Raw genomic sequence first — 57671 nt, forward strand, 5'->3', positions numbered from 1 at the left:
CTAATGATGAGACTGTAATCCCTTTTGCCACGAAAAGTTCCTTGCCAATGCGTGCATGAACGTTTTTTTGTTCATACGTATAAGGTGGAAGAAAAACAGCTAAGAAGCGTTTGACAATTAAATCATAAATTTTTTCTTCCTTGGCAGATAAGGCTTGTAAATTAGGGCGATCCTCAGTAGGAATAATCGCATGGTGGTCTGTAACCTTGCTATTATCAACAAACGATTTGTTCGTTTTAATACCGCTTTTCAAGATCTTGGCACCAAGCTTCGCGTATGGTTGCACCATACACGCTTCTATTCGATCCTTCAAAGTATCTATAATATCGGTTGATAGAAATTTTGAATCGGTTCTTGGGTACGTGACAAGCTTGTGTTGTTCGTAAAGCTTTTGAAGAACATTTAAGGTCTCCTTTGCTGAAAATCCGAACCGTTTATTTGCATCACGTTGAAGTTCTGTTAAATCATAGAGCTGTGGTGCATAGCTTTTCTTTTGTGCAGTTTGCACGTCTATAATTTTTGCTTCCTGTCCATGAAGAGATCGTACAATGGCAGTTGAAATTTCCTTTTTAAAAATACGTTGTTCCTTTGTTTTTTCATGTTGCCACTTCAAGGTTAAGCCGTCCGTAAATGCATTTATTTCAAAATAAGGAACTGGTTTAAAGTTGCGAATTTCTTCTCCACGCTTTGCAATAATGGCTAATGTTGGAGTTTGCACTCGCCCACAAGAGAGCTGTGCATTGAACTTTGTTGTCAATGCTCTTGTTGCATTGATTCCTACTAGCCAGTCAGCTTCAGCACGGGCAACGGCTGAGGAATAGAGATTCTCATATTCCTTTCCGTTTTTTAAGTTTGCAAAACCTTGCTTAATCGCTTTATCTGTAACTGATGAAATCCATAACCGTTTGATTGGCTTACGTGTATTTGATTTTTCAATGATCCATCTAGCAACAAGCTCACCTTCACGACCGGCATCTGTTGCGATAATAATCTCATTGACATCTTTACGATGCAGTTGTGTTTTAACGGCACTATATTGTTTTCCTGTTTGCTTAATGACAACGAGGCTTAGTGGATTCGGTATAATCGGTAAATCCTCTAGTTTCCATGATTTATATTGATCTCCGTATTTTTCAGGGTCTGCTAATGTAACAAGATGGCCAAGTGCCCATGTCACAATATATTTATCTCCTTCGAAAAAGCCATTCCCTTTCTTATGGCAATTAAGGACACGCGCAATGTCTCTTCCAACAGAAGGTTTTTCTGCAAGAACTAGTGATTTCATATTAATTCCTCCAATTCACTCTTCCTATTATACACGATTCCTATTTTTAGACATAAAAAAACTCGGTCTTTTCCCGAGTTTAACTAGCATCACTGTATGGTAGAACTATTTTAAATTCTGTTAAATTTGAATCTGATGAACATGATATGGATCCACCGTGTTTTTCAATAATTTTTTTACAAACAAAAAGTCCAATCCCTGTCCCAAATTCCTTTGTTGTATAAAATGGTTCAAATATCGTATCCAAGGATTCCTTAGGTATGGCTGGGCCATTGTTAGAAATAGACACAATAATCTGATTATCGAGATTATACCCCTTAATGATAATGTTGCGGTCGGTTTCTCTTTGTTTTAATGCGTCAATGGAGTTCATAAGTATATTCAATAATACTTGTCTAATCTCATCCTCATTAACAGTAATATAAATGTTCGAACCAATATTTGTATGTACTTTCACATCACCATCTAAAATACTCGCATAAATGAATTCGGTTATTTCAGTAAATAAATCAAGTAATGAAACTTCATTTTCACTTCTCTCAATTAATTCCTTCTTGGATACGTGAAGAAATTGCGCAATTTTGTAATTCAACTGATTGAGTTCATGACTGATGATATCCAAATATTTAATGTTCGGGTTATCATTTCCGATTATTTTAACAAAACCAATGACTGCCGTAAGTGGATTACGGAATTCATGAACAAACGTAGATGCCATTTGCCCCAAAATGGTAAGCCGCTCTTGATGGCTTTGGTCTATGTATTGTATTTTTTCCTGGAGCTGATTCTCTTTCATTTCTGTATATTTGGAAACAGCATAATAGGAGAACAAATCAAAAATCCGATTCACTTCTTCAAAAATAGGGTCCAATTGATCATGATCAAGCTTTGAGCGATATATGTATTTTAAAATTTCTGTTCTACCAAGGTTTACATTATAGATGAATTCCCCAATATTAATATTCGCTTCGACTCGCTCTTTGGCTAGTTTATGAGCAAACGATTTTAGTTTTTCATCATCGATTGGATTGATCAATGAATTTTTGATCAGTTCAAACATCGCTAAGCCATTTAATACTAATTTTTCCTTATGAATGTCATCTTCAGACATCACGGATTTATCCTTCCATGATTTTAAAAAAATCGACAAATTGCTTTCGAGAAAATAAATGAGTTCACCTAATACAGAATTCATTCCGTCAAGTCCTTTCTTTCACTTCAATGGGATCATTAGCTCAAAGTTATATAATCTATAATATTCTACATATTTCGCAAGAATCCTTTTTAGAATTTTAAAAATACTTAAATAGTAGACAAGTTTTCGAGTGGGTCAAGCATACATTATAGGGAGACAAACTATAGGAGGGTTGATTATGAAATTTGTTGTGATTAAAAGGAGTTGGATTGTTGCTGCTTTTGTTGCTGCAGTGGTATTGATTGGAGGTTGGGTATGGTTGCAGCCTGAGATCATTCCAACAATAGCACCGCAAACTGCCAAAGATGATGTTGTAATCCATATTACAACTGGTGAATTAAAATCTAAAACAGATGATGGCAAAGAAATTGAATCTTATTTCTGGAATCCGGGGACAGTCTATGTTCCTCAAGGTAAGGAAGTGACCTTTAATATTTATGGGGTAAATGGCAAGGAGCACTCTTTCTACATCGAAGGTACAGACATCAAAGGTACAGTGAAAAAAGGAGAAGAAATCACGATTAATGCAAACTTTGAGGATGAAGGCATGTATCGCATCATTTGTTTGAATCACTCCGATATCAATAATAACGGTCCAATGATTGGTTATATTGTAGTAGATTAAAAGTAAAACAGGAGAGTAACCTCTCCTGTTTTTATTGTTTACGTACAGTGATTGCATTTGTAGTTTTTTTCACGATACAATCCTCTATGTCTGTTTGTCCAAGAAGACCAAGTGTAATAGCGGCATCAATTTTCTGCTGGTCAGGTTGCTTAATAACTCGGATGCAATCCTCAAGATTAAGTTCTTCTAATTTCTTAACCATTTTTTCATCATGGTAGCTTTCAGAGGTACGTATTTGTCGTTGAATCTTGTAATCTCCAACAATAGACTCCCCTTTTTCTTGCTTCCCTACCGTTTCATCAAAATACACATTAATAACCTTCTTCATTTCCTTTAATTCCTTCTCAATTTCCTTGGCCTTCTCACTTAATGTAAAATACTTTGAAATGAGTTCTTCCGGAATTTGTGTAAATCGCCTGGAATTCTGCAAATCTTTCCCCCCTAATTACTTGATAATTCATCATATGATTGGGGATGGGATAACATTCTAGTACAGAAAAAATCCAGCTGAAAGCAGCTGGATCTTTTTTTATAGATTCCTAAGTCAAAGTGGCTATCAGCCATAAAGTTTAGTTATTGGCCGTAAAATTATTATATCGGCCATAAATCTAAATTAGCGGCCGTAAACCTTTATTATTAGCCGTATTTTTAAATAAAGACAGAATACCCTTTTTAAATACTCTTATATAATAGCTTTTTGAGTAATGGAAACAGGACATCTGGCAATTGCTCGATGTTTGGTACTAAAATGCTGTACTTACCGTAAATGTTTTGAATCGTCGTTTGTTGGCCTTCATCAATTTCTCCATTTGATAAGAAGACGTTGATGACTTCGATACCATGTTTTCGTGCTTTTAATACGGCTTCGTGTGTATCAATAATACCATTTTGCTCATAATCGAATGCTGCCGGCTCTCCGTCAGAAAAGACAAGTAGGAATTTTTGTTTCTCGGTTCGTTGTAATAGTTTCTTCGTTTGCAAACGAATGGAAAAACCGTCGCGATTGTCTTCTTCTGGCTCGAGTTGCATGATTTCCGCACCATAGCTGCGCTTTAAGCTTGAGTCAAAATCAATCACAGTTTGCAGGTAGTTCGGTTGTTTTGTGCTATCTGCATCATTGGTGTCCTCCCAAAAACCTGTCACATCATGAGGAACCTGGACAGATTTTAATGCTTCGTGAAAGAGTGCAATCCCTAGCTTTGTTTGATCCATTTTATCGTACATCGAAGCCGAACAATCCACTAACAATGAGAATACCGCATCAATTTGATGGGATGGTTGTTCTTTTTTATAAAATAATCTTGGATTGTCGTCTGTAAAGATACGAATTAGCTTCTTATTTAGTCTGCCAAAATGTAAATCCCCACTTGGTAGATTCTTTTTATGTTCCAATGTTTTAAGGATCATTTGCTTTAGCTTTTTCTGATATGGAGCAATGATCGTTTTGTTTTTTTCGTATTGGATGACTTCTTCGTCCGTTGGTTTTCGGGCATTCTTAAAGACAGGATAAGCAAAACGATTTTCTTTTCCAAATTCGGATTCTGTGGAACCTTCCTTTTCAGAATGGACCATTTCCATTGCTTCCATCTTGGAATAATCTTTATTTTTACTTTGTTTAGACGAGCCTTGGGCAATCCCTAACGCTTGGTCACCCTCTTCGCCTTCTCTTGCTCCTTCACCCATCAGATTCGTTCGTGAACCTTGTTCTAGATCAAATTGTAAAAAGCTTTTTGTTGGTGAACTTGTTTCTCGATGCCAGGTTTCGAACTTCTCTTCGTGGATTTCTTCATCCCCTTTTTTGACATCATCAAGTACATCATTGTTTTTCAACTTATCCTTCCGTTTCAAGTCGTCAATTGTTAAGCCATTTTCAAGGATTTCATAATCGAGTTCTGGTAAATGAAAATACGTATTTAACATATCTTCATCAAGTACATCCTCTAATACATCGATGATTTCTGTGCATATTTTGACGATGTCCTTTGTACTTTTTGCATCAAAGACTTTCTCAATTTGACCTCGTAGAAACGGAATCAAGAGATCAATTTTTTGTTGAATAGACGGAATTTCTTCAAGTGGAGATTCAGCCGTTAGTAGAACAAAAATACCATTAAACAAAGCATCTGTTGGTACACTTTTAACAATGTTAACATGGAGCTGATCCTTATAATACTTGCGATAAATACGTCGTCTTTCAGTAAAGGATCTTCGGGTTCCTGGTCGTTCTTTTTTACATTGTTCTTCCAAACGACTATCTTCAAACAGCATAAACAATTGCTTCGCGAAACTCGGAAGATCACTTTTTCTACAGAATGATAGATAGCGATCAATTTCTTTAAAATCCGTATATTTCATGCTACCAATGGTCCGTAAAAAGACATCACTTAATAGTCCATTTCGTTTGTCGCTAGTTGTGCGATTATCCCAAAAATGACTAATGATAACCTTTTGCTGGATCGGATCAAGATAAGATTTATAGCCTAACTCTATTTCGAGTTCAGGATTTTTTGAGATTGTTTTGGCAAGGTCCGATAATTCCATGAATAGAAAGGAGTCGACCTTCTTATCATTAAATTGAATAAATCTCATTATAAAAACCTCACTCAAACAGAGTTTCTGCTATATTTTTAACGGCTGCTTTCTCGCGATCATCTTCTAACTTTTCAATGATACCACGTTCAATGGCGCGCAATGGTGGCATATACATGGCTAAATCACAAGTATCAATCAATGCCCGTATGGATGCCGCTTCCTCAGAAAGCATACCACCTCGGACCTGTGTAATTAAATCAGCAGACAAGGATACAAATTTATTGATTACATTTTCATCCTTCAATGCTGTTTGTGCTTGAAGAACTTCTTTCAGTGTTTCGCCTTGAATATATGGTACTTCAATAACGACAAAGCGGTTTTTCAATGCTTCATTTAAAGGTACGGTTCCAACATAGCCCTCGTTAATTGCGGCAATGACCCCGAAGCCATTCTCCGCACGCACTACTTCAGCAGTAAACGGATTTGTGATCATTTTACGATAATCAAGTACACCATTTAGAATTGGCAATGTTTCAGGCTTTGCCATATTGATTTCATCGATATAAAGTAAATAGCCTTTTTTCATTGCGTTGATTACAGGTCCAGAAACAAATTCAATTTTCATTTTTCCATCATGCTCTTGAATTGTCTTGTAGCCAAGTAAGGCTTCTGCATCTAGGTCGACTGAACAGTTTATACTGTACATGGGTTGTTGAAATAACTGTGAAATGGTTTCAGCAAGCTTTGTTTTTCCTGAACCAGTTGGGCCTTTTAATAGCACATTTTTACCAATGCTAAGTGCAATAATTGCATCTCGAATAATATTGATATCTGAAGGAGTGTAACCACCTTTTCCAATTAATAGTTCATCACCTGAAACTTGGTTCTTCCTATTTGAAATCTCAGTTTGTAAATTTATCGGTAACTTCAATTCTTCTAGTTGAATCGTCATGAAGTATCAAATCCTCTCATACATATGTTTATAATGTGAAATAACCTCTTATGTCCCCACGTATTTTACCGAAGTTTGTACATTGAGGCAATGAATACACCTTGAAATTCAAGTATTTGTGACATTTTTTATGAAGATATGGTATTATAATAATAAATACTCGTAAAATACAAATAGACCGCAGATGTTGCGAGCATCTACGGCCTAGCAATAGAATGGTCCCACTAAGAGGATCAGCCTAAGATGAAATAGACCTCACCCGATTTTTAGCGGAAAAAGGGAGGTCTATTTTTTATTGTTGTCAAAAGATAAAATCGCAACAACAAGCGACGCGAACGAAAGCATTAACACAAGGCTCTCATATATCGTCATATAGGCATCACCCCCTTTCAGTTGGGAGCTTAGCCGACCACCCTTATCGGACAAACTATTGCTTATTCATTATAGCACATTTTACCATACGAACACACGTTTCATTTAAAATTGGTTCTTTAGACTTACGAGTGCACCGTCGAGGTTTGCTTTAATCGCATCCTCTTTCTTATTAAGATGCTCACCAATATAGGCAAGAAGTTCATTATCAAAGGCTAAGCCACTTGCAAATTGACGTTTTACAAAGCGCTCGGCTTCTTCAAACGTTGAAAACTTTGCATCGAGTGTTTTCTTGTCGTGGTGAATAACCCAACGAACATCCTTTTTAAATATAAAGGACTTTTCCCCTTTTCGATTCACAAACAGCGTCCCATTATCATTCTCTTTGAGATTGAGTTGGTTTTCAGGTGCATCATGGCGAATGGCATATAATGGGAATGTATTTTTGACAAAAAGCTCAAATGCTGTATCGCCAAGTGAACATCCTGATGCTTTCGGATGCCCTCCACCACCAAATCGCTTCGCAAATTCAGATACATCAACCTCATCATATATGGTACGAAGTCCAATCTTTTTCGTGCCAACATTTAGTATCGCAATTAAATCAAGATGTGGATTTAGCTTTCCAAGTGCATTTCCAAGTTCAGAAATGTATTGTTCCCCATGAACAACTCCCACACAATAATCTTCAATGAAGGTTTGCACCATTTGTCTATTTTTCGAGTTAATATATCGTTCTATTTTCTTATCTTCCGTATCTAAAAGAAATTCTTCCGCTTCCGTCAACTGGAAAGTATCTTGATTGGTTTGAAGTCGTTCTAGCATCTTCGTTTCAAACTCTTCAATTCCTATAATAAAAAATAAATCATTTAAGCGTTTCGCTTCTACGCGATTTTCAGTTTCCCATTCCCATGTATCATATAGTCTTACAAGTTCAATAAATGCCTCTAAGCCAGTATGTTTTTGGATGAGATTTTTTTCAAGAAGAAATTCATAATAGAGTGAAGTTGCGCAAGTTTTCTTGCCCGACTCATATTCAGCCTGTACAAATCCCCAGTCATACTTGTTAAAATGCATGGCTGTTTTATGGTGGTCAACCATCTGTATGTAACGACCCGCCTTATGACGTTTTTCCAGTGCTTTTTCATTTTTATCGTTCACTGCAAGATCCGTTATGTATACTTTTGCTTGATGGTGTTCTGGGTTTTCAATATATTTTTCCACGCGCTCATTTAAGTTTCGGTAAGAGCAATAGGAGACATCAACCTCATCACCAAATGCCAGTTTGGCAACAAGTCCACATCCTACTCCGTCTAAATCACTATCTGAAAATAACTTTATCAAGTCGGATTCCCCCTTTTACTCCTAGTTTCGATTACATTTGCTATTTTCATACCCATTTACTACTTTACACTAAAAAAGAAAAAAGGACGAGTATTGGTTGTCAATCGAACAATTTTTACCTACCATTATGTCATTTTTGTGATATAATCCATTAATCATCAAGGAAGGCAAAGGAAATCGTTTTATGAATCAAACATTTAATTTAAAAGAAAAAAATAAATTATTTTTTCATATCCTCTTTCCAATTCTGGCCACACAGATTGGTCTTAATCTCATAAATTTTGTGGATACGATGATGTCTGGACGGGCTGGAGCAAACGACCTTGCAGGAGTTGCGATTGGTTCAAGTCTCTGGGTACCGGTGTACACAGGCTTGTCGGGGATATTAGTAGCGATGACACCCATTATCGCACAATATGTTGGAGCAAAACAAAGAAATAAGGTTCCATATTCCGTGATGCAAGGTGTTTACATCTCCATTGTCATCGCAATAGTCGTTGCTTTAATTGGTGGATTTGTCCTTGACCCCATATTAGGACTTATGAACCTTGAAACCGAAGTTCGGGAAATAGCTAAGGAATATCTGATCGGACTTTCGTTTGGAATAGTTCCGCTTTTTGTTTATTCAGTGTTGAGATCATTTATTGACGCACTGGGTCATACACGGGTGACGATGATTATTACTCTTTCTTCGTTACCGATTAATGTATTGTTTAATTATCTGTTGATTTTTGGAAAGTTTGGTTTTCCTGAATTAGGTGGTGCCGGTGCAGGTTATGCCACAGCCATTACCTATTGGCTGATTGTGTTTTTAGCCGTTTGGATTATTTTAAGCCGGCCACCATTTACTGAATATCGTGTTTTACGAAAACTTTACTCAGTATCTTTTTCAAGCTGGGGCGAAATCTTAAAGCTCGGGTTGCCAATTGGGTTTGCAATCTTTTTTGAAACAAGTATTTTCTCAGCGGTCACATTGTTAATGAGTGAATTTAATACGACTACTATTGCAGCCCACCAGGTCGCGATTAATTTTGCAAGTTTGCTTTACATGATTCCTTTAAGTATTTCGATGGCACTTACAATCGTAGTCGGCTTTGAGGTCGGTGCGAAACGGTTTAAGGATGCAAAACAATATAGTATACTTGGCATTTGTATCGCTGTCGTCATGGCGCTTGTTTGTGCATTGATTATTCTTGTGTTGCAAGAACCAATTGCAAAAATGTACTCAACAAATGCCGCGGTTATCGGATTAACAACTCAATTTTTACTCTATGCGATATTCTTTCAGCTATCAGATGCTATTGCAGCACCCATCCAAGGTGCACTACGTGGCTATAAAGACGTAAACACAACTTTTGTGATGACACTTATCTCTTATTGGGTGATTGGTTTGCCTGTTGGATATGTCTTGGCAAAATATACAACGCTTGGTGCGTTCGGGTATTGGATCGGCTTGATAGTAGGATTAGCTGCCGGAGCTATAACATTATCTGGTCGGTTGGTTATCGTACAGAAAAGAGCAGCACGGATAAAGTTAAGTGAAAAAATGATGTAAACCAGCCTTTTGCGGGCTGGTTTTTTGTTATAAATAGCTACCCATCATCTCATTTAAAAACTTAATTTCATCCTCATGGGAAAAATGATTCTCGTGTGGGGTTTCGAGTACAAACGGGATATCATCATACACGGAACTCGATAATAATTCTTTGATTTGCTCTACTTTTATCTCTCCATAGGGAATATTGGCATGTCGGTCTTTCATAGACCTGGTTGGGTAAGCCGAATTGTTTAAATGAACCGCTTTTAGATGTTTAAAATAACCGAGTTCAATCCCTTTTGCTTCAACCTCAACCCAATTGTCTCCATCCCAAACACCGCTTGCGAATACATGGCATGTATCTAAACAAAAACCGATTTTATCAGGAAACTCTGTAAGCTGCCTTACTTGGACAAGCTCTTCAAGCATTGTTCCAGTTGGCCCACTTTTGCCGGCATTATTTTCTAATAAAAGCAATGCTTCACCCTCCCACTTCGATAGAACGTCATTGAAGGTTCCAATCATCCGCTGATAGCCTTCGAGAGGGTCTGTAGCATTTTTCAATACACCAAAATGTACAACCACACCAATCGACCCGCATTCATTTGCAATCTCCAAATCATTTAATAACGAGTCCTTAACAAGCTCAATTTGCCCTTCATCCGCAACTAAATTGGTTGGATATGGTGTATGGGCAATGGTTTGGATATGATGCTCTTTACAAAACTTCGCACATTCTTGTGCATCATGAATATTATATTCTTTAACAGACAGGCTTCGTGGATTTTTTGGGAAGTATTGAAATGCTCTTGCCCCAATTTTTTTAGCATGTTGGGCAGCCCCTAAATACCCTTCCCTAATACTAATATGACTACCAAATCTCATGATTTCGTCTCCTATCCTACATATACAGTTAGTTTTTCTATCAGAGTAGGAACTATTCAATTAATGGACATACTAGTTTTGAGGTGATAAAAATGGAAGACTTTACATCAAAAGACGAAACGGTACAAAATAAGTCAATCGAAGAATTAGAAGAGGAAATGGGTTTATACATTGTATCACCTGAAAAAATTAATTCTATGTTTGAAGACGAAGAGCAATGAAAAAAGAGCGAATTCCAACTCGCTCTTTTTGTTCATTATCTATTTATTTAATGAAAATACGACCAAAGACTTGTAGCTCTCCAGACAATGGCAAACGAACATAAACTTATACAGGTTCCACTAAGTATTTTGGCTACTCTTTTATGTGTTCCTTTATAAATGGAGTGTGCGAAGGTAAATGCAAAAATCAAAAATAAAATGACTGAAATCTCCATATACATATTCATCTCCATAAAAATACCCCTTTCAAACTAGTTATGCTGAGTATTTTGACGAGTCTCTCTTATTATCATCAGATTATAAAGGAAACTCAGGAGTTGTACAACGGAAATTAGTACTAATTGTAAATATTTTCTTGTTTTGTTTACAATTTCTTCACATTTTCCATTTCCTCAAGATAAACATGCTGCAGACTAAGCTTTTCTTCAATCGTTAGACTGGAGTCGAAAATTCGTCTACTTGCCATGAAAAATTTTTCATATGGAGTTTTACGAAGTCTTGGATGGGTCAATTCATCTAGTAAATCCCTTTGAATTGTGGAACGCAGAATGTCTTCGCTGCTCATGTCCTTTTGCCAAAGCCGACGATTCATCCAAAGGGACTGATATGCTTTTAAAAGTTGATCAAAATTAACAGGATCCATTTTCATATAGCTCCTTTTACACCCAGGAGCCCATCAAAAGTTGGGCTCTAAGTACTTAATCGTCAAACTTATATGTCCAATATACTTCTGTTCGAAGCCACTCAATAATTTCATTGTCACTGTCATCAATTTTTTGGAGCAGATTTCCCATCAATCCTTCTGTTTGAGAACGATGTGCTTTTAATGTCGCAATCTTCTTGTCTAATACTTCACTAACATCAAACTCAACATCATGTTCACCAATTTTTTCAACACGGTCATGGGTAATTGCTTTGCAGTATACGGTCGGTCTATTTTCTTTCGGAATACGTTTAACCGCACGAATCGTTGCTTCACCTGTCGCATCATGGTCAGGATGGACACCATGTCCAGGATAGAAGGTAATAACAAGGGATGGATTTACTTCCTTGATGATTTCCTCAATTGTGTCTGCGATTCTTTCTGGATCTAAGAATTCCAATGTTTTATCACGATATCCTAGCATGCGAAGATCGGTTATTCCACATGCTTTACAAGCTTCTCTCAGCTCTTTTTTCCGAATCTCCGGTAAAGTTTCTCTCGTTGCAAAAAACGGATTTCCTAAATTTCTGCCCATTTCCCCAAGGGTTAGGCAGGCATATGTAACAGGAACCCCTTTTTGTGTATTTAAACTAATTAAACCTGATACTCCAAATGCTTCATCATCTGGATGTGGTAATACAATTAAAATATGTCGCTCCATTTTACTACTCCTTTTATTAAAATATGCCGTTGTAGTTCGAAAACTCTAGAATGGGGTTGTGCTAATTTGAAGCGCAACTGCAAGTTTTCCTTCCTCATCATGACCTGCTAGTAATAAACGGTCCTTCTCGTCTAGCTCCCAATCTGTTAATCCTTCTGCATATATCCAACCGATATCCATCTTAAGGCCGACACGGTACGGATCATTTCCAACGATTTTTCCTTCTGTAAACGTAACAAGGGCATTTCGAATAAATGCACCAGCTGATGTTTTTTTTGCGCCAGAATGTACAGCATATGCGCCATTTGTGGTTTCAAGGTGAATATAAACGTTTTGATTGGCAAAACGGTTGATTAAATCCTGTACGTCTTCTTTATTAATGGGTTTCAAATGTGAATCCTCCAAACTCTATATAAATATGTAACCATATATAAATATTAACGATTTTATCAATTAAATTCCAATAATGCGAACTGCAAAATCAAATTAATAGCAATCCCTTGAAAAGATGGTATGATTTTCTACGTATTGGACATATTACGTATATGAAGAAGGTGGTGAACAAAATTGGCAAGAGAAAACCTTGAACTAGTAAATAATATGGAATTTGGTATCACTTCGAAATTCGTTCCGAATTTATGTGAAGCAAAAACGTTAAAAGTTGTTGAGATAAATCATACCTCTGTTCGAATTGAACTCGAATCAAAGCAAAAAGGGGTCTTCCCACTTTCTCATTTTCAATACTTAATTCGTCATGGGGCATTAGTTCTATCAAAGGATGAAGACGAAGAAACGGCTTAAATCAAATACGCCTTGGCGTATTTGCGCCCAGATTTTTTAGGCCCACACGAGGTGGGTCACAAAGACGTTGCCACAGGAAGTGGCGTACTTAGTCTTTGATCTTAAGCTCGAAAACTTTCCATTGAAAATCTGTGGCATCCGCCGGAGGCTTTTAACTTTATTCAGTTTCAGGTGTAACTCAAAAAAATGTATTCTTCCTCCATAAATAATCTGGACAATTGCTGAATAAAGTTAAAACAACCATCTAAATTGATGGTTGTTTTTATTTGGTGTTATTCACCTAAGTTTTCTTCTTTTAATACAGACTCAATTCCTTCTAATGCTGCATCTGCATCATTACCTTCTGCTTGAATCTCGATTTGTGAACCTTTTGGTACACCTAAAGACATTACACCCATAATTGATTTAAGGTTTACAGATTTACCGTTGAAAGTAAGTGTTATTTCTGATTGAAATTGACTTGCTTTATGTACGAGCTTTGTAGCTGGTCTTGCATGTAAGCCAGCGTCACTTGTAATTGTAAATGTTTTTTCTGCCATAAAAAAATCCCTCTTTCTATTATTGACTCATATATAGAATAGCCATTAACCTATAGGATAATCAAGTGTATTTTTTTAGATTTGGCAATTTGCACAGAAAAATGTTTTCCTGGATGACACTTCTTTCTTCTTAATAACGGAACCACAACGTACACATGCTTCACCTTCTCGGTCATATACCTTACATTTCTCATCATAACCGCCGGTTAAATGATCTCCCTTAAAAAGTGGCTGCTCGATATATCCACCAAACCGAATGGCATCTTGAAATACAGAATGAATCGATTGATACAATTTTTGAACTTGCGCCCCATCAAGCGTGTCAAACGTTCTAGTCGGTAGAAGTTCTGCAGCAAAGCAAATTTCATCAGAGTAACAATTTCCGATTCCTGCGATAAAATTTTGATCGACAAGCGTTGTTTTAAGCATACCCCTTTTGTTTTCAACTAATTTTTCAAAAGACTGAAGTGTAAAACCAGGTTGAAGAGGCTCTGGCCCTAAATCTGCTAATTCGGTTTTGACTTGGTCAGGAGTAAGTAGATGTAAATAACCTAATCTCAATCCAATAAAACAAAGTTTATGTGATGCAAAACGAAAAATCACTTGTTTTGTCCTTGAAATTGTATCGTTATCCGTTTCGATATACATCAAACCACCAAGCATAAGATGAAGCAGTAATTTATTTCCACTTTCAAGGTCAAAAATGAGATGCTTCCCTCTACGATGGATTTGAGTAATTTTATTTCCGATAAGTTCTTTAGTAAAATCAGAAACCGTGGTATTGATTGATTTTTCACGATTTACTTCTACATCTTGAATGGCATGGCCTGCTACTTTCAGTTGAAGGAGGTTCTTGTATGTTTCCATTTCTGGCAACTCAGGCATTTTTCCACCTCCGATGATTGTTTTCATTTAGCATAAACAATATATGAATATTTCATGTATTTAAAAAAGCCACGAAGGTGTGAGTCCTCGTGGCTTTTGATTAGTGAAGTTTAGAAATTTCATTTTGGAGCTGTTTTGTCCGCTTTGCATTTCCTTCTGCGAAGTTTGCAAGTCTTTCTTTCAGTTCATGATCATTATGAACTCGTTCTGAGGTAATTAAATAGCGTCGCATCAGTTCAGACTCTGCAGTATAGGCTGCTTCTAGCACTTCCCTTAAAGCATTCTCTGTTAGCGCATCTTCACGATCATGATCCCGATCAAAATCCTTTTCATGATTCATCAAAATCACCTCTATAAAAGTATCTGCTTTTTTTAAAGGAATATGATGATAAAGATAAGGAAAAAGTTTATTCGAATACCCCAATAATCGGTTGTCCATTTTTAACCTGTGTTTGAACACCATTTTCGTCTTTTGCAATCTTACCAGACACGATGACATAATCAATCCCTTTGGATAAGGATGCTGGTTTTTCAGCTGTTGAAGTGTCAATGATCTCATGATAGTCGAAAACCGTAATATCTGCAGTTGCACCAACATGGAGCCTTCCTCTTGTACTCATTGCTGGTGCAACTTCTTCTAGCTGCCTCGCGGAATGGATGGTAATTTTCTTCATTCCTTCCATCAGTGGTAAGATATCAAGGTCACGAATGTAACGCCCAATAAACCTTGAAAATGTTCCCGCTCCTCTTGGGTGATTAAACTCACTATCCATCGTTGCATCGCTGCCAATCATACTATGGTCAACTTGTAATGCTTGAATGAGTTCGTCCTCATCCATCGCATAAACGATGACTTGTCCACCTTTTTTACGATAAATTGGAAACGTATCCTCGGTTAGTCGCTCAGTTGTACCGGCTACTTGAATGTCTGAATAGGATATGCCAAACCTTGTCTGCCAATCTCCACTGAGACGTTCAAATGAAATATCTGTCGCCCACGAATCGTATGGGTACACATCATATGTGACTTGGTAACCATCTGCACGAGCTTCTTCAATCAGAGCTAATGCTTCATCCATCGCACCTGTCCCACCTGTACTGTGAAGATGCATAAAATGAACCGGAGCATCAAGCTCCCTTGCATAACCAAGAACCTCTTTAACTGAATCAATACTTGTATGTTCACCTGTTAGACTAGAATGCCTTCCATGGAAATGTGTGACAATGCCATATTTCTTTGCAACTTTCATGATTGCCTTGATTTCATCAGGTGTCGTTCCTGGATAATACTCAGGGCTAAATGCTACTGCGAGCGCACCTTTTTTAATTTCCTCATCTGCTCGTTTAACCATATAGTCAATTTGCTCTTGAGTTGGTGTGCCATGGTTGCCAAGGCCAGCTTCATATCGTAAGCGAACCGCAAACAAAGCACCCCCATAGTTTACTGATGTTGGATAGTTTTCGTATTGATTAAAAAATCCGTTAAAATCAACAGTACATCCGTGCATGGAAAGATTTGTTGTAACCCCATCACCAATCTTGAATTTCGCTGCCATAGGGTTTGGATTGAACGACAGCATATCAATAAAGCCTGGACTTACGATTTTTTGATACGCATCAATTTCAGTCTCTCCGCGAATTGCAGATTTTGTAACCGCAGCCACTTTGTCGTCCTTAATTCCAACATGATAACCAATTTTCATGGTTTCCTTGTCCGGATCTATCACAATTCCATTCTTAATCACGATATCAAAAGTTTCATTCTGTGGTTCTTCAGAAGTTGTTTGTTTGTATTTGAACTCTTTAATGTCCAGTTTGTTCTTTTTTGATTTAAAGCCGATGAGCTGTTCCCCATCAAATAGAAACTTATCTCCGCTTATTTTTTCAAGTTGGGTTGTCTTATTGGTGGCTAATTCATGAACAAAAGCAGAAATCTTCCCTTGGTCTTTGATTGTGTAGACAATATGCTCTAGTTCAGGATTAGCATCGACCCAGTCAACCGTTGCTTTTTCCGATGGGAGGTCAACTACGAATAAGTCCATATGGGAATCAAATTCTGGTGTATTAAAAATGATTTCGGCTTTCTGCTGTTCTTGATTTGTCTTGGCATAGAGCATTCCTTCCTCGTAGCCATTCTTAAACTTAATATTACTGATTTTAGCGGTACCCTCAAACGGAATTTCGGAAATCGTTTCTTTTGTCCCAATATTAATCATCTCGATAAAATTGCTGCCATCCTCTTTCTTTCCGTACAAATACAACAAGTGGGCATCCGGATTCACTTCTACCCCTCTATAGGTTTTATCAGGACTGTTTGGAACTTGGTAATCCACCCACGGTGTCACATTCTCAATCACCGATTGTTGTCGATCCCCGATATAAAGTTTCTTTTGACCGTTTTCCTCTAACAAGGCGAGTACTTGATTCCCATAAAAGGTAATCCCATCTATCTTAAAGCCATTCACAACTAATTGGCTTTTTACCTCTTCATCGGTATCCGTAAAAGACTCAGATGGTGAAATGATTTTTGACCCAAAAAAGGCGACAAACAAGACAATTGCTAATGTCACGCCATATCTAATAAATCGATTTTTCATAATTATCACCCTAATAAAAGAGGAAAAAATCTCGAAGCACGAAATCTTTTCCCCTCCCGTTTACTCTTTCAATGCTGCTTCTAGAGCAACCTCGATCATATCATTAAATGTTGTTTGACGTTCCTCAGCTGTTGTTTCTTCTCCGGTTAAAATATGATCACTTACTGTTAAAACTGATAATGCATTTCGACCAAATTTCGCTGCTAATGTGTAGAGTGCAGTTGTTTCCATTTCAATCGCAAGGATCCCATATTGTGCCCATTTTTCTAACTCGGCATTTTCATTATAGAAAACGTCACTTGTGAAGACATTTCCTACTTTAAGATTAAGGCCTTTTTCAGTACCTGCCTCATATGCTTTTTTCAATAAATCAAATGATGCCGTTGGAGCATAGTCGACACTACCAAAGTTGATGCGGTTCATTTGTGAGTTCGTTGAGGAAGTCATCGCTAAAATGACATCTCGTACTTTCACATCCTTTTGAATCGCACCGCAAGTTCCGACTCGAATTAAGTTTTGGACTCCATATTCATTCATCAATTCATGTATGTATATTGAAATGGATGGAACCCCCATTCCTGTTCCTTGGACAGACACGCGCTTTCCTTTATATGTACCGGTAAAACCGAGCATTCCACGAACTTCATTGTAGCATTGAACATTTTCAAGAAAGTTTTCAGCAATATACTTTGCACGCAATGGGTCTCCTGGAAGCAAAATTGTTTCAGCGATATCCCCTTGCTTTGCTCCAATATGTGTACTCATTCATGATCCTCCTATGTAGGTAAAATTACACTTTTTCTATGTTACCACAATTCCATTCTACTTAAAAAGTTTGATTAACGCAAAAATATGGGGAAAGATAAGATTGTATCATCTTCGTAAAGGGGGTATTCGTTCATGGCTAACGAAAAAATGAGCAAAAAATTAAGACAAGCTGTTGACTATGCAAATGCAACTGACACCACTAAAGGTGTTGGAAATCCACCAAATACATCGAAAAAAGCAAAAGACGGCTTTATGCAGCCTAAATAATTGGAGGGAATATAATGGGTAAGAAAAATCGTAATCGTATAAATGCTCCTAAGAAAAACAACCATACTCCACCTGAAGCAATTGAGGCAGAACAAATCGCTCATGGTAAAGAATTCTCTGCTGCTGGTGGCCGTAAAAACGGACCAGGGCATAATGAATAAATGAAATAAGGGCGTCCCTATGCTGGGCGCCCTTTTGCAATTAGCTATAACGGCTAATAATTTGGTTGATTTTTGATTTAAGGTTTGGAAGATCATCAGTCGTTACAGTGAAGTTTACGAAGGATTCATCCATATCCATCGCCTCAGCAAGAAAGCTACTTAACCCACGTGCACGTCTATCCACCTGCATCATCACGTCCATCCGATCTTCTGATTGTGGGAAGAACATCACTTCTACTTCATCTAATCTTCCACGATATTGTCCACTTGTTGGAACAAACTCAAATTCCTGCACAAATGGAAGACGTCTTCTTAGACGATAAGGTGCCGCTTCACAATCAACCTTACGTAAGCTAAAGCCTAAATCATATACCGCATTCAACACACCTGCTGCAAGTGGTGATGGCGAAACTGAAATAAAATCTTTATCTGATGGGTCAATTGCATTTTTAATATCTAAGCCTGTATGAATCCACACTCTTGTTTTCCCGAGTGTTGCAGGTGTATCAAGTGGGAGGACAAATGAAAATGGAATCTCACGTCTTTCATCACTTCCGATTGTAAAACGCTCAACAATTTTTACTTTTTCAATCGTTGCTTGTTGATTAAACTTTCTGTCATTCGATTCTTTAATGTAGGTTGTCATTAAGGAAAGATAAATCTCATCGATTTGCTGTTCCGTATTTCCTCCAACAATTTCAACAACGCCAGAAACCTTTTCACCAGCTTTTAGTTGATCTGTTGTTAACTTTGTATCCACCCTTGCACTTCCAATCCCAATACTTGAAAAAAGTTTATTAAATAAAGACATGGCCATTCCTCCTAATTCTTGATATAAAACTATACGACTGGGCATGAAAAAAGTTTCTACAAATATGATATTTTTTTCAAAAGAAAAACGACGGGTTGCCCCGCCGTCTTATGTACCTAGTCTTCATCTTCTTCGTCAATTACACATTTAAAGAGTAAGTATTCAAATGTAATATCCGCTAGCTCCTCTAGCTCTTCCTCACTTGGGGCAAATCCCCTTTGGACAAGTTCGTTATAGAAAAACTCTGCAATTTCCTCCGTATCAATAACAACCTCAATCTCCTTCAGCATGATCGCCCCCTTTACTAAAGATGTATGATGTAAAAACGTCACCTATGTCATTTCATATGTATATTATTTTTTAGTCATGAAATCAAAAATTCATACATAGGATGGAATATAAGAATTGGACAAGCCTAATGGAGGGGTTCTCATGACAAAGCAAGCCGTTATTGTAAAATTTCCAGTACAAGAAGAAGTGAATCACACCAATAAATTACTAGCATTTATTGACGGAGACGGGTTTGATAAAGTGTTAGGAAAAGTAACAAAAGGATTATTTTCTGTTATTTTATTTTTAGGGATCCCTTATTTCTTTTATGTGTTAGTGCAAGCGTTACTCATGGGTTAATCGTTACCTTTCCCAGACTCAAATTTTTGTAGATTTTTCATAGCCAAATCCATAACATCTTTATATTTCTGATCCTGGAACATGTCGTACAGGATCTTGTAGTCGTTGTACACATCTAATAAACCATCAATGATTTCTTTTTTCTCTTTTTTAATACGCATATGATCTTTTTCGGATTTACGATAAATATCCATATTTTCATACATCCCCGCATTATTGTTTTTCTTTTTCACAAAATACTTCAACGAATATTTTTGAAGGAATGTTTCGGCTTGATCAAAGTCTGCAAGCAGTGTAAGCTCATCCTCTCCTGCTTCGAGCCACTCACCGTCTGTCACTCTCGCTAGTTCGTAAATCACATCCTCCCACGCACCCTCTTTGTATCTCCATATTTCAGTGTGTATCCCGACTATTTTAAACACATCATTGTCGTACCCTTGCACAAAGACAAGGTCACCAAAATAATATTTGTATTCAATATCGATTTTTTCAATTTCCATCGGCTTTGCTTTGTAGTGTGAAAGCAAGGTTAGCGCCGATTCTGAGTAAAATGCCTCGCCTTTATTGACTTTATAGAGAAAATTTCCATCTAGCTTTCGGATATCGGTCACAGATCCAACTGTTCCATATAACTTAACAACGACGATATCCCCGATTTTGTATTTTGGCTTTTTGCTTTTACCATCCATATCCTCATCCCTCTGCTTTGGTGTCGATTTAAAGGGTGTGAAATAGTATATGCAAGTCTTTTGCAAAACGGCATTATAATAGGGCTTGTGAATCAAGAAATATTAAGGGGTGGCGAGCCTAAAATTTTTGGAGGTAAAGTGTTCGTTATAGAGGATTTTTTGGAAGGATCTCGCTAACAGCCATAAGTTAAAAATAATAGCTGATAATTTAAATTAACAGCCATAAATTTAAATTAACAGCCATAAAATATATTTTTCAGCCATAAATAGGGATTGAGCCCTAATTGCATCGGCAAATCAGTTCTTAAAACGGAAAAAACCACCGAGATTCCGTATCTCAGTGGTTAATATTCAATCTTCGTTTTCATATAGATCCCAGGCTTTATCGAAAATAGACATACTTTTTAAATATTGGCCGTTTAGCTCCAAATAAGAGCTCAATTCGTTGTAATCCTTCGAATAAATTGGAAAGCTATGATCCAAATAGATGTCATTTGCAAATTGACTAATATCATCTTTCGCTTTTGCCGTACGGAATTTTACAATATAGTGATAAAATGACTTTCCCATAACAACCACATCCTACATAAGCGTTCGTTTTGTCATTTTATCATGTTATGGTATCAAGTCAACTGAAAATAGTTTAAAAACGAAAGTAGTTATGCTTTAGAAATCGCGGAATCTCCATAAGTTCTTTATAGCTAATTGTCTTCAAAAGTTTTTTTGTATCGATTAACATGAGTTGGTCTTCGATTTCATTGATAATGCTTTCCTCTTGATACTCCATCCCGCACTCATCACACGTTACACTAGGTGTATCGGTAATTTCAATTGCTCTTGTTCCATCTGGGAGTTCCCAAAATACACTGTTTGTTGCTTCTTTCGCCTTTTCCGAACCACACCACATACAATTCAACAATATGACCTCCCATCAAAATTCAACTTGATTTTTCATCTTCCTTACTTGAGCCCTTCATTTTTTGTAATGTAGATTGAAATTTTTTCTCCTTCAATTCATCGCGTTTATCACGTTTATCTTTTAACGTACTGTGGCTTGGGTCTTCATTGTATTTCTTTCTTCTAGAAATTCGGTTTATGCCTTCTGGGACAAGGTTAAAGCCATCACCTAGAAGCCCCGCTATTCCTGCAGTTGATTTTTTATCTTCGAGCGAGCCTACATGCTCTGTAAAATAAGCGTCCGCACGGCCTGGTACATAGTTTTCTGGCTCTGGATAGGTGGTGATTACTCCTTCAAAATTACGCAGCACGACTTTTTCCGGACTTTGCGAAAGCAGATAATTCGGCTGAACGGCAATTTTTCCGCCTCCACCAGGTGCATCGACGACAAAGGTTGGCACAGCATAGCCTGAAGTGTGACCACGTAAACCCTCGATAATTTCTAACCCTTTTGAAACAGGTGCTCTAAAGTGGCCGATCCCTTCTGATAAATCACATTGATAAATATAATAAGGACGAACTCTGATTTTGACCAAATCATGCATCAGTTTTTTCATGATTTCGACGCTGTCGTTAATACCTGCTAAGATTACGGATTGGTTCCCGACTGGCACACCACTGTTAACCAGCATTTCACACGCTTTTTTTGCTTCCTCTGTAATCTCGATGGACGTATTAAAATGTGTATTTAACCAAACCGGATGGTATTTCTTTAAAATATTGCACAGGTTTTCTGTTATACGTTGCGGGAATACAACGGGTGCTCTTGTTCCGATACGAATGATTTCCACATGCGGAATCGCGCGTAAATTTTTCAAAATGTACTCAAGAATATTGTCATTAATAAGTAGGCCGTCACCACCGGAAATAAGAACGTCACGTACTTCAGGAGTGTTGGCGATATAGCCTATCGCAGCATCTAGCTGTTTTTTCGGCACACCCATGCCAATTTGGCCGGAAAATCGTCTTCTCGTACAGTAGCGACAATACATCGAGCATTGGTTCGTTACTAAAAAGAGGACACGGTCTGGGTAACGATGTGTTAAACCAGGTACTGGTGAATCCTCGTCTTCTTCAAGAGGATCTTCCAAATCATATTTCGTTTTATAAATTTCTTTCCCAATTGGTACAGATTGCATCCGAATTGGGCAACGTGGATCATCAGGATTCATTAACGATGCGTAATAAGGTGTTATATTTAAAGGAATCGTCTTTGTGGAAATTAAGACACCTTCTTCTTCCTCTGGAGTTAGATTAATGACCTTACGTAAATCATCAATGGTGCGGATTGTATTCGTCAATTGCCAAATCCAATCGTTCCACTGCTCCTCCGTTACATCCTTCCATAATTCAATGTCCTTCCAATGACGCTCAGGTTTATATAAGTTCATCTGCATAAAAAATCTCCTCCCTACTCTTATTAACATGCAAGTAGCATGCCAACTGTTAAGTAGAGAAGAGATTTATATGAAAATGGGCTAATTATTCATTTTTTGCAATTTGTATTGCAGGGTTTGACGCGGAATTTCTAGGAGTTTTGCCGCTTTGTTGATGTTCCCACCTGACTTTTTCATGGCTGCATCGATCAAAGAATTTTCGGTTTCTTGTATGACTTCACGAAGCGGTCTTAATGTGACTGTAGACGTTGCTTCCGTATCAATAAGATGACTGGGTAATAAATCAATTGTTAGTGATGATCCTTCAGCCATAATCATCGCATGTTCAATGATATGTTTTAATTCTCTTACATTCCCAGGCCAAAGGTAGCTAGCGAATAATCGAAGGACTTCATCATCTACCTTTGAGACACTTTTTTGAAAGCTATGATTATAAAGGCCAACAAAGTGATCGACTAAATACGGTATGTCTTCGAGTCGCTTCTTTAAGGGAGGAATCTCCAAAGAGAAAACATTCAAACGATAATACAAATCCGGTCTTAGCTCATTATCTTTGACACAATCTGTTGGATATTTGTTTAGCGCAACAATCACACGAACATCGACTTGAAGAGCTTTCGGGCTGCCAATTCTTCTGACCATCCCATCCTCAAGTACACGGAGCAATCGGGATTGGAGCTCAAGGGGCATCGAATTGATTTCGTCTAAAAAAAGAGTCCCGCCATGTGCAATTTCAAATAACCCAGCACGGTCCACCGCACCCGTATAGCTCCCTTTAACCGTTCCAAATAAAATACTTTCTAATAAGCTTTCGGGTAAAGCCGCACAGTTTTGCGCAATAAAGGGAGCCTGCCTTCGAGGTGAGGCATTATGAATCGCTTGCACAAGAAGTTCCTTACCTGTTCCTGTTTCCCCATATACTAAAACAGTCGATGAAGAGTTCGCAACCTTCATTGCTTGTTTTTTCACGGTGTTGAAACGCTCATTTTTCGTCAGGATGTCATGGAAAGTGTATTTTGCTCCATATAATTCTTGAGGCTTTTTTGAAGGACTGCGAACCTTTGATTGCAGGTCCATCAATTTATTGGATAAATCTTTAATCTTTGAGTAATCTTTTCCGATTTCAACAGCACCTATGAATTTTCCATTGATATGGATAGGTAAGGTCGTATTCACCGTATCAATCAGCTTTCCCCATTTGTTTTTGTAGGTTTGGGGAAGATGATAAATCGGCTGTTTTGTGCGAATGACCTTTAAAAGAGTACTAGAATCCTCATTTAAAGAAGGAAAGACCTCGAGAAGATGCTTACCGAGTACCTCCTCCCGACTAAGCCCATCATGCTCGGCTGCTACCTGATTATAGAAGATGGTGATTCCTTCCTCATTTACAACATGTATGGCTTCATCGATACTATCTAAAATGGCAATGACTAGTTCTTCCCCGATTTGCATGCATCTCCACCTCCCTCATCACATGATGAAATTCCGGCGCTTGATGCCGAAAAATTGGCAGGGTCAGTCAATTGATAAATCCTTCACCCACACATTCATGTCTTCAATTTTATCAAATATATAGCAATTGTTTGTGAGTCTGCCAGTATATGAGTATCCTAACTGGTAAAAGCTTTTATTCATTCCATATGAAACTGCCCTCGCAATCGAGTAGGCACAATATATTCCGTTGTTAATTAGCTCCTTTTCAAGGTGAATCAAGAGCTTTTTCATTAAGCCGTGTTTCCGATAGTCATCCAAAGTTGCACAATCGGTTAGCTCCGCATTATAAAAGGTATGATTCACTTCGGCTGAGGCGCTACTTATGATCACACCATCGTCGAGAGCGACATAAAAAACCGTGGAATCCTTCATCACTTTCTGAATATAGTCTGGGTTGTTTAATGGAGTTGGATAAATCTGAAACACAGTATCATACAATTTAGCAAGTTGCTCTGCATCTTCGGGTGTTGCTTTGCGGATTAAAAATTGAGTATTTGTTGGATTATTTTCTCGTGGATTTCGTAGGATGTCGGTCATTATTTTTTCTTCTTCCATCCATTTATCACTATTTCGTCTTTCATTTGTAAAATACTTTGTAACAAAATAGGCATCACTGCCATTAAAATATTTTTGAACAATTGCTTCAACCATAAAGCCACATGACATAAATTCAAATAAGTCCTCACGTTTAGCCATACAAATTATTTTTTCAAATGAATTCATTTCTGCAATCTCGTTAACCTCATCTAATAAGGACATAAGATTACCTCGATATTCTAAAACGCGTAGTCTCCGGTTGAAATAGTCTACGACGAGGTCTGCATGATATGAAGCTGCATGTAATCGTTTTTGTTCACTGTATTTTTGACCTGACAACATCAAACCTCCTCAAACCCTTTTCATCTATCATATCATTTTTCAGAAACTTCACACCATGCTAAAATCGTTTGGGCAATGATTTCTGCCGTTTCAAACATCCGTTCAAGCTCAATATACTCATTTGGGTAATGAGCGACTTCTGTTGTGCCAGGACCGAACACAATGGTTGGTATATTTCCGACCGCTGTTAAAAGCCCGCCATCTGTTCCCCAAGGTGACGCCTCAATGATTGGTTCTTTCCCCATAACCTCTTTATACTGATTGATTAAAAGATTCATAAGTTCATGGTCATGAGCAATGGTACCAGGCACCCAACGTGCACCAAACCACTCAAGTCCTACTGGATGGTCTTGGAACCATGGATCTATTTCAGGTAATTTTTCAAGCCATTGTTGCATTTCAGCTTTTGCGTGCTCAATCGTTTCTTCTGGAGCGACACCCATTCGACCTTCGATGGTAACAACATCTGGAACAGAAGACGGCCAGGTTCCCCCGTTTATTTTTCCAATATTGATAGGCACTGGAATGGGTGTATTTTTATAAAGAGGATCATTAATCGCCGCATTGCGAATCATTTCAAGCTTTAAAAGATGGTTAATAACCGTTATTGCCTTTTCGATGGCACTCACGCCTTCATACCTCGTTCCACCATGTGCAATTCGGCCGTAAATATCAATTTTAAACCACATTGAACCTTGTTGTTTCGGGAAGATCTTCATATTCGTCGGCTCTGGGATAATCGCTCCATCTGCTTTATAGCCTTTGATAATTGTTGCAAGTGTTCCAGCACCACCACTTTCCTCTTCGATGACACTTTGAAAAATGACGTCGCCTTTTAGTTGAATACCCGATTCCTTGATGGCTTGGATTGCTAATAGCATTGCGACATTTCCGCCCTTCATATCTGTGGAACCTCGCCCATATAATTTTCCATCTTTCACTTCAGCGGAATACGGATCCATATCCCATTGTGTAATATCTCCTTCTGGAACAACATCAATGTGGCCATTTAAGAGAAGTGATTTTCCCCCACCTGTCCCTTTCAGAACACCGACGACATTAGGACTATCGAGAAAGTTTGTTCTTGGTGAAACAAAATATGGATGCTTTAAAAGTTCCGTGCCATTAGGTTCCCAGATGTCAATTTCCATCCCAAGTTGACGGCATTTTTCGATGACAATTGCTTGCGAAGACCTTTCATTCCCTTGGAGACTCGGTTCTTGAACAAGCTTCTTTAACAAGCGAATTCCTTTCCCCTTATTTTCTTGGATCCACTTTTTCACTTTATCGTTAGTATCACTCAAGCACTTCCCCTCCCTTTAGGTTAGTTGTGAAATCGTTTCATCCCACTTCAATTCGGCACTCGTATTTTTTATCACATCTTCCACTGTAAAAGGAGTCATCACTTCTAATAGGTGGAGGCCATCCTCCTTCACTTCAATCACGGCCATATCGGTAATGATAAGATCGACACAGTTCTTAGAGGTGAGAGGCAGACTACACTCTTTTACAATTTTTGAGTTTCCGTGTTTGTCGACATGGTTCATTAATACGATCACTTTTTTTGCTTTTTGTGCTAACTCCATTGCCCCACCCATCCCTGGGACACGTTTGCCTGGGACAATCCAGTTCGCGAGGTCTCCCTTTTCACTAACCTGCAGTGATCCAAGAATTGTTATATCAATATAGCCCCGGCGAATCATACCAAAGGCAATTGAACTATCAAAATAGGACGAACCTGTAACTGTTGTTACTGGATAGCCAGCGGCGTTACAAATATTCTCATCCTCAGTCCCTTTTTCTGGGCTTGGACCGATCCCTAAAATGCCGTTTTCAGCATGAATCATGACATTGATCCCTTCAGGGAGGTGATTTGGAACGAGGGAAGGAATACCAATTCCTAGGTTCACAATCATACCATCCTTGACTTCCTGTGCCGCCCGTTTAGCGATTCGATTGCGAATATCTACTCCCATACCCATTTCCAATTCACCCCTCTGCTCTTGATAATCATGTCTACATAGATTCCTGGTGTTATAATTTCTTCTGGATCTAGTTCTCCTAATGGAACAATTTCCTCAACCTCGGCAATTGTAAATTTTCCTGCCATGGCAACAAGCGGATTCATGTTTCTGGCACTTTTATCATAGACAAGATTTCCAAATGGATCGGCTTTTTTAGCGAAAAGAATTGACACTTCCGCTGTTAAGGGCTTTTCTAATAAATAGTTTGTGCCATCAACTGCAATGATTTGTTTTCCGTTAGAAACAATTTCGTTGTCAATTCCAACATCAACTAAAATACCACCAAGTCCGACACCACCCGCACGGATTCGTTCAGCAAGTGTGCCTTGAGGTGAAAATTCGATTTCCATTTTCCCATCTGTCATCAGTTGGCCAGCAACAGGATTTGAACCAATATGGGAGACAATGCATTTTTTCGCATGTCCTCGACTGACAAGTTTCCCAATTCCGATGTTTGGAAAACCTGTGTCATTCCCAATCAACGTCAAATCTTTCACATTTTTTTCTAGCAATCCGTCGATCAGCGCTGGTGGACTTCCAATCCCACCAAATCCCCCAAACATTACTGTTGTTCCATCATTGATATGTGTAAGTGCCTCTTCTAGAGTTGAAATTTTATTGTATCGATTTTCAATCAATTATGGTCACCTCCAGATTATGTTGATATGATCCCTATTTTCTGCAGGGCTGTCTCAACATCTATTAAAGTTTGATCAAGGAGCTCAATTAGCTCATCAATTTGCTTAGTCGTAATTGTTAATGGTGGTGCAACGAGAATGGCGTCACCACCAACACCTTCAATTCCAGCTGCAGCCGGATATAGTAACAGGCCATTGTTCTGACCTTGACTGACGACCAGTGAAGTTAAGTCAATTTCCTTATTAAAAGGGAACTTTGTGATCATGTCGGATACGAATTCGATTCCACACATCAGTCCTTTTCCACGAACATCGCCGATAATCGGGTGCTTTTTTTGCAATTCTTGTAGTTTAGTATTCAGGTATTTTCCGTTTTTCGCAGATTTTTCAACTAGATTATGAGTTTCAATATAGTTGACGACCGCCAACGCAACAGCTGTAGATTGTGGGTTCGCACTATAGGTGTGTCCACTCATAATTAGCTTTGATCCTTTTTGAATGGGCTCCATTACCTTTTCACTAACGAGGGTTGCGGCAATCGGTGTGTAACCCGCACTCATGCCTTTTCCAAGGGCAATAATGTCAGCATGTGTATCCCAATGTTCAAGGGCAAACATCTTTCCGGTCCGGCCCATTCCGGTCATGACCTCATCTGCAATAAATAAGATATTGTGTTTTTCACAGATTTTTTTGATCACTTGATAATAACCAGGAGGCGGGACAATGGCACCACCTGCAGCTCCGATGATTGGTTCGGCAATAAATCCGGCAATATGCTCAGCTCCAATTCGGTTAATCGCTTGCTCGAGCTCGGTTGCACACATATGATTGCAATCTGGATATGTGGCGTTGAAAGGACACCGGAAGCAATACGGCGGTTGAATGGTTGGATAGTCTTCTAATAATTGAACAAACCGAGCTCTCCTTCCGGTGTGACCAGACATGGATAGTGCACCAATCGTGATCCCGTGGTAGCTCATCCAGCGCGACAAAATTTTGTTTTTTCCTTTAATTCCTTTTTCTTGCCAATGTTGAATGGCAATCTTCATCGCCGTTTCCGTCGCCTCAGAGCCGCTGTTCACAAAAAAAGCCCAGTATTCACCACCTTTTGCTAGATCACTTAATTTTTGTGCCAATTTTTCGGCGGGTTCACTTGTGAATTGTGACCTGTAGACAAATGATATTTTGTGAGCCTGGTTTTCAATTTCTTCAATGATTTCCTTCACGCCATGGCCGATGCTCGCCGTGATTGCCCCTGATGAACCATCGATATATCTTTTTCCATTTGTGTCGTATAAGTAGATTCCATCCCCATGGCTGATCATCGGATATTCCTTATCCAATAAAGGTTTAATTAAGCGGGTTGCGTCCATCGCGAACCCCTCCTCGCGAAAAATGGTATTACAGTACAATTTTGGTAATGGGTATGCTGCGAGTGTTGTGTGCTTTTGATATATGCTTTGGGTTTGAGTGTTGATAAAGTTGGATTGTGGGTGGCTGTTTAGGATTTAATGTTTTTACGGTTTATGAAGGACTTTAGCATGAGTGATCTTTGCTGGAAAGTCCTTCATTGGACTGATGAAGGACCGTAGCACGTGTGATCTTCGCCGTAAAGTCCTTCATAACCCTGATGAAGGACCGGAACACGTGGGATCATTGCCGTAGAGTCCTTCATAACTTTGATGAAGTACTGAAACACGCGAGAACCCTACAGTAAAGTCCTTCATATCGCAGATGAAGAGGAAAACCTCACAAAATTTCCACGCCAATCCCCTTCATAACCACGATGAAGAGGAATACCCCACGAAAATTCCACCCCAATCCTCTTCATAACCACGATGAAGAGGAATACCGCACGAAAATTCTACCCCAATCCTCTTCATAACCACGATGAAGAGGAAAACCACACGAAATTTCCATCTCAATCCCCTTCATCAACTTTCTCATTAACTTTAAACCAATACAAATTCTTGTAAGCGGATACAATAGATAAAAGCCTATTATTACATCATATGTATGTAAGGATTGATAATTTCGTTAATCGCAGGTTTTTTCATCTAAAAGGCTTTTGTGTATCCAAATGGCTGCTTGCATGCCGTCTCCCATGGCGATTGTTGTTTGTTCAGAGTGCACGGCGATATCCCCAGCTGCCCATACATGCTCGACGTTAGTCTTCTTTGTCCTTGGATCAACGATGATATGCTTATTTTCTGTTCGTTCAATGCCAAGCTGAGTAGCTAATTCGGAACGGACTTCATTTCCCGGAAACCCCAAAAATCCTCGGTCCCCATGTATGACTTCTCCACTTTTCAAGCGAACACCGACAAAATCCTCGGTTCCCTCTTTAAGCAAAACCTCCTCCGTATCATCCTGGATATGAGTAATTCCGCTTTGTTTTAACTTTGAGAGCAACTCGCTATCAAGTTTTTTCCAATCATGATTAATAAATGTGATGTCTTTTGTAAAATAGGTTAGAGTGAGTGCCATGTTTGCGCCAGATTTTCCAGAACCGATCACAATTACATGCTTGTCTACTACCTCATACCCGTCACAATCAGGACATACATATATCGTTAAACCGAGGCATTTGTAAATATTTTTGATAGGTGGGATATTGTCCTTTACGCCTGTTGCCAGTAACAACTTCTTCGCGAAATAGGCATCACCACCGCGGCAATATAGCTTAAATAATCCATCCGCTTTTTCAACCTTAGTAACTTCGTTTTGTATAAAAGAAACGCCAAGTTTTTCAGCCTGCATTTTTCCTAGACTTCTCAAGGTTTGTCCACTCACACCGTCAGGCCAGCCTAAAATATTATGGTAGGACCTACAAATGGTGGAACGGCCGTCATTTGAGTCAATCACTGCTATTTTATGTTTATATCGTCCAAGTTGGATTGCTGCTTGTAGACCAGCAATACCACCGCCGATTATTGTGACATCATATTGTACTGACATACTTTCACCTCATTTAAGACATATACTTTTTATCTTTTGTTTAAAATGGAAGATTCTATTCAAAAATACATTAAGTTTACATAATATAATTATGATAAACATGAGTATAAACCCATAAAAATTTTACATACTATTTTTATGATAAACCCTCAAAACCCTAGCCTCCTTTTGTAGCTCAACAACTTAAAAAGTTCCCTTCACGAGTTGTGAAAGGAACCTTTTCTATAGCTCTGTATATTTTTATCGTACGTAAGAAGCTCCGACAATTATTAACAAGATAAACAGTACAACGATTAATACAAAGCTGTTGTTATATCCAAATCCACCATATCCATATCCATGTCCGCAATGATCATGATATCCGTAATGCATAGTGTCATCTCCCTTTCTTTTTCTTACACTGTTAAGATATGAGCCTATGGGTTGTACTGTATGTGCGATTGCCTATTTTTGGGGACTTTTTATTATTTCTTTATTTGTTATATAAAAATAGTATAGTAGACAAAGAGTTTAATTGAATTTTTATACAAGATGATTTATAATTACCCAATAGAAACCTATAATCAGAAAGCAGGGTCAATATGAAAGCAGAAATACTTAACGCTATTGAAGAAAACAAAGATCGTTTTTATGAAATTAGTGCATATATTGGAGCAAATCCAGAACTGGGTCATGAAGAATTCAAAGCTTGTAAAATTTTAACGGATGAACTTAAGAAACATAATTTTAATGTAGAAATAGGAACAGCAGGCCTCCCTACTGCGTTTGAAGCTACATTCGACAGTGGTAAACCTGGTGCAACGATTGGAATTATGTCTGAATATGACGCTCTCCCTGAATTGGGACATGCTTGCGGTCATAATTTAATCGGAACGATGGGTATTGCAGCTGGAATTGGATTATCAAAGGTCCTTTCTGAAACTGGTGGAAAAGTAGTTGTATACGGTACTCCTGCTGAAGAAACGAAAGGCGGAAAAGTAACCATGGCGGAACAAGGTATTTTTGACCACCTTGATGTTGCGATGATGGTTCACCCCCTTAGCCAATACGAAAAAAGTGGTGCTTCCCTCGCGATGGACGCGATCCAATTTGAATTTTTCGGAAAAGCAGCACATGCTGCAGCAAGCCCTCATGAAGGCATAAATGCGCTTGATGCCGTGCTTCAAACGTTTAATAGCATTAATGCGTTAAGACAGCATATTACACCAGACGCACGTATCCATGGAGTCATTCCAGAAGGTGGAAAAGCTGCAAACATCGTACCGGATTATGCTGTTGCCCAATTCTATGTTCGTGCATCTTCTCGTTCTTATTTGAATGAGTTGGTAGAAAAGGTGAAAAAATGTGCTGAAGGTGCTGCCCTTCAAACAGGAGCTACAATGGAATGGTCTAACTATGAGTTCTCTTATGATGACATGATTACAAATGAAAAACTTTCAAATGTCTTTAATGATACGTTAATTGAATTAGGGGTTAATCCTGAGGAGATCAATGAACGTTCAGAAGGAACTGGGTCACTGGATATGGGGAATGTCAGTCAAGTTGCCCCTTCTATTCATCCATATGTAAAAATTTGTGATGAGCCATTTGCTTGCCACACGCACGGTTTTCGTGAAGCAGCTTTAAGTAACCAAGGTAAAGATGCGATGATTCTTGGTGCGAAAACAATGGCTGTAACGGGATATAAAATCTTAACAAACCCTGAATTACTCCAAACAATAAAAGCAGAATTTGAAAAAAATAAAAGATAAAGCACAAAGAGAGACGGTTCCTTGTTTTTGGGAGCCGTCTTTTTTTGACTTGATAGTTTTTTAAATGTTCTAAAAATAAAAATTGTACAATATTCTATGGTAAGACCATGCATCTAGGTGCAGCATGTGTTTTAAATTTAATATGGATGGTGACGTGTATGAAATTACTTTCGTTTCGAGCTACTGATGGTGTTCGTTTAGGTATTAAAACAGATAGCGGCATAATTGATGTGCGAGCTAGTGCTGAAAAAGCTGGTCTGATTGCCCCTGCTTCAATCGATGAAGTCATTTCAAATGGCCAATCTGCACAAGAACAGCTTCAGCAGGTGCTATCTAGATCAGATGCATTCCTAGACGAATCAAGCATTACATATGCACCGGCTGTACAAACGCCAAATAAAATTATCTGTTCAGGTGCGAATTATCGTGCCCATGTTGAAGAAGCAAACTTTACCGTTCCGGATTACCCAATTTATTTCTCTAAATATCAAAATAGTCTTGCCGCACATAACGAAGACATTGTACCGCCTTCCGCAACCAAGCAAGTAGATTATGAGGTTGAATTGGTTGTGGTGATGGGCAAACAAGCTAAGAATATTGCAAAAGAGGAAGCGCTTGATTATGTGTTTGGATATGCGACAGGAAATGATATCTCGGCACGGGATCTTCAAACAAGGACCAACCAGTGGACATATGGTAAAGCGATTGATCAATTTGCTCCGATTGGACCTTATCTTGTAACTGCTGAAGAGGTTCCAAATCCTCAAAATTTAGAATTGAAATGTTGGGTAAATGGGGAATTACGACAAAACTCAAATACAGAGCTGATGATTTTCTCAATTGCTGAAATGATCAGTGACTTGTCTCAAACAATGACCCTTGAACCAGGTGATGTCATTTTTACAGGAACACCAGAAGGCGTTATTTTAGGCATGAAGGATAAAGTTTGGTTGAAACCTGGAGATGAAATGGTCTGTGAGGTTGAAGGGCTAGGTAAATTAGTCAATCGGATTGCGGAGTAACCCTTTTTTCGCACATTCATTCGTGACTAGACTTGTGGGCCTCTATTTGAGTTTACCCCATTAATATGGCCAGTCACGAATGATTTTTCATAAATATTGTAAGCGATTACAAATGTTTTATATTCTAAAGGGGGCAACTATATGGAAGGTACTATTTTTTCACTGATTCCACCGATTGTTACGATTGCGATTATTTTGATTACAAAGCGATTATTTTTGGCATTAGGTATTGGAATCGCAATTGGCGCACTGCTCTATAATCAATGGAATGTCATTGAAAGTTTTGTAAATGTTTACCATATTATGGCTGATGTATTAATAGGGGATGGCAAAGTCTTGTTATTCGTTGTGTTAATAGGAATACTCTCCTCCCTTCTCTATCTATCAGGTGGCATTTATGCTTTTTCCGAATGGGGAGTAAAAGTTGCCAAAACAAGAGTTCAAGCTCAAATGGCGACAATGTTAATCGGGTTTTTCACATGGTTTGATGATGCATTTAGTTGTCTATTCCGTGGTAGCGTAATGAGATCAGTAACGGATAAATACCAAGTATCGCACTCTAAACTTTCCTACTTAATCCACTCAACCTCTGCACCAATCGCTCTACTTATACCCATTTCAGGACTTGCGGCTTTTATTACTTCCATCATTGCAGGTGTCCTGACTGACACTGAGATTACCTCCTATCAAGCATTAGAAGCGTTTTTATTAGCTATACCTACCAATTATTATACAATTACTACTATTATCCTCGTATTTATCGTTGCTTATTTTGGAATAAATGTCGGCCAAATGCGTCGCGATGAAGAACGTGCAGTTTCAGAAGATATTTTATTTGATACAAAACGTGGTAAGGTGCCAGGCTCTGAAGATACGAAACTTCCAACAAGAAATGATGGAAAAATGGCAGATTTACTTTTCCCTGTTTTAACATTAATTATCGTAACTGTGATTTCTGCTATCTGGATTGGACGTTCAAGTGCCGAAGGACCAATCACTGCTTTTGATGTGTTAATTAATACAGACATTATTCTTTCCTTGGTATATGGTGCGATTGCAGCCGATCTTGTCATTTTAACAAGATTGCTAATCAAAAAGACTTCTGGTGAACACTTAAAGATTTCTACTTTGGCTGGGATTAAAACAACACTACCAAGCGTTATCATACTTTTCCTTGCATTAGTTACAGCGAAAGTCATTTCTTCGTTAGGTGTTGGGAATTATCTTGCAACATTAATTGATGGGAATTTACAGCTTGCTTGGTTACCTGTTATCTTCTTTGTTTTCGCAGCTTTTATTTCTTATTCAATTGGAAGCACACTCGGTACAGCAGGCCTTATGATTCCGATTGGTGCGGAAATCGTGGCAACAATCGATGTTACTTTTTTAATTCCGGTAATCGGTGCTGTGTTAGCAGGAACTGTATTTGGAGAGCATACTTCTCCTTTATCTGATACAACGATTCTTGCATCGATTGGAAGCTCGGTCCACCCTATCGATCATATGGTGACACAGCTGCCATATGCAATGCTTTCCAGTGTCTCTTCAATCTTTGGATTCATCGTCCTAGGATTCACTCAAAATATTGTGATCGGTTTGGTTACAGCTATTCTAGTTATGGTTGTGGGTGCATATTTATTTAAAATGCGGCTCAACAAGACTCAAACCTTAACTGGGGAGATTGCCAAATAAGTGAATATTTCTCCCCCTCCCCCCTTCTTATTTTTATAAGGGGGGTGTTTTCTAGTAATCTAGGGAAAAATTTACCATTATTGTAATAGATATGAAAGGTGATAGAAAAATGATTGAACCAGTGAAACGCATGAATGTTACAGATAGTATTGTTAACCAAATTAAGGACCTTGTTCTCCAAGGCAAACTAAATGAAGGTGATAAACTTCCCCCAGAACGAGAACTAATGAACTTATTTGGAGTTGGTAGGCCTTCATTAAGGGAAGCACTGAAGGTGTTGGAAGCGCAAGGTTTAATTGAAAAGACACAGAAAGGTACGATTATCACAGGTAACCATGATAAGTTTTTCTCTGACTCCCTCATGTTCCAGCTCTATTTTTCCTCTGCTGATTGGCAAGATATTTTTGAGGCTCGTAGATTTTTAGAAAAGGAATTAACCTACCTAGCAACAACAAGGGCAAATTCTGAAGACTTTAATGAAATCGAGCAAACCATTGTTGATATGGAACTTTCGGTTCGTGAAAACAATCAAACAGAATATGTTCGTTCGAACCTGGAGTTCCATAAAAAAATTGCGAAAGCATCGAAAAACCTTGTCCTATTCAATCTATATGAATCCATTAATAATTTAGTGAAGCACTCTCAGGAAAGTGGAGTGACTGTATATGGGGTAATGAACGAGTCACTCAATTACCATAAAGCAATCTTTAAAGCGATGAAAGAACGTAATGCAGAACGTGCTAGCGACCTTATGGTACAACACATCAATAGCGTCGAGGGTTATTTTCAAAAGAGCCAAAATTGATTTGAAGACGGTTCTCTTTCTAAAAAAGAACCGTCTTTTTTACTAGTTTTTGGAAGATAGACAAGTTGTAATCTACCTGTAAAGAAACTGTAATACTAATCTACTTATTTTTTTCATAGAAATTAGTCATAGAGAGTTACCCAGTACTTAAATTAACTAGGAGGACTATCACTATGAAAAAAATACTATTAGGACTAGCGATCTTTATAGCATCTCTATTTTTTGCAGACCAAGCGTTTGCGTATACTGTACAAAAAGGTGACACGATGTCAGAAATCGCAACTAAACATGGAATGACTTTAGAAGAATTAGCAGTAATGAACCCACAAGTAGAAAATTTAGACCTGATTATTGTAGGTCAACATATAAATGCAGAAGTAGATGATAACTCGCCTAAATTATTTGAAGGTATGCATGTTGAAAAGAAAGAGGAAGTTGTAGTAGCTACCTTAGAAGCTAAGCAAGAAACAGTAAAAGCAGAGAAAGTCGTTACTGAAGTTAAAAGTGTTTCTACGAATTATAATTTTTCTTCAGAAGAACTAGATTTGTTAGCAAGGATTGTACGAGCTGAGGCTCAAGCAGAACCTTTTGAAGGAAAAGTAGCAGTTGCAGCAGTTGTGTTAAATCGTGTAGAAAGTCCGAAATTCCCTGATACGATCCGAGATGTAATTTATCAGCGTGGCCAGTTCCAACCTGTACGAAATGGTCAAATTAATAAACCTGCTGATGAAGAGTCGATAAAAGCAGTGCGCGCTGCACTCACTGAAATGCGAAATATTGCGAAGGATGCATTGTTCTTCTATAACCCAACAATTGCGACAAGTCGTTGGTTGGATTCAAGAACAACAGCCGTTAAAATTGGACGCCATGTATTTAAACATTAAATTATGAATTCGAAAATAAGCTAGGGAACTAGTGAAGTTCCTGTTAACTATAGAGTAAATGCCTGAGCCCTGAGGGTTCAGGCATTTTTGATTTTTTCCGTTATTACCTCATCTTCAAAAATTGCATACGTTGGTTAAATAATGTTGGATACGATAAAAACCCGAGCATTATGCTTGTGACAGCTGCTGTTGTTAAAAGTAAAAAGAGTACGAGCAATTGAAATTGGACTGCTTGAATGGGATTTGCACCTGCGATGATTTGACCGCTCATCATACCAGGCAGTTGAACGAGTCCGATTGTTTTTTGGCTTTCAATTGTAGGAATCATACTTGCCTTGATTGACGTAATCAGTTGTGTATGGATCGCTTGTTTTGGTGTCCCTCCTAAGGACAGAATAAGCTCGGTTTGCTCCTGATGGTTGTCAACCTCAGACGTAAATCGATTTAAAAATAAAATTGCAAGAACCATTGAGTTGCCAACAACCATTCCGCTGATTGGAATGATGTATTGGGCTGTGGCTGGCGTAATCTGAAACCCGAGTAAAATAGCCTGAGTTAGTACCTCCATAAAAATAAAGGTTGTTGCGATTTTCCATGTGATACCTTTGATGGCCTTTCCTTTTTTCCTCGCATTCTGTGTAGCCGCCACAATCATGACAATGACCATTAGAAAAATATAAATGAGACTTTCCGTATCAAAGACAAATTTTAAAATATAGCCAACTGCAAATAATTGAATGATTGACCGGACAACTGCAATGGTCGTGTCTTTTTCCAATCCCAGATTAAATGTTTTCGATAAGAAAATTGGAATTAGCACAAAAATCAGGGCGATTGCTAAAGCAAGTGTGCTCACTCCATCATCTCCCCCTTCACAAATTGTTTTACTTTTTCATGAGTAGGAGATTTCAACAATGCACTCTCGCCTGTTTCAATAACTTCCCCTTCCATCATTACCCACACATAATTGCCAATTTCAATGGCTTGCTGGAGATTATGGGTAATCCAGATGATGGTTACATTGTACTTCTTGTTGATTTTTACGATGAGTTCTTCAATTTCGTGTTTCGAAATTCGATCGAGTGCGGATGTTATTTCATCCAACAGCATGATTTGCGGATGGTTGATCAGCGTGCGTGCAATAGAAACCTTTTGGCGCTGTCCACCTGATAAATCTCGGACATCTCGATTTAGGTATTCTTCTTCTAAACCAACATCTTCTAATAAATCCTTGGCTACTTTTTCTTCTAAGTCTTTATTTTGAAGTGTCATTGGTAAAGCAAGATTATGATAAACAGACCCGTTTACCATTGGTGCATTTTGCAGGCCAATTCCGACAGCCCGACGTAATTCAACCGGTTCATATGTTTGGATGTCTTTTTCCTTTATGTATATTTCACCTGAATTTGGTGACAGATGTCCATTACAAAGCTTTAAGAGAGTTGTTTTCCCAGCTCCAGAAGGACCAACCAGTGATGTAATCGTCCCCTCATAAAAGGATCCCGTAATATTTTTTAAAATATGTTTTTCATCCGCATGAAAATTCACCCTGTTAAAATGAATGGCTGGTTTTAATGTTTGCATTTGTTCACTTCCTTTGTTGCGATAACAATAAGATAACATACGAGTATGTAGTATAGATAAATTTTAATTCATTTTTGTATATTATGTACCTTTTTTATCAAAGGCAATTTAAAATAAGTCTATATGTAATTAATTAGGAGTGGTTGTTTTGCAGCATAAGGACAGAGTCATCATAATTGGCCCTTTTATAAAAGTGATGAACCTAAAACGTCCAATGACGATTTTAATGAAACCAAGTATTGTTTTTGCGGTCTTGAAGAATGGGTTGACGAAAAAACGGAGACTGTGATTGGTCACAGTCTCCGCATAACAATTATAATCAGCCTAGAACCACTCTTTCGTTTAATTCCTCATGATAAATCCACGCATTTTGTCCAGGTGTTGTGGCACCTATCCATACAAAAAGCGGATCCGGCCCATGTGAGCCATTAAACGTGACGACGAGATGTTTGTAGCTTTTGAGATTATATTCTTCATCTTCTCGGAAGAAGGATAGCTGCGGATTGTACAGCCGATTTCCTTCTGTATATTCATTTCTGTATTCACTATATTCAGGTAAATCTTCTGGACGTTTTACTTGGCTAAATGTGACCACAATTTTTCGAGTTTCAAAAAAGAGCGATACATATTCATATGATAAGCCCGCTGTTCGAATTTCAGGCGTCACATTCAATTCTGGATATTGATTCGCGATTGTATAGATGGAGTCGAAAACATAAGAGGCGCGTTGTCTGGAGATGAAGTTTCTTTCGGTGACGAGATCAGGCTTTCCCTCTCTATCCTTATAAAAACGCTTTAATCCACGTTTTATCCCTTTGATTATTAATTGTCGTTCAGCGCTACTTAAATAGAATTCATGACTAGAATCTAGCAAGAAACGAACCTCCCTATTGTTAGTTTTCCTTATTATACCTTCAAGGGGGTGTCGAAAAGTGTTAGATTGTGAGCGAATCTATTAAACTTATTCAAAAAAGAAAGAGTAAACTTTTATACACTCTAAGCCTACTCTTTCCATTCATGATTTATTAAGCTTATTCAAACAGATCCTTAGTTGCTTCTATCCAGGTTTTAGCCATTAGCATATTCCCGATGGTGTTCATATGAACACCATCTATCGTAAGAGGAAAGTCCTTCTTATGATTTAAAAATGAAATAAAGGACTGATGGGTCGGAACGATTCCTGCATTATATTTTTCTGCTAATCGGTGGATAATTTCAATATATGGTTTTAGCATAGAGTTTCCTTTTCCGCGAATATCTTCTGAAATAACAGTGGGTTCCATTAAGACAATTGAAGCATTGGTTTTTTCCTTCGTATCTATAAGAAGATTCTCTAACACTTCTTCAAAACGTTCTGGTAACACTTGCTCCATCTCAGGAGAATCTACTTGTCTCCATACATCGTTAATACCAATGGAAATCGAAACAATATCAGGTTGAAACGAAATTACATCCTGTTCCCACCGCTCAGCAAGGTCGGTTACCCGATTTCCGCTAATCCCTTTGTTTATGATTTCAATATCCCTTTGTGGATACGTAACCTTTAAATAATCATGAAGCAATCGCACATATCCTGTTCCAATGTTATCACTCTCGTTAATCCCCCACCATGTTATGCTGTCACCAATAAAAACAATTCGTTGTTTCACACTTTTCCCCTCCATGTCTGTATGTAATCCTCTAGCTTTTCACACACATAATAAATATAAAAAGTGATCAGGCTGTTGGGATCATTTACATCCTTGATGGAATCGACTTTTAAAGGCTCGATTTCCCTTTTCCAATTTGAGAAGTCAGTGATAATCACGCTTAATTCTTCATGCTTATCTATTTTTACAGGATCAATCACACGATATGGAAATAGAGGTACATTCCACTTCGATACTTCCGAAAGCACATTTTCCATTAACTCTAGAGCTATTTTAACCTTTATTCGATGTTCGTCGAAGATGGAGTAGAAATCTTCCTCAATCTCCTGGAAGTCATCTCCCCAAGTTAACCGTGCAAAATAATAATTGTTCATTAATTGTAACGATTCCCATGGAAAAGGAAGAGCCAATTTTTTCTCATCTTCTTTAGCTATATAAGGCACAATTAGATTAACCATTGAATTGATTCCTAATTTAGCGTACATTTCGATGTCCTCATGAATTCTGCGTAACAAAGGAGGATATAAGTCACCTAACATATAATGATCACTATAATATTCAAAAATAGTAATTTCCTTTTGATTGGCCTCGGTTATGTGACACCATTTTTGTAAAGCCTCAAATGCTCTTTCTTCCTTCAAAAGAGATTGCTGATAATTTCTTCCCCAATAAGCAAATAGCGTATTTACTTTACTAGAACCATTTAACCCTTCGTGAAGTTCTAACATATCCCAGGATAAGCCTGCATTGTAGGCAATATGCTCTACCTCAATGCCAGGAATTTCACTTTGTAAGAGTTCGGTAAATTCTATGTAGCGAGCTAAAAAGTCTTCGTTATCATTTATCCCAATATCGGCTGGCCATAAGGATACTCGTTTAATGGATGTTGTTTCTTCACTATAGCTTTTTATTTTATCGATTAGCGTATGCTTCCAGCTATCATCCGAAAAGTCAATCTGCTTTTTTTCAGAAACAGAGGGTTCCATTAATAAATAGTGCATGCTATGCCCGCCAATTGTAATCGATAGGCCTCTTTTTTCAATCTCTTCTTCGATTATATGTTTTACTTTATCCCATAGCATAAAAGTAAAAAACAGTTCATTTATATAGTGTTTCGCAGCCCAATCGATAAGTTGCGATAGGAAAGGAATATCATCGTAATTTTCAATTACTAGCCCTCTCCTTACCATATTTCCGTTATGGATTTCAGCCGGTATAAAACGAACGTCCTTGTATTGTATTTTTTCTTTAGATAAAAAATGAACCCATTTGTAGCCAAACAGTTTTTTACAGAGATGATATACTCCATAAAGGACTGATCTAGTATTGCTTCCAATAATATAAATTTCTCGTTCTTTTTGTATAAAATGAAAAGCATCAACAGCAGGATCATTTTTCAATAAAGACTGTTCAATTAAGCCTTTTTCTATAAAATCTTGATCCAACCCTAGAACAAACGAATAAGTTATAGGCTCTTGAACCTGTTGTGAATACTTAAGCAACTCTTCTTTAGCAAATATAATTGCTGGATCGCTATTAAGAGTCTTACATCTAACTGACATCTTGACACCTCATCACATTAGTCTAATAAGGATTGATTTAATTCTTTTAAAATAAGGCCTGATAATATAATGGCGTTCGTCCATCCACTTTCTATTACATATGCCCCCCAACCCGTGTCACCATTATTGCCAAAATACTCTCCGCTGTCTAGATGATAGGAACGCATCCATCCGCCATCAAATTTATTTCTTGGAGAAGTGATTTGAATATTTGATAAAAAGTGGGCGAGTTTCTTATGAAAATTTTTAATTTTAGAGTCTTCTGTTGCTTTCCATGCCTCCCAAGCATTCATCAGTAAGAAATTATTTGTGTACAATTGGTCTGCAATTCCTTCACCATTCATTCGGAACACACCCGTATCCTCTGTACCATAGCGTTCAGGATCCGGATTATCACTTTCTTCGATCCCACCAAGTTTATGTTGATTCTCAGTTAGATAATCAAGCACTTCATATAAACCTTCCTGAATGGTATCGCTCTTTGTAACAGCAAATAGTTGGGCCAATGATAATAGAAATCTGCTATATCCAGCCGTTTTGCTATACATGAATGTCAAATCCTTTTTATTCTCAAGCATAGTTAACGTACCTTGATACGCAGTTTCTAAAAACTTTTCATCCTTTGACACACAATACGCTTGTATAAAGGCAGCATGGACAATTGCTTCAAAATGAGGATTCATACTAGCCATCGTCGAATTTTGGAAATAGGCGGTTCCTTTCTCTTTTAGCTCTTGTTCACGAATACATTCTGGGCGAAGTCCATTTTTATTCTGCGTTTTTAATAGAGCATACGCTGTTAATAGGCCTCTTTCTTTATATATGGTTTGACCTGTTTTACGGTACAAATATAAGAGAACAAGTGTTACCCAACTATTATCATCAGAAAAGATTTGGTCCGGATTTCTCTTCGGACTTTGAAACCATTTCCAAAAACCATATGTAGCTGAATTCGGATCTGTATCCTGATAGCCGGCTTCAAATAAGTAGTTGAATAACTGTTGTGATCTCTCGGTCCACTCAGGGTCCTTCGCATATTCCCCATACAGGTAGAATAAAAGGGCTGTATGTGCATGACAATCCGGTCGGAAATCCTTACTTATATGGCTTCGAATTGAATGGACATTTTCATAAACTCCACGACTACCATTTTCCTTCGGTAAGATTCCAGAATGTAAAAACCAGTTCATCCCTTTTTCGATTGTTTGTTTAGTATCAGATTTCTCTGATGTTTGAATGATTGGTTGGATTGATTGTAGTGGTAAGTGATACTCCATCTGAAGCCATTTTACAAATGCATTCCATAACCAATTAGGTCGTAACGTCCAATTCTGTTCATTACCTAAAAAAGAAAACGTTGAAAAAATGGTTTTCCCCTTCCCATGCTTTTTCACAACAATTCCAGGGTATTGCCCTTCCTCTTCAGTTTGATGGGTTTCCTTGAAATGACCTATATCTAAAAGCCGTTCCGTGTCGAAGGTGAAGCCTGTTAAAAAGGCACCTTGCCATTCGAGTAACTGACCTTTCTTACAATATGAAGTATTTTGAGAAATCACTAGTTTTTCTAGACGACGGTTCGTAACTGTGAAATCCTGCTTGAAACCAAAAAGGCGAGATGACGGAAAATCCTCACAGTTGATCAGTTCCCCAAATAGGATTCCACCATGTTCAACATAATCCCAAAGATTTTCAAGTGTGTCGTACGGTAGTTTCATTGGATTTCCATTGTCATAACCATTGATAAAAATAACTGAGTATTGATGAAGGTTCTCTTTTAAGAGTAGATTAATATCCGAAAAATAATGAGTATAGCTTACAACGCTTTTCATTTGCATACTTTTGTCAACTAAAGCGATCAAAGTTTATCCACTCCACTCTTTGTCTTCATTTAAATTTTGTGGATTTTGGGCCAATCAAGTTCTATTCCTGCTTTCGCTAAACGCGATTGAAAATCCGTTAGTTTATCATCTTGATTTCTTACCGCATGTGGGATGATTTCATGATCAATACAATAAGCCGCTAAATGTCCTGCCACCTCACCAATATTCCACTCCACTGGATGTAATCGATAACAACCATTTGTAATATGAGTGGTGCCAATATTTTTGCAAGCCGGTAACAAATTTTGAATCCGTATAGGTAGTAAACTCCCGAGAGGAATTTGGAATGGATGGGACGAAATATCAATATACGTATCCAATCCTGTACTCGGATGTAAATCTAAACGATAACTTCCAATCCCTACACTATCGTGAAAGAACGTGGCACTCTCTTTCCCATCGATTTCACCACTGATATCTTGTTCTTTTACGGTATATTGTGCTTTTATTCGTCGTGATTCACGGATATATGGGTACATGGCTAAGCCATCTTCTGTTCCTAAAATGTCTTTCCTTAACCGTATACCAGGATATCCTTTTCCTCCATCTGGACGAGGCGCTTCCGTTTGCATCCAGTAAAGCAGGGATAAACTTAACTGTTTGGCATTATATAAATGTTTTTCTTTCTCTTCATCAGTTACATCAATAAGGGGACCTAGCCAATAATCATTTTGTGGCCAATTGACGATGGTTACATCACTCTGAAACATACCTGGTTCAAAATTATCTTTATCAATAATTCTTCGATAGTTCCATAATGAAAAGCGTTCTGGTTCGTAAAAAAAGGAATACTCAATCGGTTCTAATGTGTGAGGCACAAGTCCCCACCAGCTTAATTGTTTGGCTGGCCAAAACTCTGCCTGATAGTTCTTCCAAAATTCATATTGATCAGGTTTTTCAATTGTATGATTTTCCCCTTCAATATGATCAATCGCAAAACAATAAGTAAAAGCTTGCATATTGTAGGGTTGATGTTCCTTAGGCGCATGGGCTTCCCCTGTAGCGGCTTGCGATTCAGCTCCAATTACATATTCAACATTGGCAAGTGGTAAAACATCTCCCATTTCAGTTGCATCCAAAAAATATTTCCCTATTAACTGGTATGAATGTCCAGTTCTTGAATGCTGAACGGTTACCGATTGAACTTGATCATTTTCGGATTTAGCCTTACTAATTTTATACTCTGTTAATAACGTCAGCCTTCCACTGCTTATATAGGGCGATAACATATCGTAAAGGACACGTAACGCTACTCGTGGCTCATGACTTATGTTACTAACAATGGCATTACCAGGGTTGAATTGATCATTCATCCGTTCTTTGGTCTTAACTGGATAATTGGAAAGATAGTATTCTCTGATTTTTTTTCGGAAAGTCTGATAGGTTTTCGTTGCTCCAAATCGTTCAATCCATGGATGCTCATCCGGTGGTACACCTTGACTTGTAATTTGACCACCAATCCATTTCGTCTCCTCGGTCAAGACTACGTTTTTACCAGATTGTAAGGCGGAAAGTGCAGCGGCACATCCTCCGAGGCCACCCCCTATAATAACAATATCTGTTTGCAATTCTTCAGAGACTTTCATCGTATGCCCCCTTTCATTTTCGAGAGCTCGATATGATTCGAGCTCTTAGATTCAGAATTACCTCAAATCCCCTTTAGTTTTACAGGTTCTCTCTTTTCAGAAGATTGATAGGCTGCTAGAGCTACCTCTACTGCTTTTAATCCTGAATGGCCTGATGCTAGGGGTGATCTACCTTCTTTTACACTTGCAATAAAATCCTCAATCAGACCGGCGTCCATATCATCGCCCCAGCCAATCCATTTGACCCCTTCGTGATTAGAATAATAGTCCATCTTTTGCGAAAACGCATCTATCTTTAAGGTCCCATTTGTTCCGATAATTTCCATTGTTACATCGCCCCACGTTGGATAAAAGCTGTTTCTTGACCAACTGCAATCGAGTGTAGCAAACATACCATCTGTAAATTCCATTGTGAGAATACCACAATCATCAATCGGATGATCAATATATACATTGCCGATTTCTGCGTAAACTTCTTTCACTTCTGCTCCTGTAAACCATCTCATGATATCGACTACATGAACTGTATGATCAAGAACCGCTCCACCACCGGACTTCTCCTTATCAATAAACCACCCTCCAGGATTGGTTCCCCTGTTTGTACCCTTTATGGCCAAAATTTCTCCCAGTGCACCATCTTCAATCACCTTTTTAGCATGTTGAATGGGAGTGTTAAATCGAACAGGAAAAGCTGTACCTAACAGGACTTGATGTTGTTCACATACGCTTATCATTTCTTCAATATCTTTTAAATTGGTTGCTAACGGCTTTTCACATAAGACATGCTTTCCTGCTTTAGCTGCAGCAAGTACATGCTGATGATGAAGATTGTTTTCAGATGTCACAATAACAGCGTCAATATCAGAATCAAGCAAATCCTGAAAATGATGATGATATACTGTATCGTATAACTCAGAATTCTTCCTTCCTCTTTCTTCATTCTCATCGGAAATACCAGCTAATGTGACACCTTTCATATTTTTGATGACTGATGCATAACTATGGGCGTGCATATGAGCAAAGCTTATAATTCCAATCTTCATATCAGTTCTCCCCCTTAAGGCTCAGTGATACAGGTAGACCTGTTTTTAAAGATTCGAGGGCAGCAACTGATATCTCCATTGCTTTATATGCATCTTCTGCAGTAACAATTGGCGTGTCATTCGTTTTCAAACATGATAAGAAATGCTCTAGTTCTATATGATACGGTGACTTTTTCATAGGACTTTGAGGTACCTCAACACCGTTTTGTTCCTCGCTCGATTGTCTAATCGAAAGTAAAACAGGCTCCTCTTTTAAACTATCATATTCGATGATTCCGGTTTTTCCGGCGAATTCAAATTGAGAAGAAAAAGTTTGATGAGCCCACGTACCTTCCACATGGGCAATAACACCGGATTTAAAGACTAAGGTCACAATCGCATAATCGAGATGGTCCAGTCCTTTGTCAGAAAGTCCTTTCGCAAATACTCGATCCACTTCACCGAAAGTCCAACGTAGAAAATCAAAATCGTGAATGATTAAATCCAGGATCACACCACCACTTTTTGATTGGTCTGCGTACCAATCACTCCATCCCAATGGGAAATTTCCGCCTCTTCTTGTACGAACAATCCCAATATCCCCAATTGATCCTTGTTTAACAAGCTCTTTTGCTTTTGAATACTGTGGGAAGAAACGAACCACATGTCCGACAAATAATCTCACTTCTTTTTTCTTACAGTAATCAATCATTTCTTGAGCGTCATGAAGGGAATATGCTAATGGTTTTTCACAAATCACATCAATACCTAGATCTGCCGCTTTTATCACATATTCTTTATGCAGAAAAGTTGGAGCACATATATCGATCACATCTATACGTTCGAGGTTACCTACAGCTTCTTCTAACGTTTGAAAAATCTTTGTATCATTTTCACCTATGATTTTCTCTGCCTGCTCTTTTCTGATGTCTACAATTCCAACGACCTTGACATCTTCCATCGCATAATAGGCACTTGCATGTACCATACCCATTGTTCCGGCACCTATCAATAATACGTTCTGCATACAATCAACCTCTTTTCTCAATTTCCGAAAGTGCTTAATAAGATTATTTAAATTTCCATGCCTCCATTTGCGACGATTTCTTTGTACCAGTGGTAGCTTTCCTTCTTAATCCGATCCTGTGATTGAAAGTCTATATACACTAAACCAAAACGTTTGCCATACCCATCAGCCCATTCAAAATTATCTAATAATGACCATGCTAGATAACCGATGATTGGAATACCTGAATCAATCGCTCGACTAACAGCCGTTAAATGTTGTTTATAATAGAGAATGCGGTCTTGGTCATTGACTTTTCCATCGACAAGATCATCCTTACAACAAGCTCCATTTTCCGTAATAAAAAGCGGAATATTGCCATAACGCTCAGCAATATAATGAAACACTTTATAAAAACCGTCTGCATAGATTGGCCAGCCAATATGAGTGTGGTTATAATCAATTTCAATATTCTCGATATCTAGTAATCCTTCATTTTTCTTATAACGAGCCACATTACCGGAATAATAGTTTACTCCTATAAAATCAATAGGCTGTTGAATGATTTCCATGTCTCCGTCTTCAATATGAAGATGTGCACCTTTCTTTTTAAACCAATCCACTAAATAGTGTGGATACTCTCCCTTAAAAATAGGATCTAAAAACCAATCGATATTATGACCAATCTCTCTTTTACAAGCTTCGATATCTTCCAACCGATTACTAAAAGGTTCTCTCCAGGTGGTATTTGTTGCAGTACCTATCTGACCTTCAGTACCTAGTTCTCGAAAGATTTTAACAGTATTTCCATGTGCTAGGAGCAAATGGTGGGAAACATCAATTGCAAGTTGTAGATCTTGATTACCCGGTGCATGAATACCTCGATAATTCGATAAAAAGGCAGCACATAACGGCTCATTTATCGTCTGCCAATATTTCACCTTCCCATTGAATTCCTTAAAAATAGTTTCAGCGTATTGGCTAAATGCATCAATGGTATTCCGGTTTGCCCATCCGCCAAGATCCTGTAGCGCTTGGGGCAGGTCCCAATGATAAAGAGTTAACATTGGCTCAATTCCTTTATCCACTAAAGAGTTTACTAGCTTATGGTAATAGTCCAACCCTTTCTGATTTAGTTCTCCTTGACCATTCGGATAAATCCTTGGCCATGAAACAGAAAAGCGATACACGTTTGTACCTAAGTCATCCAATAATTCGATATCTTCTTCATAACGATGATAACTATTACATGCGACATCACCATTATCGTTATTCTTTACTTTTCCGGGTGTATGGGAAAAGGTATCCCAAATGGATAACCCTCGCCCATCTTCAAAAGCAGCGCCTTCAACCTGATAAGCAGCAGTCGCAGTTCCCCATTTCATCCCTTTTGGAAACTGAATAATCGGCATATGTCTTCCCTCCTAATGAACCGTACAATATTACCAATTAAAATTGCCCGCTGTAGCAATTCGATGGTAGAAATGATTACCTAACGAACCCTCAGGGATCCCATTTGGACCATCATGAGCTAATCTTTTTTCCTCTAATTCTTCAATACTCTCGATTAAACCTTCAAGCCAATGTGAAATTCGAAGTTTAGATGTTTCCATTCTGGCAAGTAATCCCCCGTAGCGGAATTCAATTATTTCCCAGCCAAAAGGTTTATATAGCGAAAACCAAACTTCTCTATGCTTGCTATGCAGAAGACTTATTTCTCTCGTCAATTCTTGTAACTCGGTTAGATGAAGTTTCATCGTTTCTTTATCACCATTATCATAAGCTGTTTTTAAATGAATCCCCATTTCCGACTTAAGACTAAGTACACTTGCAAGCTTTTCATAGAATTCAAATAGTAACGATGTATTAGGGTTTCTATCCTTAGCTGCCATTAATAGAGGAATTAACTTCTGATAATGGGCATTCATTTCAAGTCCACGGATATTTTCATCAAATAAACCAATAAGAAGATCCTGCCATAATAAAAATTTAGAAGCATTTGAGGAGTTCAGATTATTTTCCATTACTCCAGGCGTTTCATCTAATTGATTAAGAACAAGAAAATCCTCTAAATGGTTTCCCGTGCAGAAAAGGAAACGCTGGGCTAAATGCTCCTTTGTTACTGTTTGGTGATAGGTATTTTCTGCATATAGCTGGATAACTGGTAAAGCGGTTGTAAGTGGAGTTTCCCCTCCGTTGTCGCCCCATAATGTCGTAAAAACTTCTTGTAATCCATCTTTTTTACAAGCTGATAAAGCAGCTTCTGTCGTTGCAAATGCGCGCCCATAGTTAGGAGAAATCCCATTCCATGTCCATGCCCCACCAGCAAAAAGAGTATCTCTTCCTAACTCTTTATGCTTCTGAATATAAGTCCGATAAAACTCTTCATCTGCATGATAATAATCCCAATACACAAGTTCGACATTTTTTGGTATGGAAGTTATCGCTTCTTCTGGAATATGTACATCTTCATCGTAGTATTCGCCATGTTTTGATCCTAAGCGGAAATACATATCACTCCAAATCATTGGTTTTAGCCCATGACGCTCTGCAATTGATACAACCTGTTCTAAATGCTTATTCATAATCTCAAAACGATTTTCATATCCGTTTAAATCCAAATAACGACCTAACCCTAGTTGGTGCGCTTCATCCATTCCAATATGAATGCGATTGGATTTGAATGGTTTCGATGCAGCCTTAATCATACTTTCGATAAATTGGTATGTTTTTGATTCGCCTACTAATAAAATGTCAGCGGTGTCTCGAATTTCCTTCGCATATCCCCATTTCAAGGCCATTGTTAAATGAGCTAGAGTTTGGATACAAGGTATCATCTCAATTCCTAGAGCGTCTGCATATTGATCACAAGTCTCTAGTTCATCTTCTGTGTATCTACCACGCATATATCCGAAATAAGGATAATCGGGTACTTCATACGTATCCTCTGTATAAAGCATGACAACGTTTAATCCCATAATGGAGAGCTTTCTAAGAAATGCTTGAACTTCATCTACTTTTAAGACGGCATTTCTAGAAACATCCAGCATGACACCACTTGTTTGGAAATGAGGCTGTTCAGTTAGCTCAAATTCAACACTCTTTTGATAATTCTCTAACCACACACCCATTGCACGATAGAAATGAATTTTTTCCTGATAATATATTTCACCTTTTCCATCCTTATTGCTAACATGGATCGGACCTTCCCGCTGAATAACGGTAATCGGGTAGCCTTTTCCATTCAATTCAATACCCAGATCTTCGGTTAGTAAATCTAATCCTTTTATAATTGATTTTGTTTCACCCAATAAGTTAATATGCATATTTGATACCTCTTTTCGATTTTTACGTAACAGTTCATTATCTATCTCAGGAAAAATTCTTTTTATTACGTTGATAAACAAAATTTCCATCTATAATTGTGCTTGCTACTTCTAAATCATTTGTTAAAATAACGAGATCAGCATCATATCCAACGGCAATTCTGCCTTTACGGTCACTAACTCCGCATACAATAGCTGGATTATAGCTAGCCATTTGCACGGCTTCTTCGATTGGAATATGGCAATTGTGAATGATATATTGAATTGCCTTGTCTAGCGTTAACGAACTCCCCGCGAGGCTTCCGTTCGCTAATGATACTTTTCCATCTCTTTTGTAGACTGTCTTCCCACCAATTTGATGACACCCATCTGGCAATTGATTGGTTCCGGTGCAATCTGAAATTAATGTGATATGATCCACTCCTTTCATTTTATAAAGGAGTTCAATTATTTTTGCATGAACATGAAAGCCATCTGCGATAAGTTCACAGTTTAATTCTTGTAAATCAAGTGCTGCAAACGCAGCTGTTAAATTGCGATGTGTAAACGGACCCATTCCATTGAAACAATGAGTAACTCTTGATAGTCCGTATTTAATCGCCTTTTCCATTTCCTCATATGATGCATCTGTGTGTCCGGCAGAAATGGCAATCTTCTCTTCCCTTAATAATTGAATGACATCGGTTGCGTTTGAGAGCTCAGGAGCTAATGTTACAATTCGTATTAAATCACCAGCCAATTGAAGGAGCGGTTGTACTTCTTCTATAACTGGTTCTAGTATGTACTCCGCTTTTTGAGCACCTTTATATTTTTGATTAATCCATGGTCCTTCTAAATGAACACCCAAAAGATGAGCACCACTACTTTCTTCGGCTACTATCTGTTTACTTAATAAAAGGAAGGTTTTAATATCTTCTAATGTGGCTGCCCTTGATGTTGACAAGAAACTTGTCACACCAAAGGATGGGAGCCCATTTTGAATGCGATAAAAACCTTCCTTTGTACGATCCATAAAATCTTGACCATTTAGACCGTGTATATGTGTATCGATAAAACCAGGACAGATCCACCCTTCTACTTGGTAGTAGGGCAGATCCTCCATGTTTTTCTTACCAACGAAAATGATTTTTCCATCTTTGATTTCAATGATTATATTTTTATCTATTCTCTTATCAGTAACAACATTTCCATGTAAGTAAAAGTGGTTACACATCATTTGATATCAAAATCCTTTCCGTTGTTATGACAAATTCAACGTTTTACGAAAACTTAATGATTTTTGTAAGAGTTGAAGATTCTTTGTTTAACAGTTTTTCAAATTCTTGAGGTGCAGCTTCAAATTCAACTGCTTCTGATAGAAACGGTTTGACATCAATCCGTTTTTCTTTAATAAGTCGAATATATTCTTCAAGGTTCCTTCCTTCTGTCCATCGAACATATTCATATGGATAATCAATTGCTTCCTTCTCGTACACACTGTCGTATCTTCCAGGACCGCCCGCTCGAGAAATGAGTAACTGAGCTTCTTTACCAAACATTAAGTCTCTTGGAAAGTCTGGTTCAATATCACCTATGATGACAGCCTTGCCTTTGGTACGTATCCATTTCAAACATTCATGAGTAAGTGGAGAGCGCTTTCCTCCTGCACATAGTAGTACGGCATCTGCTCCGCGGGATTTCGTATCAATCTGAATGGCTTCTTCCATCTCTTCAACGGTCGCAAATGATTTAATATTGTCTTCCTTCAGCATTTCGACTCGACTTTCGTGAAGATCATACGTGATCACATTATAGGCTGCTGCATTGGCTATTTTGGCAATTAATTGCCCTAAAACTCCTAAGCCTACGATCACGACTGTTTCACCAAATTGAAGATTCGCAATCCGAAGGGCATGAATGGCAATCGCACCAAGTCCACCTAGAGCTGCTTCTTTCGGATCAACAGTATCGGGAACTTTAGCATACAAGGTTTTAGGAACTAGCAGATATTCATCATGATGAACATATGGTGCACCGTAACAAGCAACAAGATCCCCTTTTTTCACATCGGTGATGTCACTACCACATTCAACGACCTCGCCCATTGCACTGTATCCAAGATGAACCTGTCTTTTATCACTAATGGCTAGCAGCGATAATTCAGTGCCTGGAGAAATGACTGAATATAATGTTTTAACTAAAATATAGGAAGGCTTTCCTTCTATGCTTGGTACTTCATCCTCAATGATTTCAACTTTCTTGTTGTTGGCTACAATTCTTTTCATTTGAAATCCTTCTTCCGTCAATTATTTAGACAGCCACTTAGATAAATTCGCTTTAACAAATTCATCATCATTTAGGTGTGGGTAGCTCGTATAAATACGGTCTAACTCTTCTGCTTGACCCGGACTTAAAACTTCACGATCAACTAAACACCAATTTCCTTGAAGAAGTCCTTGTTTAGCTAAGATTTCATTAATGCCAGCTATACTGCCCTTAAAGCGATTACGTGAATCAAATATTGCGGCATTCGCATCTGTGATTTGTTGACCAAGTGTTAATAACCCATTTGGTACTGATTTTTGAGCCCTTACTACTTTAATTTCCTCAAATGTGTCAACGACTGTTTTTGTCCAGACAGACCAATGTCCCAGCAAACCGCCGACAATTCTCTTTTCTACCTTCTTGTCTCCAACTGTAAATTCAAAGGCTGTTAACAAATCATTTATGATGTTATCATCATTACCCGTGTAAAGAGCGATTTCCTCATTGCGAGGCGAATGGCAAACCGCGCGAACAACGTCAATTGAACAATATCGATCAAATGGCGCTATTTTTATCGCGTATACATTTGGAATGGAAGCAAAGCGTTCCCAAAATTCATACGAGAAAATACGTCCACCTACTGCAGGTTGTAAATAAAAACCGAATACTGGAATAACCTCTGCTACTTTTTCAGCACGCTCAATTAATTCATCCTCGGATAAATGGTTTAAGCCACCCATACTCAATAGTCCTAAGTCATAGCCGACCTCTTTACTGAATGCTGCCTCTTTAAGTGCCTGCTCAGTAGGTCCACAAATTCCTGCCACTTTAATAAAATCATCAGAAACATTGGCACGTTTCGTTTCTTCAATTGCGATTGTTAGTACTCGTTCATAAAGATTAAACTCAGGGTCTCGAATTTCAAACTGTGTTGTATGGACTCCTACTGCGATACCACCTACACCTGCATCGATATAGTAGCGAGTTAAGGCGCGTTGCCCTGCTTCATCAAGTTGTCTATCTTCAGTTAATGCTAGTGGGTGAGCTGGTATCACAGTACCTTCATGAAGCTTTTTCTTAACAGCCTCTTTTAACATTAAAATGCACCTTCTCTTTCTTGGAAGTGAGTAGGTTTATTGATCGTATGACCGTCACTAACAACCCAGTCAGCAATCATAACAATCATTTGTTGTACGGTAACTTTTGGATAACCAAATAATTTATGTGCTTGAGATGCATTATTTAATAATGCAGTTGGGCTTTCACTATTCACATATACCGGTTCCTTTTCCATTCGTTTACCAAATTCCTTTGCAAGCCATCTCACTGACAATGTTTCAGGACCTGTTACATTAATAATTTTTGGTGGATAATTTGTATGTAATAAGGAGCGAATCGCATATTCATTTGCATCCCCCTGCCAGATCACATTCACATTACCCATCGTTAAATCGATTGGTTTCCCTTGGTGTACTGATTTTGCAATTTCAAGCAATACTCCATATCGTAGGTCAATCGCATAGTTTAATCGGAAGTGAACGATTGGTGTTTGGTTTTTATGTGAAAAATAAGTTAAAACTCGTTCTCGACCTAAACAGGATTGTGCATATTCACCAACGGGATTAGGTGTCACATCCTCTGTACAACCATTGCTTAAAACAGATGTGAGTGGATACACATTACCTGTTGAAAAAGACACAATTCGTGAATCTTTAAACTTCTCTGCGACACGTCCTGGAAGATAAGCGTTCATGGCCCATGTCCGATGCTCATTTCCAACTGTTCCGAATTTCGTACCTGCCATAAAGATAATGTTCTTTACATTTGGTAGGTTTTGAAGTTCTTCTTCCTTCAAAAAGTCAGCCTTAATTGTTTCAATTCCACACGCTTCTAATTCATCTATTAAATTCTCATCTGAGAATCTTGCAACACCAATCACTTTTTTAGACTGACCTGACTGCTCTACAGCTCTTTTTGCTAATTTAGCTAATGTCGGTCCCATTTTTCCACTAACACCTAAAATCATAATATCTCCGTCCAGTTGTTGGAGATCCTTTACTAATTCTTTGCTAGGTGTAGACATAAACTCCTCTAATTCTGCAATCGTTTCCATTTAAATCCTCCTAGTAACTAATTTTTTGCCTGCTCTAACGCATAAAAGCATTTGATAATTCTGAATTACCTTTATTTTATCTTTGGCTTTATTAAAAGACAAGTCACTTAAAGGTCTTTTAATAAACACTCATTATTGATTGACATTTCGAAAAATTCCTCTTAATCTAGTAATAAGATTATTAAGAGACATTTCTTTAATATGTCTTTTAACTGGAGATGAAATGATGAAAACAAACCAATTATCAGACCATGGTACTGAAATTATTATTGGCATTGTTAGTCCTGAAGCACTTGAAAAGGAAATAATGAAAGCGCTTGAAGCATTCCCTAATTTTCAGCCAATATTTCTGCATTCAACCCCCTCTTCTATTGAACCGGAGATTATGACAACCTTGATCAATAAAGTGGAAGTTCTTTTATTTACCGAATTTCCAACTTATTTAAAAGCCAAACAGCTTAACAATTTTTCGATACCAGCGCATTACGTTCCGATAATGGGAACTGGGCTTTATCGGTCTTTATTCCTGATTAATAATCAATACGATACTAAACATTTCTCGATTGATACGGTTGAAGAAAAATATATTCGCCGGATCCTATATGAATTAGACGAAACGAACTATGTATGTACATCCTATCCCAATTCTAGTCAGCCCGATTGTTCCGAGGAAATTGTTCAGTTTCACCAAGACAACTATCAGAAATATGGTTCCATTGCCATTACTGGGGTTCAGGAAATCGCACAAAAGCTTTCGGAATTGTCTATTCCGTATGAATGGGTAACACCCACTTATCAGGACCTAATTGTTTCCCTCGAACGTGCATTACTTGCAACAGAAGCTCGTAAACATAAAGAATCTCAAATCGTTTTCGGGATCATTGATATTGACAAGTTTGATAAAGCTACAGAAAAATATCCATCAGAACATGAAGTACAATTATTTAAGTTGAAATTCCAACAAATCATGTTAAATTACACAAAGCTCCTAGATGGTCATTTGATTAATTCCGGTGGAGAGGAATTTTCGTTTATCACCACACGTGGTATTTTCGAAAGAGAAACACGTGGGTATAAATTCATCCCTTTACTAAATTCGATTAAAACGGAGCTAGGTGTATCCATCAGCATTGGTGTTGGCTTTGGTCTCACGGCCGCTGAAGCTGGTAACCACGCAAGACTCGCACTCCGACAATCAAAAGAATTAGGTGGAAATGTTTGTTACATCGTTCGTGAAGACCAAAGTGTAATTGGTCCCGTTGATATGATAACCGATACTCAGTATGAAAAATATGACCTATCTATTACAGATGCAGAACTGCTGCAAAAGGCAGAAAAAGCAGGAATGTCTGCTGCCTATATGACAAAGCTTATGGCAAGGGTAGCACGTCATAAAAAATTTGATTATACAGCTCAAGAGTTAGCTGACACATTGAACATTACAACAAGAAGTGCCCATCGAATCCTTTTAAAATGGATGGATGCTAACTTGGTGGATATAGTAGGCGAAGAAAAAATCACCTACAAAGGAAGACCAAGACGGATTTATAGGCTTAGCTTTATCATTGATGAAAACGAATAAAGAACAATACCTAAAATGGCGGGTAAAATGGTTTACCCGCTGTTTTATTTTGCGATAGTAATCGTAACTTTCACTATACATACACCCGTTTTCCTGTATCTTTACTTTCATTTGCTGCTTCAATAAAGCGAATGATTTCTAGCGTTTCATGTAGGGGAACGCTGGATTGGCCATTGTTAATAAAGAGAACAATTACTTCTAATAAACTAGCATAAAAGGGTTTCGAGGAAGCAGAAATCGATACATAATGAGTGCCTTTTTCAAAATGAATGTTTGCACCGAATTCACCATTTCCTCTTCTACTCCCTCTTGCTGTACCTATTCGCCCATCCTCCCATTGTGAAACAATCAAATCAGAATCCGCAGTAGATACAGAAGTAACATGCTGCGCTCCACAGCCTAAAATGGCATAAAGCATCTCAATCGTATGGATCCCGTACCAAAAATATCCCGGTTGAGTGTCGACCATATCCATTGGTCCAAAACAGTCGGCTCCAATAATTTTTCCTTTATCTTGAATCGTAAGTGCCTGTCTTACCTCTTCTGCAAATCGTAATGCAGATGAACTCATGATTGGAGTACCATATTGTTCAGAAAGCTTTACCATTTCAATAGCCTCTGAAGAAGATAGACAAAATGGTTTGTCGACAAATAGTGGCTTTTGATAGCCTACAAGTTTCTTCACCTGTTCTAGATGAACTCGACCATCGACAGACTCTAATAGGATTGCATCACATGTCTCTGCTACTTCCTCAATCGTCTTAACCAATTGAACACCAAATCGTTCCACTTCTTTTGTTATCCCCTCTATTCGAGAATAACTCAACACAAAATCAGACGATCCGACCGGACAGGCTACCGTTACCTCAGCACCCTCTATATAAAAGGGGTTGGTCGGATCATTTAATAATTTCGTAAAAGCAGATGCATGTGAGGTATCTAACCCAATCATTCCTATTTTTATATCCCTCATATCGAAACTCTCCTATAAACACAAGCAGAATTATTTAAGTCCTGATAGCTGAATACCTTCTGTAAAATACTTCTGGAAGAACAAGAAAATTAGAAAAGTCGGGATAAATGAGATAGTCGACCCTGCCATCTCAATTCCGAAGTTCCCTTCTTTATTTAACGTAGAAGCTAAACCAACCGTGAT

61 protein-coding genes (2 of these 61 cut by a window edge) are annotated in these 57671 nt (G+C 38.1%); 14 read left to right on the forward strand and 47 right to left on the reverse strand.

Annotated elements, in window-relative coordinates; translation table 11 throughout:
- Positions 1-1285, reverse strand: partial view of a DNA topoisomerase III gene (locus CKK03_RS15135; RefSeq protein WP_099363386.1) — the 5' portion only. 887 nt of this gene lie to the left of the window's left edge; only the first 1285 of its 2172 coding nucleotides appear in the window; it begins with the start codon at positions 1283-1285; its stop codon lies off the left edge, out of view.
- Between the two features lie 79 nt (positions 1286-1364).
- Positions 1365-2480 carry a histidine kinase N-terminal domain-containing protein gene (locus tag CKK03_RS15140; protein ID WP_099363387.1) on the reverse strand — a complete coding sequence of 372 codons (1116 nt, stop codon included), beginning with the start codon at positions 2478-2480 and terminating at the stop codon, positions 1365-1367.
- A 178-nt stretch (positions 2481-2658) separates the two neighbouring features.
- Between CKK03_RS15140 and CKK03_RS15145 the strand changes: the two genes are divergently transcribed.
- Positions 2659-3105, forward strand: a complete 447-nt coding sequence (locus CKK03_RS15145) for a cupredoxin domain-containing protein (protein WP_099363388.1) — start codon at positions 2659-2661, stop codon at positions 3103-3105.
- 31 nt (positions 3106-3136) lie between these two features.
- Here CKK03_RS15145 and CKK03_RS15150 read toward each other — a convergent pair whose 3' ends face one another.
- The 5 genes from CKK03_RS15150 to CKK03_RS15165 form a co-directional block, all read right to left on the reverse strand.
- On the reverse strand, positions 3137-3535 hold the full coding sequence (locus tag CKK03_RS15150; RefSeq protein ID WP_099363389.1) for a hypothetical protein: 399 nt from the start codon (positions 3533-3535) through the stop codon (positions 3137-3139).
- A gap of 242 nt (positions 3536-3777) precedes the next feature.
- Positions 3778-5694: a vWA domain-containing protein gene (locus CKK03_RS15155; RefSeq protein WP_099363390.1), complete on the reverse strand. Its 1917-nt coding sequence runs from the start codon at positions 5692-5694 to the stop codon at positions 3778-3780.
- A 10-nt stretch (positions 5695-5704) separates the two neighbouring features.
- The gene (locus tag CKK03_RS15160; protein ID WP_099363391.1) at positions 5705-6589 is read right to left on the reverse strand and encodes an ATP-binding protein; all 885 of its coding nucleotides are present in this window, start codon (positions 6587-6589) and stop codon (positions 5705-5707) included.
- A gap of 285 nt (positions 6590-6874) precedes the next feature.
- Positions 6875-6961, reverse strand: a complete 87-nt coding sequence (locus tag CKK03_RS24255; RefSeq protein WP_369695634.1) for a putative holin-like toxin — start codon at positions 6959-6961, stop codon at positions 6875-6877.
- 105 nt (positions 6962-7066) lie between these two features.
- On the reverse strand, positions 7067-8305 hold the full coding sequence (locus CKK03_RS15165; protein WP_099363392.1) for a DHH family phosphoesterase: 1239 nt from the start codon (positions 8303-8305) through the stop codon (positions 7067-7069).
- A gap of 184 nt (positions 8306-8489) precedes the next feature.
- Here CKK03_RS15165 and CKK03_RS15170 point away from each other — a divergent pair, with 184 nt between their 5' ends.
- Complete coding sequence (locus CKK03_RS15170; protein WP_099363393.1) at positions 8490-9860, forward strand: MATE family efflux transporter; 1371 nt, start codon at positions 8490-8492, stop codon at positions 9858-9860.
- A 27-nt stretch (positions 9861-9887) separates the two neighbouring features.
- Here CKK03_RS15170 and CKK03_RS15175 read toward each other — a convergent pair whose 3' ends face one another.
- Positions 9888-10727 (reverse strand): deoxyribonuclease IV, encoded by an 840-nt coding sequence (locus tag CKK03_RS15175; protein ID WP_099363394.1) that lies wholly within the window; start codon positions 10725-10727, stop codon positions 9888-9890.
- Positions 10728-10819: 92 nt separating this feature from the next.
- On the opposite strand from CKK03_RS15175, the gene CKK03_RS24165 reads away from it, so the two are divergent.
- Entirely contained in the window at positions 10820-10948 is a 129-nt protein-coding gene (locus tag CKK03_RS24165; protein WP_281254513.1) for a hypothetical protein, read from the forward strand.
- Positions 10949-11312: 364 nt separating this feature from the next.
- Here CKK03_RS24165 and yoyC read toward each other — a convergent pair whose 3' ends face one another.
- The 3 genes from yoyC to CKK03_RS15190 are packed head-to-tail and all read right to left on the reverse strand — an operon-like array spanning position 11313 to position 12702.
- The gene (gene yoyC, locus CKK03_RS15180; RefSeq protein WP_099363395.1) at positions 11313-11591 is read right to left on the reverse strand and encodes a protein YoyC; all 279 of its coding nucleotides are present in this window, start codon (positions 11589-11591) and stop codon (positions 11313-11315) included.
- A gap of 55 nt (positions 11592-11646) precedes the next feature.
- Positions 11647-12312: a bacillithiol biosynthesis deacetylase BshB2 gene (bshB2, locus tag CKK03_RS15185; protein WP_099363396.1), complete on the reverse strand. Its 666-nt coding sequence runs from the start codon at positions 12310-12312 to the stop codon at positions 11647-11649.
- 45 nt (positions 12313-12357) lie between these two features.
- Positions 12358-12702, reverse strand: coding sequence for a YojF family protein (locus tag CKK03_RS15190; RefSeq protein ID WP_099353005.1), 345 nt, complete (start codon positions 12700-12702; stop codon positions 12358-12360).
- Between the two features lie 177 nt (positions 12703-12879).
- On the opposite strand from CKK03_RS15190, the gene CKK03_RS15195 reads away from it, so the two are divergent.
- Entirely contained in the window at positions 12880-13113 is a 234-nt protein-coding gene (locus tag CKK03_RS15195; protein ID WP_099363397.1) for a hypothetical protein, read from the forward strand.
- Between the two features lie 272 nt (positions 13114-13385).
- On the opposite strand, the gene CKK03_RS15200 is transcribed toward CKK03_RS15195, so the two are convergent.
- The 5 genes from CKK03_RS15200 to deoD all read right to left on the reverse strand — a co-directional run bounded on the left by CKK03_RS15200 (position 13386) and on the right by deoD (position 17899).
- Positions 13386-13652, reverse strand: coding sequence for a phosphocarrier protein HPr (locus CKK03_RS15200; RefSeq protein WP_099363398.1), 267 nt, complete (start codon positions 13650-13652; stop codon positions 13386-13388).
- 75 nt (positions 13653-13727) lie between these two features.
- A complete protein-coding gene (gene mutM, locus CKK03_RS15205) occupies positions 13728-14537 on the reverse strand; it encodes a bifunctional DNA-formamidopyrimidine glycosylase/DNA-(apurinic or apyrimidinic site) lyase (protein ID WP_099363399.1) in 810 nt (269 codons plus the stop codon).
- Between the two features lie 100 nt (positions 14538-14637).
- Entirely contained in the window at positions 14638-14877 is a 240-nt protein-coding gene (locus CKK03_RS15210) for a hypothetical protein (protein WP_099363733.1), read from the reverse strand.
- A 67-nt stretch (positions 14878-14944) separates the two neighbouring features.
- Positions 14945-17134 (reverse strand): amidohydrolase family protein, encoded by a 2190-nt coding sequence (locus CKK03_RS15215; RefSeq protein WP_099363400.1) that lies wholly within the window; start codon positions 17132-17134, stop codon positions 14945-14947.
- Between the two features lie 60 nt (positions 17135-17194).
- Complete coding sequence (gene deoD, locus CKK03_RS15220) at positions 17195-17899, reverse strand: purine-nucleoside phosphorylase (protein ID WP_099353011.1); 705 nt, start codon at positions 17897-17899, stop codon at positions 17195-17197.
- Positions 17900-18034: 135 nt separating this feature from the next.
- Between deoD and CKK03_RS24170 the strand changes: the two genes are divergently transcribed.
- Together CKK03_RS24170 and yoyE are read left to right on the forward strand one after the other, a co-directional pair.
- Complete coding sequence (locus CKK03_RS24170; protein WP_281254514.1) at positions 18035-18169, forward strand: hypothetical protein; 135 nt, start codon at positions 18035-18037, stop codon at positions 18167-18169.
- A gap of 14 nt (positions 18170-18183) precedes the next feature.
- Positions 18184-18330: a protein YoyE gene (yoyE, locus tag CKK03_RS23755; protein WP_010281467.1), complete on the forward strand. Its 147-nt coding sequence runs from the start codon at positions 18184-18186 to the stop codon at positions 18328-18330.
- Positions 18331-18370: 40 nt separating this feature from the next.
- Here the strand turns inward: yoyE and CKK03_RS15225 are convergent, their stop codons facing one another.
- Together CKK03_RS15225 and CKK03_RS15230 are read right to left on the reverse strand one after the other, a co-directional pair.
- Positions 18371-19141 carry a sporulation protein gene (locus CKK03_RS15225; protein WP_099363401.1) on the reverse strand — a complete coding sequence of 257 codons (771 nt, stop codon included), beginning with the start codon at positions 19139-19141 and terminating at the stop codon, positions 18371-18373.
- Between the two features lie 116 nt (positions 19142-19257).
- Entirely contained in the window at positions 19258-19428 is a 171-nt protein-coding gene (locus tag CKK03_RS15230; RefSeq protein ID WP_099353214.1) for a YozD family protein, read from the reverse strand.
- Positions 19429-19573: 145 nt separating this feature from the next.
- Here CKK03_RS15230 and CKK03_RS23500 point away from each other — a divergent pair, with 145 nt between their 5' ends.
- Positions 19574-19771 carry a hypothetical protein gene (locus CKK03_RS23500; protein ID WP_142354025.1) on the forward strand — a complete coding sequence of 66 codons (198 nt, stop codon included), beginning with the start codon at positions 19574-19576 and terminating at the stop codon, positions 19769-19771.
- On the opposite strand, the gene yodN is transcribed toward CKK03_RS23500, so the two are convergent.
- The 12 genes from yodN to CKK03_RS15295 all read right to left on the reverse strand — a co-directional run bounded on the left by yodN (position 19768) and on the right by CKK03_RS15295 (position 31179).
- Positions 19768-20460 carry a germination protein YodN gene (yodN, locus tag CKK03_RS15240; protein WP_099363402.1) on the reverse strand — a complete coding sequence of 231 codons (693 nt, stop codon included), beginning with the start codon at positions 20458-20460 and terminating at the stop codon, positions 19768-19770. The two genes, CKK03_RS23500 and yodN, sit on opposite strands and share 4 nt — an antisense overlap.
- Positions 20461-20811: 351 nt before the next feature.
- Positions 20812-21030, reverse strand: coding sequence for a YozE family protein (locus CKK03_RS15245; RefSeq protein ID WP_099353014.1), 219 nt, complete (start codon positions 21028-21030; stop codon positions 20812-20814).
- A 73-nt stretch (positions 21031-21103) separates the two neighbouring features.
- Positions 21104-21376 carry a YokU family protein gene (locus tag CKK03_RS15250; RefSeq protein ID WP_099363403.1) on the reverse strand — a complete coding sequence of 91 codons (273 nt, stop codon included), beginning with the start codon at positions 21374-21376 and terminating at the stop codon, positions 21104-21106.
- 22 nt (positions 21377-21398) lie between these two features.
- Positions 21399-22814 (reverse strand): lysine 2,3-aminomutase, encoded by a 1416-nt coding sequence (gene kamA / locus CKK03_RS15255; protein ID WP_099363404.1) that lies wholly within the window; start codon positions 22812-22814, stop codon positions 21399-21401.
- Positions 22815-22895: 81 nt separating this feature from the next.
- The gene (locus tag CKK03_RS15260) at positions 22896-24266 is read right to left on the reverse strand and encodes a sigma-54 interaction domain-containing protein (protein ID WP_099363405.1); all 1371 of its coding nucleotides are present in this window, start codon (positions 24264-24266) and stop codon (positions 22896-22898) included.
- A 63-nt stretch (positions 24267-24329) separates the two neighbouring features.
- On the reverse strand, positions 24330-25184 hold the full coding sequence (gene ablB / locus CKK03_RS15265; RefSeq protein ID WP_099363406.1) for a putative beta-lysine N-acetyltransferase: 855 nt from the start codon (positions 25182-25184) through the stop codon (positions 24330-24332).
- Between the two features lie 35 nt (positions 25185-25219).
- A complete protein-coding gene (locus tag CKK03_RS15270; RefSeq protein ID WP_099363407.1) occupies positions 25220-26491 on the reverse strand; it encodes a peptidase in 1272 nt (423 codons plus the stop codon).
- 15 nt (positions 26492-26506) lie between these two features.
- The gene (locus tag CKK03_RS15275; protein ID WP_099363408.1) at positions 26507-27169 is read right to left on the reverse strand and encodes a 3-oxoacid CoA-transferase subunit B; all 663 of its coding nucleotides are present in this window, start codon (positions 27167-27169) and stop codon (positions 26507-26509) included.
- A complete protein-coding gene (locus tag CKK03_RS15280; RefSeq protein ID WP_099363734.1) occupies positions 27154-27846 on the reverse strand; it encodes a CoA transferase subunit A in 693 nt (230 codons plus the stop codon). The genes CKK03_RS15275 and CKK03_RS15280 overlap by 16 nt, the downstream gene beginning before the upstream one ends.
- 20 nt (positions 27847-27866) lie before the next feature.
- Positions 27867-29222: an aspartate aminotransferase family protein gene (locus CKK03_RS15285; RefSeq protein WP_099363409.1), complete on the reverse strand. Its 1356-nt coding sequence runs from the start codon at positions 29220-29222 to the stop codon at positions 27867-27869.
- Between the two features lie 664 nt (positions 29223-29886).
- On the reverse strand, positions 29887-30807 hold the full coding sequence (locus tag CKK03_RS15290; RefSeq protein ID WP_099363410.1) for an NAD(P)/FAD-dependent oxidoreductase: 921 nt from the start codon (positions 30805-30807) through the stop codon (positions 29887-29889).
- A 240-nt stretch (positions 30808-31047) separates the two neighbouring features.
- A complete protein-coding gene (locus tag CKK03_RS15295; RefSeq protein WP_099353023.1) occupies positions 31048-31179 on the reverse strand; it encodes a YjcZ family sporulation protein in 132 nt (43 codons plus the stop codon).
- 209 nt (positions 31180-31388) lie between these two features.
- Here CKK03_RS15295 and CKK03_RS15300 point away from each other — a divergent pair, with 209 nt between their 5' ends.
- The 5 genes from CKK03_RS15300 (at position 31389) to CKK03_RS15320 (ending at position 36961) form a co-directional block, all read left to right on the forward strand.
- Positions 31389-32558: a M20 family metallopeptidase gene (locus CKK03_RS15300; protein WP_099363411.1), complete on the forward strand. Its 1170-nt coding sequence runs from the start codon at positions 31389-31391 to the stop codon at positions 32556-32558.
- 158 nt (positions 32559-32716) lie between these two features.
- Positions 32717-33580, forward strand: coding sequence for a fumarylacetoacetate hydrolase family protein (locus CKK03_RS15305; RefSeq protein ID WP_099363412.1), 864 nt, complete (start codon positions 32717-32719; stop codon positions 33578-33580).
- Between the two features lie 141 nt (positions 33581-33721).
- Complete coding sequence (locus CKK03_RS15310; RefSeq protein WP_099363413.1) at positions 33722-35272, forward strand: Na+/H+ antiporter NhaC family protein; 1551 nt, start codon at positions 33722-33724, stop codon at positions 35270-35272.
- A gap of 109 nt (positions 35273-35381) precedes the next feature.
- Positions 35382-36077 (forward strand): FadR/GntR family transcriptional regulator, encoded by a 696-nt coding sequence (locus CKK03_RS15315; RefSeq protein WP_099363414.1) that lies wholly within the window; start codon positions 35382-35384, stop codon positions 36075-36077.
- A 173-nt stretch (positions 36078-36250) separates the two neighbouring features.
- The gene (locus CKK03_RS15320; protein WP_099363415.1) at positions 36251-36961 is read left to right on the forward strand and encodes a cell wall hydrolase; all 711 of its coding nucleotides are present in this window, start codon (positions 36251-36253) and stop codon (positions 36959-36961) included.
- A gap of 103 nt (positions 36962-37064) precedes the next feature.
- Here the strand turns inward: CKK03_RS15320 and CKK03_RS15325 are convergent, their stop codons facing one another.
- Both CKK03_RS15325 and CKK03_RS15330 read right to left on the reverse strand, forming a co-directional pair.
- The gene (locus tag CKK03_RS15325) at positions 37065-37817 is read right to left on the reverse strand and encodes an ABC transporter permease (RefSeq protein WP_099363416.1); all 753 of its coding nucleotides are present in this window, start codon (positions 37815-37817) and stop codon (positions 37065-37067) included.
- Positions 37814-38545, reverse strand: a complete 732-nt coding sequence (locus CKK03_RS15330) for an ABC transporter ATP-binding protein (protein WP_099363417.1) — start codon at positions 38543-38545, stop codon at positions 37814-37816. The genes CKK03_RS15325 and CKK03_RS15330 overlap by 4 nt, the downstream gene beginning before the upstream one ends.
- 148 nt (positions 38546-38693) lie before the next feature.
- On the opposite strand from CKK03_RS15330, the gene CKK03_RS23760 reads away from it, so the two are divergent.
- On the forward strand, positions 38694-38834 hold the full coding sequence (locus tag CKK03_RS23760; RefSeq protein WP_180271266.1) for a hypothetical protein: 141 nt from the start codon (positions 38694-38696) through the stop codon (positions 38832-38834).
- Between the two features lie 30 nt (positions 38835-38864).
- Here the strand turns inward: CKK03_RS23760 and CKK03_RS15335 are convergent, their stop codons facing one another.
- The 13 genes from CKK03_RS15335 to CKK03_RS15395 form a co-directional block, all read right to left on the reverse strand.
- Positions 38865-39419 carry a hypothetical protein gene (locus CKK03_RS15335; protein ID WP_099363418.1) on the reverse strand — a complete coding sequence of 185 codons (555 nt, stop codon included), beginning with the start codon at positions 39417-39419 and terminating at the stop codon, positions 38865-38867.
- 157 nt (positions 39420-39576) lie between these two features.
- Positions 39577-40194 (reverse strand): SGNH/GDSL hydrolase family protein, encoded by a 618-nt coding sequence (locus tag CKK03_RS15340; RefSeq protein WP_245864144.1) that lies wholly within the window; start codon positions 40192-40194, stop codon positions 39577-39579.
- Entirely contained in the window at positions 40191-41756 is a 1566-nt protein-coding gene (locus tag CKK03_RS15345) for a hypothetical protein (RefSeq protein ID WP_099363420.1), read from the reverse strand. Before CKK03_RS15345 ends, CKK03_RS15340 begins: the two co-directional genes overlap by 4 nt.
- Before the next feature lie 17 nt (positions 41757-41773).
- Positions 41774-43615 carry a hypothetical protein gene (locus CKK03_RS15350; RefSeq protein WP_099363421.1) on the reverse strand — a complete coding sequence of 614 codons (1842 nt, stop codon included), beginning with the start codon at positions 43613-43615 and terminating at the stop codon, positions 41774-41776.
- A 29-nt stretch (positions 43616-43644) separates the two neighbouring features.
- Positions 43645-45222 (reverse strand): FAD-dependent oxidoreductase, encoded by a 1578-nt coding sequence (locus CKK03_RS15355; RefSeq protein WP_099363422.1) that lies wholly within the window; start codon positions 45220-45222, stop codon positions 43645-43647.
- Positions 45223-45284: 62 nt separating this feature from the next.
- Positions 45285-46265, reverse strand: coding sequence for a Gfo/Idh/MocA family protein (locus CKK03_RS15360; protein ID WP_099363423.1), 981 nt, complete (start codon positions 46263-46265; stop codon positions 45285-45287).
- Between the two features lies 1 nt (position 46266).
- A complete protein-coding gene (locus tag CKK03_RS15365; protein ID WP_099363424.1) occupies positions 46267-47271 on the reverse strand; it encodes a Gfo/Idh/MocA family protein in 1005 nt (334 codons plus the stop codon).
- 47 nt (positions 47272-47318) lie between these two features.
- Positions 47319-48662 carry a GH1 family beta-glucosidase gene (locus CKK03_RS15370; RefSeq protein ID WP_099363425.1) on the reverse strand — a complete coding sequence of 448 codons (1344 nt, stop codon included), beginning with the start codon at positions 48660-48662 and terminating at the stop codon, positions 47319-47321.
- A 30-nt stretch (positions 48663-48692) separates the two neighbouring features.
- On the reverse strand, positions 48693-50576 hold the full coding sequence (locus CKK03_RS15375; protein WP_099363735.1) for a beta-N-acetylhexosaminidase: 1884 nt from the start codon (positions 50574-50576) through the stop codon (positions 48693-48695).
- A gap of 46 nt (positions 50577-50622) precedes the next feature.
- Entirely contained in the window at positions 50623-51792 is a 1170-nt protein-coding gene (nagA, locus tag CKK03_RS15380; protein WP_099363426.1) for an N-acetylglucosamine-6-phosphate deacetylase, read from the reverse strand.
- Between the two features lie 43 nt (positions 51793-51835).
- Positions 51836-52840 (reverse strand): zinc-dependent alcohol dehydrogenase, encoded by a 1005-nt coding sequence (locus CKK03_RS15385; protein WP_099363736.1) that lies wholly within the window; start codon positions 52838-52840, stop codon positions 51836-51838.
- Positions 52841-52861: 21 nt separating this feature from the next.
- Positions 52862-53917 (reverse strand): dihydrodipicolinate synthase family protein, encoded by a 1056-nt coding sequence (locus tag CKK03_RS15390; protein ID WP_099363427.1) that lies wholly within the window; start codon positions 53915-53917, stop codon positions 52862-52864.
- Positions 53917-54933: an NAD-dependent epimerase/dehydratase family protein gene (locus tag CKK03_RS15395; protein WP_099363428.1), complete on the reverse strand. Its 1017-nt coding sequence runs from the start codon at positions 54931-54933 to the stop codon at positions 53917-53919. Before CKK03_RS15395 ends, CKK03_RS15390 begins: the two co-directional genes overlap by 1 nt.
- A gap of 226 nt (positions 54934-55159) precedes the next feature.
- On the opposite strand from CKK03_RS15395, the gene CKK03_RS15400 reads away from it, so the two are divergent.
- A complete protein-coding gene (locus CKK03_RS15400) occupies positions 55160-56515 on the forward strand; it encodes a helix-turn-helix domain-containing protein (RefSeq protein WP_099363429.1) in 1356 nt (451 codons plus the stop codon).
- Between the two features lie 73 nt (positions 56516-56588).
- On the opposite strand, the gene CKK03_RS15405 is transcribed toward CKK03_RS15400, so the two are convergent.
- Together CKK03_RS15405 and CKK03_RS15410 are read right to left on the reverse strand one after the other, a co-directional pair.
- Entirely contained in the window at positions 56589-57488 is a 900-nt protein-coding gene (locus tag CKK03_RS15405) for a Gfo/Idh/MocA family protein (RefSeq protein ID WP_099363430.1), read from the reverse strand.
- A gap of 30 nt (positions 57489-57518) precedes the next feature.
- On the reverse strand, positions 57519-57671 hold the final stretch of the coding sequence (locus CKK03_RS15410) for a carbohydrate ABC transporter permease (protein WP_099363431.1). It continues 654 nt past the right edge of the window; only the last 153 of its 807 coding nucleotides appear in the window; its start codon lies off the right edge, out of view; its stop codon occupies positions 57519-57521.

Origin of the sequence: Fredinandcohnia onubensis, from assembly GCF_002734215.1 — a bacterium.
Classification (GTDB): domain Bacteria; phylum Bacillota; class Bacilli; order Bacillales; family Bacillaceae_L; genus Ferdinandcohnia; species Ferdinandcohnia onubensis.

Coding starts and splice junctions, on each gene's coding strand:
- CKK03_RS15140 (WP_099363387.1), bottom strand. CDS start 2,480: ATGAATTCTGTATTAGGTGAACTCATTTATTTTCTCGAAAGCAATTTG.
- CKK03_RS15145 (WP_099363388.1), top strand. CDS start 2,659: ATGAAATTTGTTGTGATTAAAAGGAGTTGGATTGTTGCTGCTTTTGTT.
- CKK03_RS15155 (WP_099363390.1), bottom strand. CDS start 5,694: ATGAGATTTATTCAATTTAATGATAAGAAGGTCGACTCCTTTCTATTC.
- CKK03_RS15160 (WP_099363391.1), bottom strand. CDS start 6,589: ATGACGATTCAACTAGAAGAATTGAAGTTACCGATAAATTTACAAACT.
- CKK03_RS24255 (WP_369695634.1), bottom strand. CDS start 6,961: ATGACGATATATGAGAGCCTTGTGTTAATGCTTTCGTTCGCGTCGCTT.
- CKK03_RS15170 (WP_099363393.1), top strand. CDS start 8,490: ATGAATCAAACATTTAATTTAAAAGAAAAAAATAAATTATTTTTTCAT.
- CKK03_RS15175 (WP_099363394.1), bottom strand. CDS start 10,727: ATGAGATTTGGTAGTCATATTAGTATTAGGGAAGGGTATTTAGGGGCT.
- CKK03_RS24165 (WP_281254513.1), top strand. CDS start 10,820: ATGGAAGACTTTACATCAAAAGACGAAACGGTACAAAATAAGTCAATC.
- yoyC (WP_099363395.1), bottom strand. CDS start 11,591: ATGGATCCTGTTAATTTTGATCAACTTTTAAAAGCATATCAGTCCCTT.
- bshB2 (WP_099363396.1), bottom strand. CDS start 12,312: ATGGAGCGACATATTTTAATTGTATTACCACATCCAGATGATGAAGCA.
- CKK03_RS15200 (WP_099363398.1), bottom strand. CDS start 13,652: ATGGCAGAAAAAACATTTACAATTACAAGTGACGCTGGCTTACATGCA.
- mutM (WP_099363399.1), bottom strand. CDS start 14,537: ATGCCTGAGTTGCCAGAAATGGAAACATACAAGAACCTCCTTCAACTG.
- CKK03_RS15210 (WP_099363733.1), bottom strand. CDS start 14,877: ATGAATCATGAAAAGGATTTTGATCGGGATCATGATCGTGAAGATGCG.
- CKK03_RS15215 (WP_099363400.1), bottom strand. CDS start 17,134: ATGAAAAATCGATTTATTAGATATGGCGTGACATTAGCAATTGTCTTG.
- deoD (WP_099353011.1), bottom strand. CDS start 17,899: ATGAGTACACATATTGGAGCAAAGCAAGGGGATATCGCTGAAACAATT.
- CKK03_RS24170 (WP_281254514.1), top strand. CDS start 18,035: ATGGCTAACGAAAAAATGAGCAAAAAATTAAGACAAGCTGTTGACTAT.
- yoyE (WP_010281467.1), top strand. CDS start 18,184: ATGGGTAAGAAAAATCGTAATCGTATAAATGCTCCTAAGAAAAACAAC.
- CKK03_RS15225 (WP_099363401.1), bottom strand. CDS start 19,141: ATGTCTTTATTTAATAAACTTTTTTCAAGTATTGGGATTGGAAGTGCA.
- CKK03_RS23500 (WP_142354025.1), top strand. CDS start 19,574: ATGACAAAGCAAGCCGTTATTGTAAAATTTCCAGTACAAGAAGAAGTG.
- yodN (WP_099363402.1), bottom strand. CDS start 20,460: ATGGATGGTAAAAGCAAAAAGCCAAAATACAAAATCGGGGATATCGTC.
- CKK03_RS15245 (WP_099353014.1), bottom strand. CDS start 21,030: ATGGGAAAGTCATTTTATCACTATATTGTAAAATTCCGTACGGCAAAA.
- kamA (WP_099363404.1), bottom strand. CDS start 22,814: ATGCAGATGAACTTATATAAACCTGAGCGTCATTGGAAGGACATTGAA.
- CKK03_RS15260 (WP_099363405.1), bottom strand. CDS start 24,266: ATGCAAATCGGGGAAGAACTAGTCATTGCCATTTTAGATAGTATCGAT.
- CKK03_RS15275 (WP_099363408.1), bottom strand. CDS start 27,169: ATGGGTATGGGAGTAGATATTCGCAATCGAATCGCTAAACGGGCGGCA.
- CKK03_RS15285 (WP_099363409.1), bottom strand. CDS start 29,222: ATGGACGCAACCCGCTTAATTAAACCTTTATTGGATAAGGAATATCCG.
- CKK03_RS15290 (WP_099363410.1), bottom strand. CDS start 30,807: ATGTCAGTACAATATGATGTCACAATAATCGGCGGTGGTATTGCTGGT.
- CKK03_RS15295 (WP_099353023.1), bottom strand. CDS start 31,179: ATGCATTACGGATATCATGATCATTGCGGACATGGATATGGATATGGT.
- CKK03_RS15300 (WP_099363411.1), top strand. CDS start 31,389: ATGAAAGCAGAAATACTTAACGCTATTGAAGAAAACAAAGATCGTTTT.
- CKK03_RS15305 (WP_099363412.1), top strand. CDS start 32,717: ATGAAATTACTTTCGTTTCGAGCTACTGATGGTGTTCGTTTAGGTATT.
- CKK03_RS15310 (WP_099363413.1), top strand. CDS start 33,722: ATGGAAGGTACTATTTTTTCACTGATTCCACCGATTGTTACGATTGCG.
- CKK03_RS15315 (WP_099363414.1), top strand. CDS start 35,382: ATGATTGAACCAGTGAAACGCATGAATGTTACAGATAGTATTGTTAAC.
- CKK03_RS15320 (WP_099363415.1), top strand. CDS start 36,251: ATGAAAAAAATACTATTAGGACTAGCGATCTTTATAGCATCTCTATTT.
- CKK03_RS15330 (WP_099363417.1), bottom strand. CDS start 38,545: ATGCAAACATTAAAACCAGCCATTCATTTTAACAGGGTGAATTTTCAT.
- CKK03_RS15345 (WP_099363420.1), bottom strand. CDS start 41,756: ATGTCAGTTAGATGTAAGACTCTTAATAGCGATCCAGCAATTATATTT.
- CKK03_RS15355 (WP_099363422.1), bottom strand. CDS start 45,222: ATGAAAGTCTCTGAAGAATTGCAAACAGATATTGTTATTATAGGGGGT.
- CKK03_RS15360 (WP_099363423.1), bottom strand. CDS start 46,265: ATGAAGATTGGAATTATAAGCTTTGCTCATATGCACGCCCATAGTTAT.
- CKK03_RS15365 (WP_099363424.1), bottom strand. CDS start 47,271: ATGCAGAACGTATTATTGATAGGTGCCGGAACAATGGGTATGGTACAT.
- CKK03_RS15370 (WP_099363425.1), bottom strand. CDS start 48,662: ATGCCGATTATTCAGTTTCCAAAAGGGATGAAATGGGGAACTGCGACT.
- CKK03_RS15375 (WP_099363735.1), bottom strand. CDS start 50,576: ATGCATATTAACTTATTGGGTGAAACAAAATCAATTATAAAAGGATTA.
- nagA (WP_099363426.1), bottom strand. CDS start 51,792: ATGATGTGTAACCACTTTTACTTACATGGAAATGTTGTTACTGATAAG.
- CKK03_RS15385 (WP_099363736.1), bottom strand. CDS start 52,840: ATGAAAAGAATTGTAGCCAACAACAAGAAAGTTGAAATCATTGAGGAT.
- CKK03_RS15390 (WP_099363427.1), bottom strand. CDS start 53,917: ATGTTAAAAGAGGCTGTTAAGAAAAAGCTTCATGAAGGTACTGTGATA.
- CKK03_RS15395 (WP_099363428.1), bottom strand. CDS start 54,933: ATGGAAACGATTGCAGAATTAGAGGAGTTTATGTCTACACCTAGCAAA.
- CKK03_RS15400 (WP_099363429.1), top strand. CDS start 55,160: ATGAAAACAAACCAATTATCAGACCATGGTACTGAAATTATTATTGGC.
- CKK03_RS15405 (WP_099363430.1), bottom strand. CDS start 57,488: ATGAGGGATATAAAAATAGGAATGATTGGGTTAGATACCTCACATGCA.